The organism is Blautia sp. RTP21359st1_E11_RTP21359_211015, assembly GCF_040910705.1.
Classification (GTDB): Bacteria; Bacillota; Clostridia; order Lachnospirales; family Lachnospiraceae; genus Blautia_A; species Blautia_A fusiformis.
In genome coordinates this window covers 1-57,052 of record NZ_JBDGAB010000009.1, presented here as the reverse complement: position 1 = coordinate 57,052, position 57,052 = coordinate 1, and the positions used below count along the sequence as shown (strand labels likewise).

The window sequence follows — 57,052 nt, the reverse complement described above, 5'->3', positions numbered from 1 at the left end:
CTTGGCTTCCTCCTCACCGTGTACAAGCTCTGTCAGCTGGTATGCAAGGATCTCCTTGGCTTTGTTCAGCTCGCTGCCTTCCCATTTGGCCATCTCGTCGATCTCCTCAAGAGGAAGGAAAGTAAGAAGACGCATACATTTGATAACGTCAGCATCGTCTACATTTCTCCAGTACTGGTAGAAATCGAACGGGGATGTCTTATTCGGGTCAAGCCATACAGCTCCGGACTGTGTTTTTCCCATCTTTTTGCCCTCAGAATTGAGAAGCAGTGTGATGGTCATGGCATAGGCATCCTTGCCAAGCTTACGGCGGATCAGCTCGGTACCGCCAAGCATGTTGCTCCACTGGTCATCGCCACCGAACTGCATGTTGCAGCCGTATTTCTGGTACAGCATGTAGAAGTCGTAGCTCTGCATGATCATGTAGTTAAATTCCAGGAAGCTTAAGCCTCGTTCCATACGCTGTTTGTAGCACTCTGCTGTCAGCATACGGTTTACGGAAAAGTGAGCACCTACCTCACGGAGAAGCTCTACATAGTTAAGGTTCATAAGCCAGTCAGCATTGTTTACCATAAGAGCTTTTCCATCAGAGAAATCGATGAAACGGCTCATCTGCTGCTTGAAGCAGTCAATATTGTGCTGGATGGTTTCTTTTGTCAGCATCTGACGCATATCGGTCCTTCCGGACGGGTCACCGATCATTCCTGTTCCGCCGCCGAGAAGGGCGATCGGACGGTTTCCTGCCATCTGCAGTCTCTTCATCAGGCAAAGAGCCATGAAGTGACCTACATGAAGGCTGTCTGCTGTAGGGTCAAAGCCAATATAGAATGTGGCTTTTCCGTTATTTACCATCTCTTTGATCTCGTCTTCGTCTGTAACCTGTGCGATCAGGCCACGTGCTTTCAGTTCTTCCCAAACTGTCATTGTTCTTTCCTCCTGTATAGCTTTTATGTTTACGCTTTTATTAAAGTTTATAATTTACAGTATCAGCGTAAAAAATAAAAATGCCCGGTTCCTGTCCGTTTAGGACGAGAACCGGGTCCCGTGTTACCACCTAAATTTACAGAAAACTCGCATTTCCTGCCTCATAAAGTGAATCTACATCCCGTTATATCCATATATATCAAGATATAAAACCACTTCAGCACAATAACGGGTGCCATTCCGTCGCAGCCTATCTATAATACGCTATTATTATAAAGTTTATAATTTACAGTATCAAGTTCCGATTCGGTGCGCAGCTCCGGGATGTATTCACAAAAGTTCTACCCTGCGCCTCTCACCTGCCGGCTGCTCTCTGTGGGGTTTTCCTCAAGCTACTTTTTCCCTTCCAAGCCTTTTACTATACTATATGAAGTATACAAACTGCTTTTTTGTTTGTCAAGAAATTTTAATATTGCTTTGACAACTTAAAGTGGCAGAATGTTACTTTTTACTCTGTTCTCAGTAACACGCTTCGCGATGCACAGAATTTACGCTGATCGCATAAATTCGCGCGGTATGTTTCGGGTTTTCTGTGAGTGATAAGTGGAACTTTTATTTCTGTAAGCCATTTATTCCTTCATCTACGTAAAGGTCATTGCCGTCTGCCGCTGATGTGGCAAGCTGATCACACCGTTCATTTAACGGATTATCTGCATGTCCCTTAACCCAGTGGAAGCTTACCTGATGCTGCTCCTTGGCCTTTAAAAGGCGTTTCCAGAGATCTACATTCTTCACATCTTCGTTTTTTCCACGTTTCCAGTTTTTCTTTAGCCAGGAATCGATCCAGTGCTGATTAAAAGCATCTACCAGATATTTGGAATCGGAATACAGATCCACCTGGCAGGGGCGGTTCAGTGCTTCCAGTGCTACGATGGCTGCCATCAGCTCCATCCGGTTGTTTGTGGTTTTTTTGTAGCCTCTGGACAGTTCACGTTCATGTAACTGGCCTTTGGTATCGATGTACTGAAGAACTGCTCCGTAGCCTCCCGGTCCATCCGGATTTCCCCGGGCTGCACCATCCGTATAGATTTTCACCTGCATATTTGCTTCTCCTTAAATTTTCAATTTTATGTCCATACGCCTGTTTGTTCAAAGTTTACTGCCGGAGACTATGTTGCTTATACCCAGTCTACAAAAAATGTATGGCCTTTATAAGTTTCATATTTCACTTTGCTGAAATTCAGATTCTGGTTCCAGAAATAGCTGGTCATCATGAAATACATATAATTAAAATCTTTCTGTTTAAATCCTCTGAGTGTTCTGGCTTTGCCGGAAGTGACATGTTTATTGAAAATAGTCATTGCTTCTCTTGCAGCCTGATAAGCAAGAGTACGGTTTTCAAACTGACCATTGAGACGTTTGAGAAGGGCCCCGTTCCGCACTACAGAATACTGTGGGGTTGTGCTGCTTCCGATATTCTCATAGATCACACCTCGTATCGTAGATGGAAATTCCTTGTCTGATTTGATCGTACGATTCAGAACACAAAGTGCTACTGCTTCCATTCCGATCTTGCCCTGATCGCCTGCCTCCGATTCGCAAAGTGCGGCCAGCAGTGCTTCATCGGATGTCTTGCCGTTGGCTATTCCAGGATGGCTCTTATATTCTTTTACCATAGTGTAATATCTGCTGTTTTTGGTATCGTAAACTTTGACATCTCCATTGCTGACATTTAGATTTGGTTTGGTAGTCTTCGCAGTGGCCACTCCGTCTGCTGCGATGGAGTATGTAATTCCATTCACTGTCACGGAGGTACTTACTGCCATGACACCGTTGGATTTAAAATAATAGTTCTTCTGATTGATCGTCTTCAGACCAGTATACATATAACCGGTACTGGTGGCAAAATAGTAGCTGATATTTTTGGATTTGTTTTTTACCCATTTGGTTGCCATATAACCGGAAGTTTTGTAAAAATAACGTTTCTGCCCTTTGCTGTTGGTGAGCCAGCCGGTTGCCATAATGCCTCCGCCTTTTGTGAAATAACGTTTCCTTCCCTTGCTGCAGTTTACCCAGCCTGTGGTAAGCTTACCTGTTTTGGGATTGAAATAGCGCTTATGGCCTTTGGAATCTGTCATCCAGCCGGTTGCCATAACACCCTTGCCTTTTGTAAAATAGTAGGTATATTTGCCATTGACCTTCATCCAGCCCTTTACCTGTACTCCGGTCTTTGTGTTAAAGTAGTACTTGTATCCGCCCAGGGTCAGCCAGCCTTTCTGCTTGCTCCCATCACTTTTTATGTAGTATGTTTTTCCATCGATAGTTTTAAAGCCTGCAGTGGCAGCCTGTACCTCTTTTGCAGAAGCAGAAAAGACTGTGCTTCCCACGATCAGCAGCATAGCAAGCATCAGACCCTTCAGCCATTTTTTTGTTCTGAAACTCTTCATAATTTTCCCCATTTCCTGTTTTAGATATAAAAGCTAGTTTGTCTCAAAAATTACAAAAATGTTACATTTCGTTTATTATATCGTAATGAATAAACACTGTCAACTTTTTTGTAACTGTGGACGGACTCCTGCCATATGATGAAGTGTAAATAAAATTTGCTGGAGGACTTATCGATGAGTGACTTAGCGGCTACCAATTGTGGATGTGATTGCGGATGTGGTTGTGATTCCGGATGTAGCACAGGATGTGGATGTAACAATAACTGTGGCTGTAATAATGGCTGCGGAAATTCCCTGTTTGGAAACGGTGGAAACAGCTGCTCCTGTATCCTTTGGATCATCTGTCTGATGTGTTGCTGTGGAAACAACAGTGGCTGTGGCTGTAATAACAACGGCTGCAACGACAGCTGTTGGATCATCATCCTTCTTCTGCTTTTGTGCGGAAATGGATGCGGCTGCAACAATTGCTGCTGATCTTTTGAAAAGGCAGAGGTTATTTCCTCTGCCTTTTCTGCTGCCGTTTTTCTGCTTCCTCCTGTTTCTGTTTTTTCTCTTCCAGACATTTCAGATCTATCTCATAAAAAGAATTTCCATCAATGACAAGTTCCTGTTTTTTTTCAGATTCCATAATCACATTCCTTTGAAAAATTTCTTCTATATATAATATGACCAGAGAAGGTTTCTGTCATATTTCTTTCTGCAAATTCATAGATTTCAGGAAAAAGGATTTTTTTATGGAACAGGAGCCTATCGCACGTACTGCTCTGGATGAAATGGTGGAAAGTGACCAGGATCAGATGCTGAAAGCCATGATCCCGTACCTTCCTTCTTCCGGGCAGCGGTTTTTATCTGTGTATACGAAAGTCCGGGAACTTCGGAATACCATGTCGCTTTTTCAAAGCAACCGTAGAACAGCCGATCTGCAGGCTACCGGTTTTTCCGGCACCGATCCTCTGGAAATGCTGCAGGATATCCGTAAGTGCTGTGGCGGAGAAAATCGCCGTCAGATCGATCATATCACCAGTCTTATGGCTACGATCCAGATGCTTCAGATCATGAATGAAGATTCGTCAGGAGGTGAGAATCCATGAGTGATGACTGGAAAAATAATCCCCGGCTTTCTGGAATGGACCCTCAGAAGCTTTCCATGCTTCAGGGACTGGCAGATCAGGGATTAGGGAAAAATCCGTCCGAACTTCTGCCTTTTATCATGGGCGCAGCTTCTAAAGGAAAAAATGCGGGCTTAAATTTCAGCTCTGATGAGATCTCCACTATCATAGAAGTTCTGAAAATGGGGAAAAGTCCGGCAGAGGCAGCTAAGCTTGACAGAATTGTGAATCTGATGAAAATGATACGTCATTAACAGCTTTGTGATCCCGGAACAGCGGTTTTCTGTTCCGGGATTTTCTACTTTGTAATTCTTTTTATATTTGTCGGAATATAATCTGCAAAAATCTGACATATCCATAGATTCTATCGCATAATTCATAGAACATATTCCCTATTTTTGTGATATTTTTTTATCATTTTCCCTTTCTTCTTATATCAGTATATGGTATACTTGTCCGTGAAATGAATGATATGCAAAATAGGATTTTATGCGTTAAGTGTTTGGCGAATGGGGAGTTGTCGCCAGAACGAAAAGTACGTCTTACGGTATGAAATCCGCACCCGTTGCAGCAATATAAGAGAATATCTCATATTGTGTAGGGCTTTTTCGACATACGTTCTATTACAATTGGAGATATCTTTTTTTATGCGCAAAAATAAAAGAGACAGTCTCCGAAAAACGTGATTTTTTTAACAAATGGAGGTTGTTATTTATGGTAGACAAAGCAAAAGTTGAAGAGGCGATCAAGCTTCTTCTCGAGGGAATCGGCGAGGATGTAAACAGAGAGGGACTGCAGGGAACTCCGGAACGTATCGCCCGCATGTGCGAGGAAATTTATGGCGGACTTGATAATGAAGCGGATGAACATCTTCAGAAACAGTTTCATGTAGAGAACAATGAAATGGTTCTGGAAAAGGATATTACCTTTTATTCCATGTGCGAACATCATCTTATGCCTTTTTACGGTAAAGCTCATATCGCATATATCCCAAATGGCAAGGTTACCGGCTTAAGCAAGCTGGCCCGTACCGTTGATGTGTATGCAAGAAGACCGCAGATCCAGGAACGTCTGACTGTGCAGATCGCAGATGCGCTGGAACGTGTTCTCGCTCCAAAGGGAATCATGGTTATGCTGGAAGCGGAGCATACCTGCATGACCATGCGTGGGATCAAAAAGCCGGGAAGCAAAACGGTTACGACTGTTACCAGAGGTGAATTTAAAGAAAATATGGAGCTTCAGAAACAGTTCCTTGCTATGGTCAAGGACTGATGGACAGAGTGAATCAGATCTGGAATCATCCGCTCTATCAAAATGAGCTTAATAAGCTTCAGCTTCTGGAGACTGACCGTGAATTCTGCAGACATACACCGGAGCATTTTTTGGATGTGGCACGCCTTGCCTATATCCGGGCACTTGAGGAAAATGCTCCTGTTTCAAAGGAACTGATCTACTGTACTGCCCTTCTTCACGATATCGGACGGGCCAGACAGTATGAAGATGGCACTCCTCATGATGAGGCCGGTGCTGCTATCGCAGGACAGATCTTAAACGAGCTTGGATTTTCTATGGAAGAAATGGAAGCGATCATTGCGGCAATACGTGGTCACAGAGCTCAGACGGATCCGACAGTTCTTGGAAAACTGCTCTATACTGCGGACAAAAGCTCCAGAAACTGTTTTTCCTGTAAAGCAGAGCCGGAATGTTACTGGTCTCCTGCCAAAAAAAATATGACGATCCAATATTAGGAGGTTTTTCCATGAAAATCGGAAATCGTGAGTTTGATGTAAAAAACAAAACATATATTATGGGTATCCTAAATGTCACACCGGATTCTTTCTCAGATGGCGGAAAATGGAACGATATGGATCATGCCCTGAAACATACAGAAGCTATGATCGCCGAAGGTGCTGATATTCTTGATATCGGTGGGGAATCCACACGTCCGGGACATACACCGGTTGGCGCACAGGAGGAGATCGAGCGTATTCTTCCTGTTATCGAAGCAGTAAAAGGGCGTTTTGATATCCCCATCTCTGTAGATACCTATAAGGGATGTGTTGCGGAAGAAGCCCTGAAACACGGAGCAGATCTTATCAATGACATCTGGGGACTGAAATATGATCCTGAAATGGCTCCTGTCATTGCCAGATATCAGGCTCCCTGCTGTCTGATGCATAACAAAGATAATACTGAATACAATAATTTTATTGTGGATATGCTGGCAGAAACCCAGGAATGTGTCAATATTGCCAAACGTGCCGGTATTGCCGATGATAAGATCATCCTTGATCCTGGTGTCGGATTTGGTAAAACCTATGAGATGAACCTGATGACCATGGATAATCTGGAGCTTTTCCGGAAGCTGGGATATCCGGTGCTTCTTGGTACCTCCAGAAAATCCATGATCGGACTTGCCCTTGATCTTCCTGTAGATCAGCGTGTAGAGGGAACTCTTGCCACATCGGTGATCGGTGTTATGAAGGGTTGTGCATTTGTCCGTGTTCATGACATCAAAGAAAATAAACGCGTCATCCAGATGACAGAAGCTATTCTGGGACGTTAGGAGGAACTGATGGATAAAATCGAAATCAGAGATCTTGAGATTTTTGCAAACCATGGTGTGTTTCCGGAAGAAACAGCTCTCGGACAGAAATTTGTTGTTTCTGCTGTTATGTATACAGAAACACGTCCGGCAGGGCTGACAGATGATCTTTCTGCTTCCATCAATTATGGAGAAGTCAGTCATATGATCACCGATTTTCTTCAGAAAAATACTTATAAACTTCTGGAGGCTGCTGTGGAGAATCTGGCAGAGACGCTGCTGCTTTCTCTCCCTCTTCTTAAAAAGATCACCCTCCGTATTGAAAAACCCTGGGCTCCGGTAGGCCTTCCGCTGAAAACCGTTGCTGTGGAAATTACCCGAGGCTGGCATACGGCTTATATTGCTTTTGGTTCCAATATGGGGGATAAGAAGAAATACCTGGACAATGCGATCCAGGGTCTTCGGGATATGAAAGAGATTGTTGTTGAAAAGGTTTCCGAGTATCTTGTAACGGAGCCTTACGGGGATGTGGAGCAGGATGAGTTTCTCAACGGAGCCTTAAGAGTCCGGACACTGCTTTCTCCGGAGGAGCTTCTTGACAGGTTGCATGTGCTGGAACAGGCTGCGGACCGGAAAAGGATCATTCACTGGGGACCAAGGACACTGGATCTGGATATTCTGTTTTACGATAATGAGATCATTGATACAGTGGAACTACATGTGCCTCATATTGATATGGAAAACAGGGATTTTGTTTTGAAGCCTATGGTGGAAATCGCACCGTATCTTCGGCATCCGGTATTAAATTTAACAATGGAGCAGTTGTTAAAAAAGCTTGAGGGAAAAACTTTGGCGGTGTGACTTTATTTATTAAATAATAAAAAGATAACAAGCCCGATACAGATATCTTTACTACAATCTGTATCGGGCTTGTTTTGTATCAGTGTGAATTATTGACTATTATCTAAAAAATATTTTATTTCTGGTTTACCAGGTCGAATTCGTCGGTGATCTCTTTGGATGGTGCCTTGGTAATGAGGCTGACGATGATGTTTGCTGCAATAGCCACCAGGAATGCGGGAAGAAGTTCATAGATTCCCCAGGCGCCGCCGAGCGTGCTGATTCCGTATTTCCAGATAAATACCATGGAACCGCCGCAGATCATTCCTGCCAGAGCTCCCTGCCAGTTGGAACGTCTCCAGAATAATGCCAGAAGTACCACCGGGCCGAATACGGCTCCGAAGCCTGCCCAGGCAAAGGATACGATAGTAAACACAGAACTGTTCGGGTCGCGGGCAATAAACATAGCTACTACTGCGATGAGAAGAAGCGTGATCTTATCGGCTACCATGCTTTCTTTTTTTGTTTCTTTATCCTTCAGGATACTTCCGAGAAGGTCGGAAGAAACTGCTGAGGATGCTGCCAGGAGCTGAGAATCTGCAGTTGACATGGTGGATGCCAGGATTCCTGCAAGGATGAGTCCTGCAAGGATTGCTGCAATTACACCATGTTTACTGAGAAGATCTGCGATCTGAACGATAATTGTCTCAGATGCGGAGCCTTCCAGAAGGTCAAACTCTCCTGCTGCTGTCATTCCAAGTCCTACTACACCGATCAGTACTGCCACTGCCAGTGAGATCACTACCCATGTAGTTGCTACTCTTCTGGAAAGTGTAAGCTTCTCTTCGTCTTCGATCGCCATGAAACGAAGAAGAATATGCGGCATTCCGAAATATCCAAGTCCCCATGCAAGCATGGAAATGATATTAAGCAGCGGATATGCCTGTTCTGTTCCGGTTGTTGGATCATATGTAGTAAACATAGTCAGATATCCGGGCAGTGATCTTGCATGGTCTGCAACTGCTTCAATACCACCTGCGGTGCTGATCCCGAATACAAATACGATCACAAGAGCGATGGACATGATGATACTCTGGATAAAGTCCGTGGTAGATGCTGCCAGGAATCCTCCCAGTGTGGTGTATCCAACGATGACCAGTGCACTGATGATCATAGCTGGCAGATATTTTACACCGAAGAGACTTGCAAAAAGTTTACCACAGGCTGCAAATCCGGAAGCTGTATACGGAATAAAAAAGATCACGATAAAAATCGCTCCGATAGACTGCAGGATCTTTTTCTCATCTCTGTAACGATTACTGAAAAAGGATGGCAATGTAATGGAATTTCCTGCCACATGTGTGTAGCGGCGGATTCTTTTTGCCACGATCCTCCAGTTTACGTAAGTTCCGATCGCAAGGCCAATGGCTGTCCAGCCTGCATCTGCAATACCGGTAAGATAAGCAAGTCCCGGCAGGCCCATCAGAAGCCAGCTGCTCATGTCAGAAGCCTCTGCACTCATAGCTGTGACAAGTGGACCAAGCTTTCGTCCTCCAAGATAGAAATCAGAACTGTCATTATTGTTCTTGGAGCATAGATAACCTACAAAGATCATTGCACCCAGATAGACGATAATGGCTGCCATTATACAAATATGTGCTGTTGTCATTGTTTCTCTCCCTTCCATGTTTCTGCTTTAAAATCACAAAACATGAGGGATTTTGCTTATGCATCCCCATGCTTTCTGTTTTTAAACCAGTTTTACACATATTTATAGATTTTATTATATTAACTTTAGAAAGTAAAGAGGATTTTTCGTTTTTTTACATAAAAAAGTATTTTATATGAAGAAAAAGGGCTGAACCATATAAGGCGGCCCAGCTCTTTTTCAAAATCTCTGTTTATTTTTCTTCCATACGCTTCTGCACATCTTCCACTGTATATGCAAGCTTCTCAACATCCTCGGAATAAGTCAGCCCCTCCTTCTCAGCCAGAGCTTTCAGAACACCGATCGTTTTCTGAAGATGCATGTAGTTTCCTGCGGAGGAACCACCTGTCAGCGCGATTATTCTCTGTAATAGTTCATGAACATGTTCATTTCCGGGCTGTCCTGATTATATACTACAACACCTATTGTATATTGGATATCTCCGTCTTCGACAGCAGCAGAAACTTTTTTTCCGCCAACTGTAAAAACGGCAAGCAGCAACAACAGAATGACCAGTACTTTAAAGTTTTTAAAAATCATACTGTTTTGTGCATTTCTTTATTTTTCCGTTACATAATGGCAGGCTACTTCATGTCCGGACTCTACTTCTGTGAGCACAGGACGGATCGTCCTGCATTTCTCCATGCAGTGTTCGCAACGATTCTGGAATGGACAGCCATGAGGAACATCCAGAGGGCTGGGGGCCTCACTTTCGATGCTCTCGATCTTTTTGTTCTGATCCATATGAATGGAAAACTGTGCCCCCAGAAGAGCCTGTGTATATGGATGAAGAGACTTTTCCGTAACATCCTCTCCCGGAATTACCTCCACGATATTCCCGAGGTACATGACAGCAATCTGATGAGCAAAGGAACGGATCAGAGCCAGGTCATGGCAGATAAAAAGCATGCTGATGTTTTTCTCCTTCTGGAGACGTACCAGAAGCCGGATCACGGACTCCTGTACGGAAACGTCGAGTGCAGAGGTAGCCTCGTCACATACCAGGATCTCTGGCTCCAGGGAAAGTGCCCGGGCAATACTGATACGCTGACGCTGACCACCACTCATGTTATGGGGATAGCGGTCTGTAAAATCTTCAGGAAGCTCTACCATTTTCAGGAGTTCTCTGGCCTTGGATTCCTTTTCGCTTCTTTTCAGCTTTCCGTAATTGATCAGGGGTTCTGTGAGAATATCCACGATCTTCATTTTCGGGTCAAAGGACGCCAGCGGATCCTGGAAGACCATCTGCATGTTCTGACGGTTCAGCCAGGTTTCTTTTTTGGAAAGATCAGAGAGGTTTTTTCCATGGTAAAGGATCTCTCCGCTGGTCGGTTTGTCAAGAGAAATGACCATGCGGACAAAGGTTGATTTACCGCAGCCACTCTCTCCTACGATTCCCAGAGTTTTTCCTTTATAAACATTTAAGTTTACGTCATTGCAGGCTGTTAATGTTCTGCCGCCGGAAGCCGGGAACTGTTTTACGATATGTTTTGCACTGAGTACGATATCGGATTCCTTAAACATAACGCTGTCCCTCCATTTCCGGCACTGCAGCCAGCAGTTTCTTTGTATAGTCACTGGTCGGATGCTCCATGACCTCATCTCGTGTTCCCTGATCCACAACTTTTCCGTTTTGCATAACAACAAGCTGATCTGCCATATAGGCTGCTACGCCAATGTTATGAGTAACAATGATGATACCGGTTCCGAAATCATCACGGAGCTCCATCATCTGGCGTACGATCTGTGCCTGTGTAGTAACGTCCAGCGCACTGGTCGGCTCATCTGCAAGAAGCAGCTCCGGGTTAAAAGTCATGGCCATGGCAATACCAACTCGCTGGCGCATGCCACCGGAAAGCTGGTGTGGATAACTTTTCATGATATTTTCCGCGTCCGGAAGACGCATTTTCTGAAGCATGGAGCATCCCTTCTTCCATGCTTCTGCTTTGGATACATCTGTATGTGTACAGATATATTCTACATACTGACTTCCGATCTTACGGATAGGGTTCAGGGTTCCGCCGCAGTCCTGGAAGATCATGGAAATGCGGGTACCCCTTAAATTTCTCCATTCATTCTTTGTATTGGAAAGCAGAGAATGTCCGTGAAACTGAATATCTCCGGTGCTGACCCGGCCACCTCCGCCAAGTGCGCCGAGGACAGCACGGATCACGGTTGTTTTTCCACTTCCACTCTCGCCTACCACACTGATGATCTCCCCCTTCTTCATGGAAAGGTTGAAATGTTCAATGGTAGGTGCCTGTTTTCCGTACCGAACGGAAAGATCCTTGATCTCAAGCATAAATAAGCGCTCCTTTACTCGGCAAGAGTGATATCCTTTGTCAGCCAGTAATAATCCATTGGATACATCTTAACACCTGTTACCTTTTTGTTGGAGAAGAGGTAGGTTGTCTCATAACCAAAGAATACAGTTGCAGCATCATCCATGATATCCTGCTGAATATCGATGATGAGATCTTTTCTCTTGTCCTCATCAAATGTCTGCGCAAGCTCGTCAAGAAGCTTGTCAACCTCCGGGTTATTGTATCCTGCAGTATTGTTTGCAGAGGAGCTGTACCAGTTCTCTCTTAAGTAGTTCTCAGGGTCTCCAGTGTTTGCTACCAACACGTTCCAGATCAGAAGGTCATACTGACCGGAATCTCTCATGTCAAGAAGTGTCTCATAACTTACTGTATTCAGGTTTACGTTGATACCGATCTCCTTCAGACTGGCCTGTGCTGCCTGTGCGTATACACCAAGCTCGGCACGGCTTGTGTAGATAACAAAATCAAGAACAAGAGGATCTCCGTCAGGAGTTTCTACAAATCCGTCACCGTCAACATCTTTGTATCCGGCCTCATCAAGGATCTTCTTTGCGCTGTCCGGATCATAGGAATTCTCATCCTTCAGATCATCGAATCCAAAGTCAAGTGTTGGAGGAACCGGTGCTTTACCAGCTGTTGCACCACCCTCAAGAAGAGTGTTGCAGTATGTTTCCTTGTCAAGACCACGAAGAAGTGCCTGGCGAAGAGCCTTATCGCTGAGTGCATGATCCTCGTTCTGGTTCATGAATGCATAGGTGGAACGAAGAGACTGAAGCTCCTGGATGTCGTAATTGTCATTTCCCTCAAACTCAACCAGGTTCTCTGTTTTCAGGTTGTAAGCGATATCGATCTCACCTGTCTGAAGAGCCATGGAACGTGTTGTCTGGTCATCCACACATTTCAGTGTAACTTTATCAAGGGGAACTTCTCCATCCCAGTAGTTCTCATTTTTTACTACGATACAGGAATCCGTCGGGCTGAAGGACTCTACTGCGTAAGGTCCTGTACAGATCGGTCCTTCCATGGCAAATGTAGAATCATCTACATTTGTATCTACGATCAGAAACAGCGGGTCTGCAAGGCATCCGGCCATGTTTGCATTTGCTCTGTTCAGATGGAAGATCAGGTTCTGTCCGTCAACTTCGAGGCTGTCGAGATCAAAGAATTCCGGAACACGGTCACTCTTTTCAGCGGTACGTTCGATGGAGGCTTTTACCATCTCCGGTGTCATATCGTCACCGTTGGAGAATTTTACGCCCTCACGGATCTTGAAGGTCCATGTTTTTCCATCGTCACTGTTTTCCCACTCTTCCGCAAGACATGGAACGATCTCACCGTTCTCATCGAATTTTGTGAGGCACTCGCCGATCGCATAACGGGATACAACCCAGCTGAAATACTGCTCTGTCGGCTCCAGTGTATCTGCAAAGCTTGTTACTCCGATGGTGATCTCCTTATCACTTTTTTTGTCACCTTTTGCCTGAGCCACTGTTGTCATGGAAAAAGTCATCATACATGCAAGTGTAGCAGCCAGCACTTTTTTAATTACGTTATTTCTCATTTCATCCTCCTAAAGATAATATACTGATCATATGGTGTTGGTTTGTTACAGAGTTGTTTTATTGATCCTGGCGCGGATCCAGTACATCACGGATGCTGTCTCCAAGCATGTTGAAAACAACAACACAGATCACGATAGCGATACCAGGGTAGATCATAAGCCATGGCGCCTTTGCCATGTAGGTTCTTCCTTCATTCAGCATCAGTCCCCACTCCGGTGTCGGCGCAGTTGCACCAAATCCCAGGAATGAAAGGGAAGCCAGCTCCAGCATCATAGTTCCGATATCTGCTGCCGCAGTTACCACCATCTGGGTTACCATGTTGGGAAGAATGTGTACAAGAAGAATTTTCCAGGTCTTTGTTCCGTTTACTATAGCTGCCTCTATGTAAAGACTCTTCTTGACTTTCAAGACCATACTTCGTGCAAGACGGGCATATTTTGTCCAGCTTACAGCCGCAATGGAGATAACGGCATTGACCAGGTTTGGTCCAAGCATACCGGCAATGGCAATGGCCAGTACAAGCCCAGGGAAGGAGATCATCATATCTGCAATACGCATGATCACTGCATCCACAACGCCGCCGAAATATCCGGCAATAACTCCTAAAAATGTACCGATGACAAAGATCACCGCAACCAGACATAAGGTCATGATCAGAGAGGTTCTTGTTCCGAAGATAACACGGGAAAGAAGATCTCGTCCAAGCTTATCCGTTCCGAACGGATGAGCGGAACTTGGCTCCTGCAGTGATTCGGTCATAACTGCATCCAGTGGATCATATGGTGAGAGCTGTGGCGCAAAGATCGCAATTCCGATCACCACGAGACCCAGAATGAAGAAAAGAGTGAACTGTTTATTTTCTTTGAATGTTCGTAATACCTTTTTCAATTATCTATCCTCCTTAAGTCTTGGATCGAGATAAGTATAGGACAGATCCACAAGCAGGTTGATGCACATGTACAGGATTGCGATCCAGAGTACATAGCCCTGTACAAGAGGATAGTCACGACAGGAAATTGCTTTTACTGCCATATTTCCCATTCCAGGCCAGTTGTAAATGATCTCTACAACTGCAGTACCTCCCAGAAGACTTCCAAGGGAAAGCCCCAGCAGCGTTACCAGCGGAAGCATAACATTAGGAAGAACGTGTTTCCAGAGAATGACGCTTTCCTTGATTCCACGCATTCTTGCACCTGTGACATAATCCTGATGAAGTTCCTCCAGCACTGCACTTCTTACCTGTCTGGTATATTTTGCAGACATGGCAAGTGCAAGAGTCAGCGCCGGGAGGATCATAGATTTAAAATCCGTACTGCCCCCGGCAACATTGATCCAGCGAAGCTGAACACCAAAGATGCTGAGAAGGATCAGGCCCAGCCAGAAGCTTGGAACAGATACTCCCACAAAGGTAATCCCTCTCACAAAATAATCTGGGAATTTGTTCTGATATACAGCGGCCAGGATTCCAAGCGGTATGGAAATAATGACCATCATCAGAAGTGCCAGCAACGACATCCTCAGCGTCGGCCAGAAACAGGATACCAGTTTATCTGTTACCGGCATTTTGAAAGAATAGGACTGTCCCATATCTCCTGTAACAACACCCTTCAGCCAGGAACCATACTGCACGAGAAAGGGCTGATCAAGGCCAAGCTCATGTCTTGTCTGTTCCAGAAGCTCTGGTGTAGGAAGATTACCACACTCTGTCAGCATGATCTCCGCAGGATCACCAGGTGACAGGTAGGTCAGTCCAAATGTGAAAAAGCTGATTCCAAATAATACAATGATGATCTGGAGAAATCTTTTTCCTACTTGTTTCTTTGTCACGTTTTACTCCTTTCCTCATTTGATGCGATTTTAACATTGCCGTTTTAATTTAGTTAGATAAAAGAAACTATTGGATTCTTAATATGCAGAATATGCATGGAATTTTAGAAAATTTGCACGAAAAAAGCCCGTGACGAAATACGGGCACACAAAATAAATATGCTTCCTATCTTCCGTAAGAATCATTTTAAAACAATTGCAAGCAGGTCTCCTGACTTAGGATCCTTACCCTCAGACACCTTCCCGGTCTATTTCTCACGCACTCGACCAGTGGTACTTTGTCTGAGGATTTCCCCTTACAGTGACGGGATCGTACCGGATTTACACCGGTTTCCCTATTAATCCTCTCAGAACTTACAACGGCTGATGTGAAAATCAGCAAATGCTGTCAAATTACTGAAACATTATATGATAAAACTATAGTTTATGTCTATGGAAAAATGTTATATTTTTAGAAAACTCATAAATTTTGTTAAAGATGCTTGAATTGTATATATCCCCCATGGGGGATTTGACAATTGGATTTATCTGATCTGCTAAAAAAACACGGATTTTACCTCGCTATTTTTACAAATAGAATAGCAAATGGTAAAACCCGGTTTTCTTACTGTTTCAATATGATTTCAGACAGAAGCGTTCTGAAAAGGTTGTTTACTATCAGGTCAGAGTCTCCGTGATCGCTGCATATGCGATCATTGGTCCGTCTTCAATAATGTTCAGACTGGCTGTCTGATAAAGTACGACTCCGTTTTCAGTTGCAATAGATGTGTAAAGTAAATTTCCATAGTAATCTCTCAGTTCACCCAATTCTTCTCCCTTAAAGAAGTACTCTCCAGGCTTCTTGGATGGATACCAGCATCCGGTATACGGCGCATATTCATAGACTACATTTTCAAGAAGCATCTGACGGTAATGCTTCAGACCATGACATTTCTTTCCCTGGAGATGAAAAACAAGGTGACGGACGTCTCTTTTATCCTGTTCTACTTCCTCCCAGGTCCAGTAGCTGTGTCCGCCTCTTTCGATGAGAATACTTGGAATTCCAAGAGAAGAAGCATAATTGTAGGCGCCACCTGTGGCGGTTGTGGAACGGACCACATATTTTACGCCGATATGCCGTGCCATATGTAATGATTTCTCTGCTGTCTTTTCATCTACAACCCCTACATAATAAACATAGGGATGAAGCTGTTCGAACCCATCTCCGCTATGCAGGTCGATATAATAATCTGCTATGGAAAAAAGCTTTGTTACTATAGCATAGGCAATACGATCTGCAGCTGTTCCCTCAGGATCTCCGGGGAAAACGCGGTTCAGGTTCTTGCCATCCTCATAGACCAAACTCATGGTGCGATGCTCAAAGCCACTGACATTGACCAGTGGAACGATGATCACATTTCCCTTCAGTTCTTCCGGTTGAAATTCTTTTGCAAGTTCCATTGCCGCCTGGATTCCCACATACTCCGCACTGTGTATTCCTGCTGTGATCAGTATCGTCGGTCCGTCTTTCACTCCGCATATCACAGTTGCCGGCATTGCTATGCCGTATCCTGTGATCTTAATTTTCCCCTGTGCCTTCTCTCCTTTTTCAATCACCCAGTCATCAATTTTGATCATTGGTTGTTTCCCTTTTCCTTTTTTATATTTCCGCACTTTTGACGATAAGTATATCATGCCTAACCGAAATTGTACATATTCTTTTAAGATTCCGGGAAAACAGAAAAAAGCTTTCGTAACCGTTCATTCTGATCCGACGTACAAAAGCTTTTTTCCTGAATGATATATAATTTATCTTTTTACCAATTCTTTGGTGATTTCTTCCCAGCTGACTCCTTTTTCCACCATGAGTACCATCATATGATAAAGAAAATCTGAAATTTCGTATTTAATCTCTTCTTTATCCGGATTTTTGGCTGCAATGACGATCTCTGTGCATTCTTCACCGACTTTTTTCAAAATCTTGTCGATTCCTTTATCAAAAAGATAATTGGTATAGGAACCTTCCTTTGGATGTTCTTTTCGGTCAGTGATCACATCATACACATTCTGGAACACGTGAAGAGGATTGGTATCATCGTACTCCTTTTTCATCAGCGGTTTGAAGAAACAAGTACGGTTTCCTGTATGGCAGGCTGCGCCCACCTGCTCCACTTTGGCAAGGATCGTATCATTATCACAGTCAATGGTAAGAGACTTTACATACTGTACGTGGCCGGATGTCAGACCTTTGGTCCAGAGCTCATTCCGGCTGCGACTCCAGTATGTCATTTTTCCAAGCTTCAATGTTGTGTTAAAAGCAAGCTCATTCATATAGGCCAGCATCAGTACTTCATCCGTCCGGTAATCCTGGACAATAACCGGAACCATTCCGTCACTGTTTAATTTAAAGTCCGACCATGCAATATTACTTTTATATGTGTTTACCGGAATTCCGGCTTCTTCGCAGGTTTCCTTAAATGTATGCAGATCATTTTCAAGACTGCTTACATAAGCACCGCAAAGTCCGGACACAGCTGGTTCTCCTAAAAGCTCCAGAACGTTCTCAGATCTGTTTTCATCGGTATGAAGAACAATGGAAATCTGAGAAATCTCTGCAATTTCATTTTCGACAGTGTCCAAAGCCAGAACAGTGTCTGCATATGTTTCGATCAGATCCTGATTTTCTGTGAATTCTCTCAGATCAGAGATGCTGATCATCATACGCTCTTTTCCAAAGCGCCGGGATACTTCTTCCAGAAGCTTGATATTATTCTCTTTCGAAAAATTCAGTACAACTTTGGCACATCCCGCATAGATCAGCTTTTTTACATCTTCCATACGTTTGATATTTCCCGCTGCGATCACCGGGATCTCAGATACCTGACAGATATCACGGATTTTTCCGATCGCACGGTCATGCTCTGCATCTGCGGAAGAAAAGTCAAATACCAGAAGCTCATCTGCCCCATTGTCACCGTAAAATTTTGCAAGTGTTTCTACATTTCCGTCTCCGAAAAGATTTCTCTGTCCAAATCCGGTTACCGCCTTTTCTGAATGAAGATAAAGGCATGGGATCAACTGTTTGTTCATAAGTGGTCTCCTTCTGTATCAGAGGCTTCCCTTGGTAGAAAGCACGTCTGTGATCCGGGAATCGTACTGTGTTGCTGCATCAAGGGCTTTCGCAAAGCTTTTAAACATGGCCTCTGCCACATGATGGCTGTTTCCTCCGGAAAGAACCTTGATGTGAAGATTCATTGCTGCGGAATAGGATACTGCATAAAAGAATTCCTTTACCATCTCTGTAGCCATATCTCCTATTTTTTCCGTAGAAAACGCTGCATCCCATCCAAGATAAGGTCTTCCGGAAAGATCTACTGCGCAGAGCACAAGCACTTCATCCATAGGAAGGATACAGCTGCCGTAACGTTTGATTCCTTTTTTGTCGCCAACTGCCTCACGGATAGCGTTTCCAAGGACGATCCCTGTATCTTCAATGGTGTGATGATCATCTACATTCAGATCACCGTGGACTCTCAGCGTAAGATCATACAGTCCATGGCGCGTAAAACCGTCCAGCATATGGTCAAAAAAGCCAATGCCTGTATCAATATCGGAACTTCCTGTTCCATCAATATTCAGTTGCAGACGTATCTGCGTTTCTTTTGTGTTTCTTTCGATCAGTGCTTCTCTTGCCATTATTCGTTCTCCTTGTCCTCTTCCTCAAAACGGACTGCAATGGAATTTGCGTGTGCAGTCAGCTGTTCCGATGTGGCAAACTGGATAATGTCCTTGTGGATCTTTCGGAGTGCTTCCCTAGAATAATATACAATACTGGATTTTTTGATAAAATCATCTACAGAAAGTGCGGAGAAAAATTTGGCAGTTCCATTGGTAGGAAGTACATGGTTTGGTCCTGCAAAATAATCTCCAAGGGGTTCAGAGCTGTGCTCTCCGATAAAGATCGCACCTGCATTTCGTACCTTCATCATATCTTCAAAAGGATTCTTTGTGACGATCTCCATATGTTCAGAAGCAATTTCATTGGCAGCCTCAATGGCCTCGTCCATATCTTCTGCGATCAGGATATAACCAAAGTTCTCCAGGGATTTCTCAATAATGGCTTTTCTGGAAAGTACCTCAACAAAACCTCTGACTTCTTTATCTACCTGATCTGCAAATTCCTCATTTGTTGTGATCAGGATCGCAGATGCCATCTCATCATGTTCTGCCTGAGAAAGAAGATCTGCTGCAATATAACGAGGATTTGCAGTCTCATCTGCAAGAACGAGGATCTCGCTTGGACCGGCAATAGAATCAATGCTTACGTATCCATAAACTGCCTTTTTTGCAAGCGCAACAAAAATATTTCCGGGTCCTACGATCTTGTCAACCTTTGGAATACTCTCGGTTCCATATGCAAGTGCTCCGATGGCCTGTGCACCACCCACTTTATAGATTTCATCTGCTCCGGCTTCGTTGGCAGCAACAAGTGTGCTTGGATTTACTTTTCCGTCTTTTCCAGGAGGTGTTGTCATTACAATACGGTCAACACCGGCAACTTTTGCAGGAACGATATTCATCAGCACGGAAGACGGATATACAGCCTTTCCACCGGGAACGTAAACACCTACACAGTTCAGAGCGGTTACCTTCTGACCAAGCATGGTTCCATCTGTTGTGCTTGTGAACCAGCTGTTCTGAAGCTGCTTTTCGTGATAGCTGCGGATATTCACCAATGCTTTTTTGATCACATCGATCAGGGAAGGATCTACCAGCTTGTATGCTTCCTCGATCTCCTCAGGGGTTACACGGATCGTATCCTTTGTAACTTCGACTTTATCAAATTCTCTGGTAAATGCAAATAACGCGGTATCTCCCTCTGCTTTTACTTTGGCAAGGATATTTGCTACTGCATCCTCGTATTTTCCGTAATTATTAGGGCTTCTTTTTAAGAGAGTTTCCAGAATATCTTTTGTAGATTCTTTGGTGAGTTTTACCTTACGCATAATAAATTCTGCCTTCTTTCTGTATTTTGGAGGTTCATCTGTTGTTCAGTTTATTTGATCACACTTCGAAGTTCCGTGATCAGTTTGCGGATCCGTTCATCTTCCATTTTCATGCTGACCTGATTGACTACCATACGTGCAGACAGCGGGCAGACTTCTTCCAGCACCTTCAGGCCATTCTCGCGAAGGGTGCTTCCGGTTTCCACGATATCCACGATAACCTCGGAAAGTCCTACGATCGGTGCAAGCTCGATGGAACCGTTCAGCTTAATGATCTCCACAGTCTGATGCTTTTTGTTATAGAAGTAATCCTTTGCAATATTTGGATATTTTGTAGCTACACGGATCAGCTGATTGTTATTCAGGACTTCTCTGGCGCTTTCAGGGCCACATACGCACATGCGGCATGCTCCAAATCCAAGATCCATAACCTCATATAGCTTTCTTCCTTCTTCCAGAATGGTATCCTTACCTACGATACCGATATCTGCTGCACCATACTCTACATAAGTCGGCACATCCGGACCTTTTGCAAGGAAAAACTTCAGCTTCAGTTCCTCATTGGTAAAGATCAGCTTTCGGGAATCTTTGTCACGCATCTCCTCACATGTAATACCGATCTTCTCAAACATATCCAGTGTTTTGTTGGCCAGACGCCCTTTTGTGAGGGCAAATGTAAGATATCTCATCAGTCCTGCTCCTCCTTTGCCGGGCACAATGCCACTTTTTTACCTTCATTTCGAAGCGCCATTGCTTCCTGGATCGCTTTTTTCAGATTTCCCGGATCATAGGTGATCACAATGGTTTTATCGCCAGCCGGAACGGTCAGCTTCTGTCTGGAAAGCGCGAGCATCAGGTTATCAACCACAATGGCAAATCCAATGGAAGAAGCCGGTTTTCCGAAATGCTTCATCAATTCGTTGTAGCGTCCGCCCTTGATCAGGGGTTCACCGGTTCCATATGTATAAGCCTGGAAAATGATCCCTGTATAATAACGGAACTTACTGAGCATTCCAAAATCAAAAGCAATGTATTTCTCACAGCCGTATACTTTCAGAATCTCATAAATTTCTTCCAGTCGTTTTACTGCAGAAAGTGCTTCCGGATTGGAGGTGAGTTTTTTTGCTTTTTCCAGCACTTCTGCTGAACCGAACATCTGAGGCAGTTCAGCAAAAGCCTTGGAAAGGTTATCGCCTAAATTCTGTTCCTTAAGAAGCTCTTCCACACCAAAATAATTCTTCTGAGAAATCAGCTCACGAAGATGCTCTTCTATCTCCGGCTCCAGATCTGCCTCTGCAAGCAGGGATTTATAATAATCTACCTGGCCTACGCTAACCTGGAATTCGGTAAGTCCTGCTGCCTTCAGACACTCCACAGTCATAGCAAGGATCTCAGCATCTGCTGCTGCAGAATCATCTCCCATATGCTCAACACCCATCTGAGTATTTTCCTTCATCTGACCTCTGTAACTGGAATTGTTGATAAATGTATTTCCGGTATAACAAAGTCTTACAGGTCCCTTTTCCGGATCAAAATAAGTTGCACATGCTCTGGAAACAGACGGTGTAAAGTCAGGTCTGAGAACAAGTGTGTTTCCCTCTCTGTCAAAAAATTTATATAAATCCTTGGATGGGATCGTTCCTACTTCATTGCTGAACACTTCAAAATACTCAAATCCCGGTGTTTCTATATCTTCATATCCATATCTTGAAAACACCTGGTGGAGCTCCTTCTGGAGCCGTTTTTTGCGGCTGCATTCCTCTCCATAAATATCCCGCACACCTTCAGGTGTATGAAAAATACGCTGCATGTTCATTTCCTCCGTAACACGTTTTGAGATTTTCTGTGCTTCACTTTAATTCGCTACCATGCTACCACAGAAAAACTTAAATTTGATTATATAGGAAACCTTTCCAAAAGTCAATCCCGTAATTGCAGATCTTTCTGGATCCCTTCCAGATAAGGAACCAGAAATCCATTTTTTCCGGAAAGATAAAATTCCTCATCCAGCTCTTCCCGACGAAAACTTTTTCGCCCGCCATCTTCCATCCTTTTCCAGAATTCCTTCAGCTTACGAAGGGTAAGATAATAAAAAACATTATCTGCGCTGAAATAGATCAGAAAAAAAGCAATCCCCTTCTGCTTTTCAAACTCATCCATAAATGCTACCTGATGAGGATGAATGTTCGCAAGGGGAAAAGTTTTTACACAGCATTCTTTTGCATCGAAGCAGACAGGGATTCCCTGTACTGCTCCGATATAATCTACGGTACTTTTCTGTTCAAAATATGCCAGCGTGATATGCCGGGAGGTTTTATCCATTTTAACCGGAGTGATCGGCGTCGGGATTTTCTGGATGAGGGCCAGTCCCTTTTCCCTGTACTGCTCATTGGTACGATTGATAAGTTCCTCCAGAGTAGAACCACGAAGTCCTCTGCTGTTCCATGTTGCCATAAAGTCTGCCCTTTAATTTAGAAGTTTGATGGATGGGAAATAACGGATCTCCGCCTTTCCGACGATCTGATCAAACTGTACATATGTATTCTGCCAGTATCGGGAATCCTTGGAATTGTTACGGTTGTCTCCCATCATAAAGTAACAGTTTTCCGGTACTTCGTATGGTCCGAAGCTTCCGAGAGGAGTTTCCGACACAAAGGAATCATCCAGAGGTGTCTCTGAATCATTGATATAAACTTTACCATCTTTGATCTCTACTTTATCTCCGGGAAGACCGATGATACGTTTGATGAACAGCTGGGACTCATCATCCGGATATTTGAAGATCACAATGTCAAAGCGTTCCGGATCTTTCCATTTTTTTGAGATCTCGTGACCAAATACATCCATATTCAGACCATAGGCCAGACGATAGCCAAAGATACGATCTCCAGTCATAATGGTATTTTCCATAGATTCTGACGGGATCTTTGCATTGATCAGTACTACATTGTTGATAACCAGGACTACAACTACCACGATGATGATCATCTTGAGGTAATCCCATATTTCATTCCAGATTTTCATAATAACTCTCCTCCAACTTTTCCTCTTTTAGTGTTCTGAGAAAGATTTCCGGAAGCGGTGCCATAAAGACCTTCCTGGATAAATATGACAGGCTTCCTTTCATAGATGGAAACTCCATTCGAAAAGAATGAAGCAGCTGTCCTTTCAGCTTTTTATCGGCTTTTCCATATTTGGGATCACCAACAATCGAATGTCCCTCCGAAGCAAGGTGAGCACGAATCTGATGTGCACGTCCTGTGATCAGTTCAACCTTAAGAAGGGTACGGGTTCCATTGGTACCCAACGGATAATACTTTGTTTCCACTGGAAGGGCATTTTCTTTCTCTTGTTTATAGATGGTTACTTTATTGCTTTTTTTATCTTTTGCCAGATAACCTTTGATATATCTTTCTTCTTTTAAAACTCCCTCCACAAGACAGAGGTAATATTTATGAAGTTCCCTGGACTTGAACATCCCTGAAAGTTCCTGCAGACCGGAAAGGCTTTTGCCTGCCGCTATAAGCCCGCTGGTATTGCGGTCAAGGCGGTTGCATACGGAAGGACGAAAGGTTCTCAGATCATTCTCTGTAAGAGAGCCATTTTTCAGAAGATAGCCAGTCAGATATTCTACCAGTGAAGGGGTTCCGTCATCAGCAGGCTGAGAAAGCATTCCTGCCGGTTTGTTGATCAACAGGATATTTTCATCCTCGTAAATGATATCCAGAGCATAATGTGCCCGTGGAGCAGAATCATTTCCGCTGAATTTTTCAAATGTTTCATCACTTAAAAACAGTTTTACATGATCTCCTGAAAACAGCTTTTCATTCCCGGTGGCTTTTTTTCCATTGAGCGTGATATTTTTTTTCCTCATCATTTTGTAGAAAAAGCTCTTTGGAGCTTCACGGAGAAGCTTGGCCAGATATTTGTCAAAACGCTGTCCGGCCTCGTTTTCGTTAATGATAAATTCTTTCATTATATAATGCTCCTACAGACAGATTGCCAGGATCGTATGTTTGATCAGTTCTTCCCTGGAAAGATCCGGGTATCGTTCATCCGGTGTGAATTTAATCCCGTTTCTCAAAGATTCTTTGTGCTCATTCATGGAATCCAGACGTTCCAGATAGGGCTTCAGGTCCCTTAGGATCTTTACATCTACTTTATATCCATTTTTACGGATGATTTTCTGTGACTGCTCTGCAAGGTAGGCGATATCTGCTTTTGGATCACTGGTATAACCCACTACTGTATTTCCGCACACGGCAACAGCGTCCAGATAACCGCTTTTCTCATAAAAAGTCATGTACATTTCATAGGACATGACCAAGTCACCGGCATGCTTTCGGATCTCTTTATAGAGCTTTTCATCCATAGGATGACGTAACAGGATCATGATCAGGCTTACCATGGATTTACATCCTGGCAGACAGCCTACTACGGTCAGAACCGTCCAGACTGTCATTCTTGTTCCGTTGACGGCCCACGCCACAAAGAAAATGAGCAGTGGAAGCGAAAATAATCCTGCGGTGATCAAGAGTCTTCGTTTTTTTTCGCTGTTAAAATAACCGAAATCACCTTTTTTTGTTTTTCTTTTTCTGGTATCTTTCATGTGCCGAACTCCTTGTCTGTGTTTTTTTGGCTTTTTTATGAAGCTCTCTGGGACGGATCAGACATTTCGGTCCAAAGCCGACCAGATCCATACGTCCGGTCATCTTAAGTCCTTCCAGGACCAGTTCGCGATTTTCCGGATTTTTATACTGCATCAGTGCTCGCTGTATTGCTTTTTCGTGTGGATTTTTCGGCACATATACCTTTTCGCCTGTCAGCGGATGGATTCCTGTGTAATACATACAGGTAGAAAGTGTTGATGGCGTTGGATAAAAATCCTGAACCTGCTCCGGCGTAAATCCAAGATCACGGACGTATTCCGCAAGCTTCACGGCTTCCTTCATTGTACACCCGGGATGGGACGACATGAAATACGGAACGGCATATTGCTGCTTACCAGTCCGCGCATTTGCTTTTTCATATTCCTTCAGAAAGCCCTCATAAACCTCGTGCCTGGGCTTGCCCATAAACTTCAGGACTTCATCAGAAACATGCTCCGGTGCTACTCGCAGCTGACCGCTGATGTGATATTTCACAAGCTCATTAAGAAAAGTTTTATCCGGGTCTGCCATCAGATAATCAAACCGAATGCCGGAACGGACAAAAACTTTTTTAACTTTGGGGATATTCCTGACCTTTCTGAGAAGCTGAAGATAATCCTTGTGGTCTACCGTCAGATTCTTACACGGAGAAGGAAACAGGCACTGCCGCTCCTTGCAGACTCCTTTTGTCAGCTGCTTTTTGCAGGAAGGATAACGAAAATCAGCCGTAGGGCCTCCTACATCATGGATATAGCCTTTAAAATCCGGATCCTCCGTCATCTTTTTAGCTTCTTTCAGAATGGAATCGTGACTTCTTGTCTGAAGGATACGGCCCTGATGAAAGGTCAGCGCACAGAAATTACAGCTTCCAAAGCATCCTCTGTTGCTGGTCAGACTGAATTTGATCTCTTTCAGTGCCGGAATCCCGCCTTCTTTCTGGTACATGGGATGATATCGTCCTGTATAAGGCAGATCGTAAACATCGTCCATTTCCATCTGTGTCAGAGGCTGAGATGGTGGATTCTGTATCACATATCCACGGTTCCCATAAGATTCTGCCAGAGGCTTTGCTGTAAATGGATCTGTGTTTCGGTACTGAATGGCAAAGCTGTCCGCATAAGCTTTTTTATCGGTCTGTACCTGTTCAAATGACGGAAGGACCACCGGATCGTAAACCCTGCTGATATCGTGGCTTTTAAAAACCGTCCCTGCCACATATGTGATCTCCTGGACCGGAATCCCGCTTTGCAGGGCTTCTGCGATCTCCAGGATGGAATGTTCCCCCATTCCATAAGAGATCAGATCCGCACCGGAATCGATCAGAATACTGTGCTTGACCTTATTTTCCCAATAATCGTAATGTGCCATTCTTCGAAGGCTGGCTTCGATCCCGCCAAGAATGATAGGCGTATGTTTATAGGTCTGCCGGATTAGATTGCTGTATACAACAGAAGCCCTGTCCGGTCTTAATCCCATTTTTCCTCCCGGAGAATAGGCATCTGTGCTTCGGTGCTTTTTGGAAACCGTATAATGATTCACCATGGAATCCATGTTTCCTGCTGTAACGAGAAAACCCAGGCGCGGTTCCCCGAACACCTGGATGCTCTCCTTCTTTCGCCAGTCAGGCTGAGGGATCATGCCTACACGATATCCTCTGCTTTCCAGAAGACGTCCAATGATCGCAGATCCAAAAGACGGATGATCCACATAGGCATCTCCTGTCACGTAGACAAAATCCAACTCATCCCAGCCTCTTGACTTCATATCTTCTCTTGTAACTGGTAAAAAATCCTGCATTTATAATTCCTCGTATGTATGTGTATTAGTACTGTCTGCCCTGTGTTCATATGCTGTGATGGACTGCCTGGGCACGATAACCCTCTGCAATGATATCCAGCTGCCTGTGGAAGCGTTCCAGCTGACGCAGATCCTTGGTTTTGAATACCCGCAGGAACTCATCCTGTATTTTGCTGACTTCCCGTTCACTGGAAACACGGTAGAGATTTTCAATATTATTCAGAATATCCTTTACAAGATTGGACTGCATCTGAGATGAATTCTGGGCATCCATGATCTCATTGCGCACAGAAGACATTTCATGATCCAGCGAAATGATCGCATCGGATGCTTTACTAAGACGTTCTGCTACATGAGGAGGCATATCACCTTTGTATTTATACTGAAGGGAATGTTCGATCGTTGCCCAGAAATTCATTGCCATGGTACGGATCTGTATTTCTACCTGAAGCCGTTTCGGCCCATGAATAGTCTCCACTGTATAATAAAGGATCATGTGATAACTCCGGTAACCGCTCTGCTTGATATGCGTCAGATAGTTCTTTTCACTTTTGACTTCCATATCTGTTCTTTTTCGGATGATCGCAGCAACGGTATCGATATCTTCTTCAAACTGACATATGATCCGTACTCCTGCCAGATCTTCCATTTCTGTTTCCAGCTGTTCGATCGGGATATCTTTACGCTGCATTTTCTCCAGGATACTGGAAACACTTTTTACTCTTCCACTGACTTGTTCAATGGGAGAATAACGATCATTTTCGTGATACTCTTCTATCATATGTTTAAACTTGACTGTCAGTTCTTTGACAGCCAGCTCGTAAGGGCACAAAATACTTCGCCATAACTGTATTTCCATGTTGCTCGCTCCTTATCATCTGCCGTCAGTCTCTTTTTGGTTTTGGTGACAGCGGCATACATTTTTTATTATAACATATGTTTTGAAAAAAAAGGGATTGTTTATCAATTTTTTATTAAAAAATTATAGAATTATTTTCCTTTTTGTGTGATGCATCCACAAATCTATATATATGTATAATTCTGTATTTTATGAATAATTTTTTATCAGGGCATAAAAATACCCTGGAGAAACCTTACGTCTCTCCAGGGTAAAAGTTCGAACATACTTCGAACGGAATCAGTCTTTCAGATTTTTGAGAACCTGTACAAGATAGTTCCATACTCTTTCTGTGGAAGCAATGCTGAGAACCTCCTCGGATGTATGGATATCCTTCATATCCGGTCCAAGGGATACACAGTCCAGTCCTTCCATTTTTTTATAGAAAAGCCCGCATTCAAGGCCTGCGTGGATCGCTACGACTTCAGGCTTATGTCCGTACATTTCCTCAAAAACTGCAACCATTTTATCTCGTAATGGAGATTCCTTTCTGTATTCCCATGCCGGGTATGCACCCTGTACTTCATAGTCACCACCAAGAAATTCTGTGAGATATTCAATCTTATCAGATAATGCACTGCATGCAGCGTCTACAGAGCTTCTTACACTGGAACTTGCAAAAAGCTCGTCCTTATCCAGACGGAGGATACCGATATTGCTGGAGGTTTCCACCAGGCCTTTGATGGTTCCGCTCATTTTCTGGATTCCGAATGGTACATTCTGCAGATAAAATACGATCTTTTCCTGACTTGTAGGATGAAGAACCTCTGCTGTTGCAGTACCCTTTTCTGTTATTTCAAAAGTAATGTTTTCGTCAGAACCAGTATATTCTTCACGGAGCTGCTCCTGGAGCTCTTTTGCGTAAGCTTTTACCTCAGCAACAGAATCCGTAAGAAATTCTGCGGTGCACTCTCTTGTAATGGCATTGTCTTTCTGTCCGCCTGTAAGAGAAATAAGGGCATATTCCGCTTTTTTCTTAAGTCCGTAAAGAAACCGTCCCATAAGTTTATTGGCATTCGCTCTGTTCTTGTCAATCTCGGCACCGGAATGTCCGCCCATAAGTCCACAGACTTTGACCTGTACCTTTTCTCCTTCTCCTTCTACGCGCTGGACAGGGATATGGCTGATACCGGAAAGACCGCCGGCACAGCTGATCCAGAGACTTCCCTCCGCTTCAGAATCCAGATTGATAAATCTTCTTCCCTTCAGCACGCTGCAGTCCAGACCGACTGCACCAAGAAGACCAATCTCCTCATCAACCGTGAGCAGTACTTCAAGAGGAGGGTGTGGAATATCTGTACTGTCAAGAAGGGCAAGGCCATAAGCAACTGCAATACCATCATCACCGCCAAGAGTTGTTCCGTTGGCTGTGATATAACCATCTTTTACAGAGATGTTCAAACCATCTTTTGTAAAATCATGATCTACATCCGGTCGTTTTTCACATACCATGTCCATGTGGCCCTGGATGATCACTGTGGGAGAATTCTCATATCCTGGTGTGCCTGGCTTGTAGATCACTACATTATTCAGCTCATCCTGTACATATCTGAATCCATGATCCTTCGCGAATTCCACAAGGAAATCACTGATCTGTTTTGTATTTCCGGAACCATGAGGAATCTTGCAGATTTCTTCAAAATAATAAAAAACTCTCTTTGGTTCACAATTTTCTAATACTGGCATAAATTCTGCCTCCTTCTGCTTCATAAATTCATTTGTCTTTTATAATAATCATATACTGTAAAAAAAGCAAGGACCTGTTTTTATGAAACGAAAAATAATCATATTTTTCTATATCTGCCTGTTGTTTTTTCTGCTTTTTCACCCAAAAGAAGCTCTTACCGGAGTAAAAAATGGACTTGGATTGTGGTTGAATATCATGATTCCCACTCTGCTGCCATTTCTGATCCTGACAGGAGCATTATTAAAAACTGGAAATATCCGGAAGCTTCTGAAACCATCTGCTTTCTTCTGGAAAACGTTTTTCGGGCTTTCACCTGCTGGAGCCTATGTTCTGATCCTGGGTCTGTTATGCGGATATCCTATGGGAGCCAAACTGGCACATGATCTGTACATAGACCAGCAGATTTCCCGCAGAGAAGGGGAATATCTTCTTACGTTTAGCTGCAATGCAAGCCCCGCATTTATCATTTCCTATCTTTCCGGGATACTCTTGAAAAATAAGATATCAGCAGTACAAATGATCCTCACTTTTCTGGCGGCAGATCTCTTTTGTATGCTGTTTTTTCGTTTCGTTGTATATCGCGGGCATACCGTGGACTCTGTCTGCGTAAACAAGATAAAAAAAGAGACATACCAACAGGACTCCATAGGAGCCATCCTGGATGTCTCGATCATGGACGGATTTGAAACCATCACACGTCTCGGGGGCTATATTCTCCTCTTCTCACTGATACTCGCCAGTATCAGCTTTTACTGGCCATTTCATGCACAAAGCTGTATGCTGTTCACAGCACCACTGGAACTAACTACCGGGCTGAAACAGATTGCCGACACACCACTGCCATGGAAAAGCAGATACCTTGCTTCTATGCTCCTGACTTCTTTTGGTGGCTTTTGCGTCATGGCTCAGACAAAAAGCGTATTGGAAAACAGTTTGTCACTGATCCCCTACGCTATTTCAAAATGTCTGAACGCCAGTGCGATATTCCTGATCCTAGTTTTCTCCGATATCGTCTAACAGATCTTCGTCTTCTTTTGTTATAGAAGAACTGTCATCATCCTGGAAGGTATTGGAGATTGCCGCTGCCTGAGCAGTCTGTGGTGCAAGCTCCTGACGATTATGATTAACAACCTCAAGGCAGCTCTGCAGAGCATCAATAAATGCTTTGTATTTACCACCGGCATCTTCAAGTGTCTGATTCAGGACAGAACCGATATTAGCCATCATATCATCTGTGTATGTGATCGCACTGAGACGAATGCTGTTTGCATCCTGTGTTGCAGAATCAAGAATCTCCTGAGCCTGCTTGTTTGCAGCATTTATGGTCTCATTTGCCTGTGCATATGCTTTCTGCATGATCTCATGCTGTGTAACAAGTTCCTGAGCTTTGGCCTGAGCATCTGCGATCAGACTGTCAGCTTTAGCCTGAGCATCCTCAAGGATCGCATCCTTATTGCTGATGATCTTCTGATAACGTTTGATCTCATCCGGAGTTTTCAGACGAAGTTCACGTAAATACTCCTCAATCTCTTCTTTGTTCACTACGATCTTGGTAGTGGAAAGAGGCTGGAATTTACAGCTGTCCACATACTCTTCAATCTCCTGAATAATCTGTTCAATTCTGCTGCTCATAATACACTCTCCTTATTTCTCTGTTTCTCTTTTTTTCAATTTCTCTTCGACTGCATCCGTAATCTCACGTGGAGCGAATTTGCTCAGATCTCCTCCGAAATTAGCAACTTCTTTCATGATCGTGGAGCTTAAGTATGCATATTCCAGACTGGTTGTAAGAAAAACGGTGTCCACATCCGGTGCCAGAACACGATTAGTCTGGGCCATCTGCAGTTCATATTCAAAATCCGTGACAGCACGAAGCCCTCGAACGATCACCTGGGCATGGTTTTCCCTGGCAAAGTTCACTGACAGGCCCTCGAATGCTTTCACCTCCACATTCGGGATATCTTTTGTCGCCTTTGTTAGTATCTTAACACGTTCTTCTACAGAAAACAACGGACTTTTTGCAGAATTATGCAAAACTCCCACTATAACCCGGTCAAATGAAATGCTTGCCCGCTTAATGATGTCAAGATGGCCATAGGTTGCCGGGTCAAAGCTTCCCGGGTATACTGCTGTTATCATATGTCTGTCTCTCTTTCATTTTTTTAGGAAAACATGCTTGTTGGTTTTATATTCCTTGGAACGTACCAGATGATATCCAAGGTCCTCTACATAAGAAAAATCCGTATGTAGATCTTCCTCCACAACGATCAGCGTGTTTTCATCTGCAAGAGTGCTGTCAGCCAGATACTCAAGGACTGGTTGTTCCAGATGCTGTTCGTATGGTGCATCCATAAAAATACAGTCAAATGGTTCTCCGCCTTCCAGTGAACGCAGTGCCTGAAGCACATCCATGTTCAGCAGTTTACCACCATCCGTGAGTTTTGTAAATGAAAGATTTTCGCGGATACAAGTGCATGCTTTGGGATTTTTTTCCACAAATACGGCATACTCGGCTCCACGGCTCAGAGCTTCAATACCGATCGCTCCGCTTCCGGAAAACAGATCCAGAAACCGACAACCCGGTATTTCAGGCTGGAGAATGTTAAAAAGAGTTTCCTTAATACGGTCTGTTGTTGGTCGTGTCTCATTTCCGGGAATGGTTTTTAAGTTTAATCTACGTGCTTTTCCTGCTATGACTCTCATTTCAGATTTAATCTCCAATCCAGATCACCGCGGGCCAGTCCAAGGATCAGAAGTTCCGCAGTGGCAATATTTGTAGCAACCGGAATGTTGTACTGGTCGCAGCGTTTGACAATGCTCATGATATCCGGCTCTACCGGGTCCATCATGACAGGGTTATAAAACAGGATCACCATATCCAGATCCTGACGCTCTACCATCTCCATAAACTGCTTGTCTCCGCCTATACTTCCGGCAAGAAATTTGTGAACGTGAAGACTGGTTGCTTCCTCAATTCTTCTTCCTGTTGTTCCGGTTGCATATACTTCATGTTTGGCAAGGATATTCTTGTATGCAATACAGAAGTCTTCAATCAGAACTTTCTTACTGTTATGCGCAATAATTCCTAAATTCATAATTCACCTCTCCATTCTCTGCCCTTGGGTTACATCCCTTTTCTCCCCTTTATATAGGTAAAATCATATAACTCTGTAACTGATTCTAGCATAACGCCCAAAAAAGTGCAATTTAATTCATGTAAATTCATGAAAAATTAATATTTTCCCCGGCGTTGCTCCATATACTCTATTCTTCCCAGCTGTTTCCTGTAGTATAATCAATTTCAATTCCCGGCTGTATGTTATAAACAAAAACATGGAAAGATATCTTCTGGTCTTTAACGGATTCGGCTTCCATTTCCACACCCCGGGCTACCAGTTCATCTCCCTTAAAAAACGGAGTTACACGATACATGCAGGGATTTCCTGTACTGTGCACGTAATCTGCAACCTCATTTTCAAAAGGAAGCATTCCCGTCACATTGAGATATCTGGTTCCTGTGATAAGGTTTTTCCTGTTTGCATTCTCTCCAGTCAGCTGATACCCGATAAGATGGCAGCGATTATACAGATACCGGCCATCTACATTTTCATATTTTACAGTATGCCATCCTGTAGGCTTTACCATTCCGATCGCTCCTCGCTCTTCATCAGGCATCAGCTCCGGTGTGATCTTGGATTCTGCATAACCGCAGCGCCCCAGGGAATCTAGTTCACTATAAAATTCGTATGCAGGTCCTGCGCTTTTTTCATCAGAAAAAGAGGGTATATTTCCATTGATCTCCACATATGGATTGCCGCTGTATTCCGGAATCTGATCCAGAGAAACAGATTCTGTCTGCCCTCCTGTCTTCGTCTGGGATTGTTTCAGCAATCCTGCCACTGCATCGGAAGCGGATTCCGAAACATCTTCCCAGAGGATCTGCGCATTTTCTTCTATATATGTAAGAAATACCTGTCCGAAGATCCGGCTTTGATCTTTTACCTCTTTCAGGCTCCCCGGCGGCATCCAGCCATTACATACTGCAAGGATGACACACAGGATAATGGCTGTGAGTATTTTTCGCCTGGGCTGTTTTTTTCGTTTATATTTTCGCTTGTATGTAGGATAACGCTTCTTTTTCACGGGACCCCCTTACTTTTTTTGTCTGACAGATATTATATGTGATGCAGAGATTATTATAACCGCATCTCCCGTCAAAAAGCAACCATACATTCGGTTTTTTACCGCGGTATAATTTATGAACGGAAATATTTTTATATGTTAAATTTCCTTTAACTGCCAGTGTATTATTTTATGGTTTTCATATACTAGCAATGTAACAGTAAACCAAATAACAACCAAGGAGGAAATGAATTATGCCAAGTAACACTTCTTCTAACAAAGCAGTTGTACCGGAAGCAAAGGGCGCACTTGACCGTTTCAAATATGAGGTAGCAAACGAGCTGGGTGTTCCGCTTACAGACGGATACAACGGAAACCTGACTTCCAAACAGAACGGATCCGTAGGCGGATATATGGTCAAAAAGATGATCGAGGCGCAGGAGCGTCAGATGTCCGGCAGTTCCCAGGGCGGCCAGCAGTACTAAATCTGTACGCGCAGGTAGTTTCATTGCTATGCTGAGTTGATCTAAGCTCATGCAAAAAAAGATGCTGTCTGACAGAACTGAAAACCTGCCAGGCAACATCTTTTTATTTTATATAAGATCCAAAAGTCTTAAAATCCTATATTCATTTACAGCAATTCCTGTACTTTTCGATATACAACCTCTGCAAATTTCTTATGTCCTGCTACATTCAGATGTTCCTGATCTGCGTCACAGCAATGTACATAGGATGCTGCCGGAAGGAAACTGATATGACGTTCAGCTGCGATTTTTTCATAAACAGGCTGCAGATTTCTGGAAACGATCACAGACTCTCTGGAAAACTCCTGGTCATATCCTTCCTGCCATACTTTTTCTCCCAGATAGATGGGAGACATGAGAAGGACTTTCGCTCTTGGTGCGTATTCCTGGATCTGATCCAGCAGTCTTGTGATTCCCTTTCCGATTACATCTGCGGATGCTCCAAAAACAGTTTTGCAGTCATTGGTTCCCAGCATTAGAGTGATCACATCCGCCTGGGCATGTGTTTCCAGAAGTGTGGGAAGAAGTGCAGTTCCTTTTCTTCCGTCGCGGAGCGGATCTTCGAAAACCGTTGTTCTTCCGCACAGTCCTTCCTCGATCACGCGATATTCTTCTTTATTCAGTTTTTCCTGGAGAAGGCTTGTCCAGCGTACTCCCCACGGTAGTCTCTCTCTGCTCTCTCCGTCATATCCCCATGTATTGGAATCTCCAAAGCATAATATCTGTTTCATTTTACCATATCCCTACCTGTTTAGTATGCTATTACTTAAATGAATAATAACATGCTATTTGGAATTGGTCAAATATGCAAAAGAAATAGCCTGCTATAGACATTCTCTATAACAGGCCAATATATATCTTTTAAAATACTGTTCGATGAAGATTTTGTTTACAGTCCGATAAATCCTGTAACATCTCCGTTGATCACATAATGTGCACCATTATCTTCGGGTTTAATGTAGATTTTGAGATCTTTCAGTTCAGAAGCTTTTTTGCCCATATCCTCTGTCCAGATCTTTTTGATCCTGTCAGCAACCTCTGAAGTATGTATCTCTTTGCCCCAGTACTGAACATATACTTCTGTCACTGGCTCAGCTTTCTTAGCTGCTGTTGTCTTAGCAGCCGTCTTGGTTGTTGTTTTCTTAGCTGCAGTTGTTTTTCGTGTTGTTGTCTTCTTGGCAGCGGTTTTCTTAGCTGGCTCTTCTGATTTTACAGCTGTTGTTTTCTCTTCAGCAGATTTTACTTCTGCTGTTTTTTCTTCTACTGGTTTCTCAGCGGCAGGTTTTACCTCAGCTGTCTTCTCAGCTGCTTTTGTTTCTACAGAAGCTTTTGCATCGTCTGTCTTCGGTGTCTCAGCCTTAACGGCTTTCTCTTCGGATGCGGTTACTACAGATTTTGCAGGAGTCTCGCTTATTGAAGCCGTTTTTACAGTTGTCTTGGTTGCAGCTTTCTTTGTTCTAGCCATGTTTATAGCCTCCTTACAAGGGATTTGTTAATCTTTTCTCATGCAATACAATACTACGATTTGAAAGTTTTGTAAAGAAAAGTTTCAAAAGTCTATTAGTTAAGGCTGTAATTTACAGCATGTACACGATAAGTTACACTGCTTTTACTATATGTCCAGTTATGACGCAGCAGACAATTATGATGACGTCCGTCCCCATCCAGATTACACTCTATCACTTTAAATGAATCACTGTAAACTTCTGTAACGATAGCCGAATGTCCATTATTATTGATGCGCACATAGTCTCCTACCTGAACATTATTATCATATATTCTCTGAAGGCCTGATACTCTCTGCCCTTCCCAGATATCATAAAATACTTTTCTTGCAAACCCATCACACTGGATAGCCCCGTCAAACTTATTGCAATCATACTCGCCATTACCTGGTATCGGATCAATTCCGCTCTGAGTTCCGTGATGTTTGCATGGAACATCACTGATCGTATCCTGAAATCTTTCAGGAGCTCCGCTGCTGTCCAGATTATCTGTCAGATCTGAATAACTGTTTACAACATGGTTCCAAAATTTCCCATCAGGAAATTTGATTTTTTCATCTTCAATTCTCTGCTGCAGATTTTTCTTTTTAATAACAGTAAGATTAACAATTACCGGCTTCGCTGCATTATAAAACGTTGTACTTTTTGTAGTAACTGTGATCTGCACTTCTCTCTGAATATCGTTTTCTTGCCATTCCTTCAAAGTAACCGTTCCATCAGAAGCTACCGATGCAATAGCACTGTTGCTGCTGGAATAAACCAATGTTGCATTCTGATCTGCTTTTGCCCCGAGATTGAATGCTCCATCATAGATCTTACGTTCCTGCTGCTGTACACAGCTGACAGATGGAGTTCCTTTTACCGTAGTGATCGTCAGTTTCCTGGTTGCCGGAGCATAGGAAGAAGATTTCGCTGCAGTGATCTGGATTGTAACTTTTCCAAGCTTCTTTGCCTTTTTAAAGTTCAAATTACCTTTGGAATCCACAGAAACAATACTGGTATCTAAGGACTTATAAGTAAGTTTCCCACCTTCTGAAGGAACTTTGGCACCAAGAGATTTCATTGTAGTGGAATACGCTATTTTTGCCCCATTCTTTACAGCAGTGGTAATATTCTGTCTTTTCAGCACATTAATCTTAATTGCAATATTCTGTGCCTGATAATGTTTGGTCGCCGCAACTTTTACAGTAACTGTTGCCACTCCCTCTCCATTAAGCATAATCTTGCTATTTTTTACAGATGCAATTTTTGCATTAGTGGTTGAATATGTCACTTTTGCAAATTCTTTTTTTCCTGAAACACTGATTTTGTAGGATTTACCTTTGTCTGTATAAAGTTTTGTAATACTTCCTGGTGTAACTTTTACCGGCTGTTTTGCTTTGCTGATCTTATAAGCTATTTTTTTTGTACCTGTAAAATTGCCCTTTCCTGTGATTTGTAAGGTTGCTGTTCCAGGTTCTTTATTATTAAGATATTTATATGTATAATCTTTTTCATTCTGTAATGAGATCATTCCGGCCGCATTGGCTTTCGGCATATAAATAGAAAATGCGGGAGTTTTTGCCTGTCCATCCCAGGTGTAAATCGTTGTCTTCAAATTAACTTGAACTTTACCGTCAAGACTGCATGCTTTGATGGTAAAATATTTAGAAACAGAATCTTTGTAACTTCCCTTTCCTGTGATTTTTGCAACAGCTTTTGTTCCCGTTTTTGTATTATTAGAATAAGTTACTGTATAATCTGTGCCGCTTTTTAATGTTGTATTTCCAAGTTTAACAGTTACACCTGGCTTCTGCGGACTTCCATTGTAAGTTGCAGTTTTTACAGTTACCTTTGCCGTTTTGATGCTCTTTCTAACTACTGGTTTTGAAGCAACTACCTTTAAAGTGATACATTTACTGTTCGTTGGCATGGTCGTATATTTTTTGCCTGAGCTGTCTGACATGGTAAATGGAAGTTCTATAGAGCACTTCAGGTTCGGGATTGTTTTCAGTGTTTTAAGATTATCCATATAGTACAGCATATATCTTGCATCATTGACGCTAGATGTATTAAACTTACTGAGGTTTAGAGATTCCAGGCTGCTACAGGAGTTAAACATATATCCCATCTTTACCACTTCAGAAGTATTGAAATGGCTCACGTCCACAGCTTTTAACGCATAGCAGCGTGAAAACATTCCTTCCATAGATTTTACTTTTGATGTGTTAAATTCAGAAACATCCAGAGAAGTCATTTTTTTAAGCTCGCCAAACATAGAATTCATATCTACTACCTTGGATGTATCAAAATTTTTAATATTGAGGCTTGTTAAAGACTCATTTCCATAAAACATGAAATACATATTCTGTACATTAGAAGTATTAAAACTCTTCAGATCCAGAGACTTGAGCTTGCTCATAGTACAGAACATTTTGCCCATATCTTCTACATTTGATGTATTAAAGTTTCGTACATTTAACTGTGTAAGACTTTCGCACCGTTCGAACATACCGTTCATATATACAACATTTGCTGTATTGAAATTACTGACATTCAACTGTGTAAGGCTTTCACAGCAATAAAACATCTCCTCCATAGTCGTAACATTCGCTGTATTAAATCTACTGACGTCCAACTGTTTAAGATTCCGACATTCACGGAACATTCCGCTCATCCTTGTCACTCTGGAAGTATTAAAATTCCGGACATTCAGCTGTGTAAGGCTTTCACAGCCTAAAAACATGCTATTCATATCATTAACTTTTGAAGTATCAAATTTACTGACATCCAGAGTTTTTAATTTACTGCAATTTCGGAACATTCCCTGCATATGAGATACATTTCCGGTTTTCAATGAACCAGTATCCAGCTGTGTAAGGCTTTCACAATCTGAGAACATAAAGGCCATGTCTGTCACCTTACTGAAATCACAGTTTTTAAAAGTGATCCTGGTAAGATTCCTGCATCCCTTAAACATAGCTCTTGTCTTTGTGATTCCGGAAATTTCAACTATGGCTGTTTTAATATCATCCTGCCATTTACTCCAGCCCCTTTCTGCATCCCAATAATAATCTGAGGTATCATAGTCACCGTTTCCTTTTAATGTAAGACATCCGGATGTATCAATTGACCAGGCAATATCTCCGGTGATTCCTCCATCCATCATGCTTGCGGAAGCACTTACAGCATCTTCTTCTCCATCAGAAAAGTCATCATTTTCTGCCATTTCTTCTGTTTCCGGTTCTTCCGAAAGATTTTCAGTGTCCTCCGACATTTCTATATTATCCGCTTCTTCCGGCTCTTCTTCTAATTCCTGTTCTGTGCTATCAGGTAATTCTGCTGCTTCATCGTCTGCTGAGATTCCATCTTCAAAAATATCTTCCTCAGAAAAACTTTCCTCTGGACTGTCAGTCTCCTCATTTACATTTTCCTGGACTGTTTCCGGTTCTGTCTCTGAAGCCATGGTTATCCCTGCATTGCCAAAGATCATAGACCCTGATAAAACGACACACAGAAGTTTTTTGATCATTTTTCTCCTCATCCTGTTTTCTCCCTTTTTCTTTTTATACTAAAACGAAGTTCTGATTCTTCGCTTTGCTCCATCCAATTAGATCCCCAGATTTTCCAGTTCTTCACTCATATACCCCTTGAGATGCTCCTTTAAAGCCTTATGCTGAGGCAGGATAAGATCAAAATCCAGTGCCAGGATCTCACCAGCTGCTTCACTTGCATTCTTCAGGATTCCCGCATCATTGTAGATATCACCGATCTTAAATTCCATCAGTCCGCTCTGGCGGATACCGAAAAGATCTCCTGGGCCCCGAAGCTTCAGATCTTCTCCGGCTATATAAAATCCATCATTGGATTCATTGAGGATCTTCAGACGTTTAGAAGTATTTTCTTCATTATTTCCCTGGATAAAAATGCAGTAAGACTGATGCTCTCCACGCCCTACACGGCCCCGAAGCTGATGAAGCTGGGCAAGCCCGAAACGTTCTGCATTTTCTACCATCATGACGGTAGCATTTGGCACATTCACTCCAACCTCCACAACTGTGGTAGATACCAGTACCTGGATCTCGCCGGAAGCAAACGCCTCCATGATCCTGTTTTTCTCTTTTGGCTTCATCTTTCCGTGAAGGATTTCTACTTTGATCTCCCCCGGAAGGATCTCCTGAAGCTTTCTGGCATAATCTGTAACATTCTCTGCCTCCAGGCCTTCGCTCTCTTCCACCATAGGACAGATCACATAAGCCTGCCTTCCCATCTGCACCTGCTTTTCAATAAAAGAATACGCCTTGGGACGGTAGGAAGTTCCTACTACGCAATTCTTGATCGGAAGTCTTTTTGCAGGAAGCTCGTCAATGATCGAAATATCCAGATCTCCGTATAAAATGATCGCCAGTGTCCGGGGAATGGGGGTTGCGCTCATAACAAGTACATGAGGCGGATTTCCTCTGGTCGTCAGCGCTTCTCTCTGGCGAACGCCGAATCTGTGCTGCTCATCTGTGATCACAAGCCCCAGATTCTTATATTCCACCTTTTCCTGGATCAGGGCATGAGTTCCGATGATCACATTCACTTCACCGTCTGCAATCTTCTGATAGATCTCACGCTTCTGTCTGGCTGTGGTAGATCCTGTCAGAAGCACCGGATGGCAGGAAGCGATATTCTGTTCTTCCATCAGCCTCAGAAAGCCTTCGTAATGCTGATTTGCCAGAACCTCTGTCGGTACCATCAATGCACTCTGAAATCCATTCTCTGCTGAAAGTACCATAGCTAAAAATGCGATCACGGTCTTGCCGCTACCAACATCCCCCTGTACAAGCCTGGACATCAGCTTATGACCGCTCAGATCCCGTTCGATCTCATGCCAGACATTCTTCTGGGCTCCGGTCAGGTCATAGGGAAGCCCTTCTATGATTTCCTCGGTTGTCCATACTGGTTTCATTGGAAAAGTGTTTGGAGCCTCTTCTGTTTTCTCCTTCAAGAGCTGTATTGCCAGCACAAAAAGCAGAAATTCATCGAATACCAGACGTTTCCTGGCTGTGAGAAGCTCCTGCATATTTTTCGGAAAATGAACAGTCCGGATCGCATAATTAGCATCTGCGAGCTGATAGCGTTCCCGTATCTCCTCCGGCAGATATTCCCCATGGAGAGGCCTTGTATCCAAAATCTGATGGACCAACTTCGTGATCATCTTGTTGGAAAGTCCTTTCGTCAGACCATATACAGGCTGCATACTGTGAATGATTTCCTCATAAGCTGCCGGGGTAAAAATCTCCGGATGTTCCATCTGCGGACGGCCTTTTTTTCTGATGATCTTTCCTCTGAGGATAAACACACTGCCCTTTTTGAGTGTTCCCCTCAAATAAGGCGCATTGAACCAGGCAACCGGCAATCGGCCGCTTGCATCTGTCACAGTTGTTGTCAGAACCTGGAGATTGCGTATCTGGTTAATATAAATACCTGTTGCTATAGTGGCACGGATAGAGACTGTTTTGTCCTCCTCTGCTGATGCAATCTCCACAGGCTCCTCATATATATCGTAAGTCCGCGGATAATAACGGAGAAGCTCTTCCGCAGTCGTGATCCCGATCTTCTGGAAAAGCTTCTCTGTTTTCTCACCCACGCCTTTTAATTCACGTAAAGGTGTCTTATCATTCATTTTTTGTGCTCTTTATTCTACAGAAATCAGATAGTAGTAAATTGGCTGTCCACCCTGGTTCAGCTCAACCTCGCACTCCGGATATTTCTCGGTAAGAGAATCAGAAAGTGCCTCTGCATCTTCCTCAGATACATCTTCACCATAGTAAACACTGATGATCTCAGATTCCTCGTCAACCATCTCTGCTACCATCTCCTCCGCTACCTGAAGTCGATCTCTGCCTACTGCAAGGATACCTGCATCACCGATTCCCATGATATCTCCCTCATGGATTTCCTTGTCATCAATACGTGTATCACGGACTGCATAAGTAATCTGTCCGGTCTTCACTCTGGAAATCGCATCGGTCATGGAAGCAAGGTTCTCCTCGCTGCCCTTCTCCGGAACAAAGCTGATCATTGCGGAAATTCCCTGTGGGATTGTCTTGGTTGGTACTACAATGATCTCCTTGTCCTCAGTCAGATCTCTTGCCTGGTTAGCTGCAAGGATAATATTCTTGTTATTCGGGAAAATATAAATTGTTTTTGCATTTACTTTCTCAATAGCATTGAGCATGTCTTCGGTACTCGGATTCATAGTCTGACCGCCTTCGATCAGATAATCTACGCCAAGCTCACGGAAAATCTGAGAAAGTCCCTCACCTACGGATACGGAAATAAATCCATGATCCTTTGGTGGTTCTTTGTTTTCTGCCTGTTCTTTTGCAAGTTTTTCCGCATCTTTGATCAGTTTTTCCTGATGTTCTTCTCTCATATTGTCAATCTTCATACGGGAAAGCTGACCATACGTGAGTGCGCGTTCAAAAGCCTGTCCCGGATGATTGGTGTGCACGTGTACCTTGACAATCTCATCATCAGCCACCAAAACAATGGAATCACCGATGGAATCCAGAAATTCACGGAAACGGTCGATCTCATCCTGTGGAAGCGGTTTTTCAAGAAGGATAATAAACTCTGTACAATATCCAAATTTGATATCTGCCTCTGCCTGAGGAGAAATCTTTGTGATCTTAGGAGCTGCTGCCTCAAACTGGGAATAATCCACTTCTTTTCCATGATATCCGTCGATGGCACCACGGAAAACTTCCAGAAGTCCCTGTCCGCCAGAATCCACAACACCTGCTTCTTTCAGGACTGGAAGCATCTCTGGTGTTCTGGCAAGAGTTTCCTCTGCATGCTGAAAGATCCCGTCGAAAAAAGCATCCAGATCTTCTGCAGCATCAGCAAGCTCTGCTGCTCTGTCTGCTGCAGCTCTGGCTACAGTAAGAATGGTTCCCTCTTTTGGTTTCATAACTGCTTTGTATGCAGTTTCAACGCCTCGCTCCATAGCTGCGGCAATGGCAGGTGCATCCAGATCTGTAAGTTTACGCACACCTCTGGTAAATCCACGCAGAAGCTGTGACAGGATAACACCGGAATTACCTCTGGCTCCACGGAGGGAACCGGAAGAAATTGCCTTTGCCAGGGATTCCATATCCGGATCTGTAAGAGCACCTACTTCAGAAGCAGCAGACATGATGGTAAGCGTCATATTGGTTCCCGTATCTCCATCAGGTACAGGAAACACATTCAGTTCATTGATCCACTCTTTCTTCGCTTCCAGATTCTTTGCTCCGGACAGAAACATTCTGGAAAGTATTTTAGCATCTATGGTTTTGTTATTCACCACAAGTTCCTCCTCTAAAACTAATCTATTGCACGCACGCCCTCAACCATAATGTTGATCTTTTCAATCTCCATTCCTGTAAAGGCTTCGACTTTATATTTTACATTGTTGACAAGATTGTCCGCAATAGTACTGATATTCACGCCATATGCTACGATGACATGAAAATTCAGCCGGATCTTATTATCATCCGTGATCTTAACACTGATACCATGTTTCAGGCTGTCAATACGCAAAAGCTTGACCAGGCCATCCTTCATACTGATAGCTGCCATTCCGATGATACCAAAACACTCTACCGCCACACTGCCGGCATAAGTCGCAATGACATCTGTATCAATTACGATCTGACCCAATCCGGAATCTATACGTCCATTCATATGGTTACCTCCATTGTTTCATTCAGATTAAATTATATAAAACCATTATAACCTTTTTTTTATAATTACGCAATGATAGAGTTCAACTTGTTTTATCTTATAGAAAATTAAGCTCATCCACTCTATTGAAGGGGAATCCAGGATTGTGATGGAGCATGCCGACCGATACTATGAAGCCGGTTTTTCTTTTTCGTTTATCTACTTATAATCCTTTTACAAACGCAACTGCATTTTTTATATCTTCTTCATCTGGATGCCCTTTTGCAATTCCACCAACCAGTTTAAATGGACCAAATGTGTCATAACCCTTGCACCCGAATTTTCCTATCACTTTAGAACGCTTCTTATCCAAAATCTGCTCAATGGATTTATAATTCGCACTTCCACCATAAGTACAGATCAGAAATACCTTTTTGTCGTCCGGTAGATTCTTCTCTGCAAATCCCAATATCGACTGATGAAATTTTGAAAAATAGATTCCTGATGCAAACCCAATCATATCATAACTGCTCAGATCTGCATCGGGTTGTTTTACAGCATCAATCAAATCAACCTGACACTCTTCTGCTATGCTCTTTACTAATTTTTCTGTATTTCCATGATGTACCGATGCATATATGATTGCTTTTTTCATTTGTTTTCCTTTCTGCCTGCGCCATCAATCAGGTCATAACTCATGTCCAAAAAGTCCAGTATCTTTGCTTTACTGACCGAACCATCCAGTAAAATCGTGATCCAGTGCTGCTTGTTCATATGGTATCCAGGTAAAAATCCATGCGTCTGAATAATCAAATTCGTCATGTCCGGATCACACTTTACATCCATGATATCAACCGACTCTTTTCCTTCTAATCCCAGTTTCGATTTTTCGACAGTCATGATCACTGCATACCATTTTCCGTTTTTATGTCGAAGTACTGCACTGTCTGGCGATGTACTCCATAAATATTCCGGGACTGTTCCGTACTGTTTCTGCACATATTTAAAAATTTCTTCTTTCTTCACAAGCTATTCAACTCCTGACGTTTCTGATATCCTACCTATAATCATACCACATTTTCGGATTCCGAACTACCTGCCAAATTCTTTTGCATTTTCCCGTTTTTCCTATCCTCATATGCCAGTTCAACAAGAATATGTTCTATTCAGATTCAGGAAAGAGACCAGGCCAAAGAAAAAACGATAAATTAATTCGCACTGGGTAATTTTCTATGTTTCAAATTGATCTAAACCATACACACAACGCTTAATTTCACCATGATCCGCCCTGTTCCCGGAGGTATGGAATACTTTCCTTAAAACTCTTTGCAGAATTTTTGATAAATTTCCTTTTTTTGCTTGCAAAAGAGCAATTCATCTGTTAAAATGGTGACTGTTGATAAAAGGAGGTGCTATTCATGGCTAAATGTGCAATCTGCGATAAAGGAGCTCATTTCGGAAACAATGTGAGTCATTCCCATAGAAGATCCAACAAAATGTGGAAATCTAACGTTAAATCCGTCAGAGTAAAAACAACTGCCGGCGGAGCAAAGAAAATGTATGTATGTACTTCTTGTTTAAGATCCGGAAAAGTTGAAAGAGCGTAAGTAATATCGTATGCCCCCGTAGAATGCGGGGGCTGTTTTTTTATCTTTAAGACAGATAAATTACAAGCGGGAAGTATGCCAGGTGCACACTTCCCGCTTATCTGCAAAACATATGATATCCGCATAGCAGACATATGACTGCCATTGCGATCACAATAAAATTCTCTGTAATAAGGATACCAAGAACCATGCCCACACCAATAAAAAACAGCATAAAACCAGTTAGCTTTCCCACTCCTGTCTGCTCATTTCCTGTTTTTTATTACAGTATATGCATGAAATCTAAATGGAATACTACTCTTCTTTCCCGTCTGTATCCTCAGCATTGCCTGCACCTGGCGCAAAACGGTTCACAAAATCCGGCACCATATCCAGAACCTTGGTAAGGCCATCCTGATTTTTTACGTTTACAAGTTTGGTGCTTCCATTCTGGATCACAAGTACTGCGCAGGGAGACATCTTTCCGGCAAGACCTCCGCCGCCGTTATTTTTCTTGTCCCCTTCAAAAGCTCCGGCTCCCACGCCGAAGGATACATCGACCAGAGGAAGGATAATGGTATCACCTACATGAATGGCATCGCCAACCACTGTTTTGGCCGATACAAAGCCATCCATTCCTTTAAATAATGAATTCACGGTATCTTTGAAATTATTCTCTTTCTCCATGTTTTACCTCCTTATGTCTCCATCGGTGGATGACGTATTTTATATTTTTATTGAAATAAAGCTCTGTTGCTGTTTTGAGAACTACAATTCCATAAATCCTTCCCTTTAACAGGATCTCTCCCTTAAGAACATTTTCATCATCAAAAAGGGGCGCTGCTTCGATCTTGTTTTTATGAAAAGGAATCGTCATTCCTAATACAGCCAATACCATACCTGTAACTGCCGGATCTTCATTGCCAAATGTGATTTTTCCGGTGATTCTTGTCGGAAGCACATGATAAATCAGTTTTTTTGCATTTTTCCACAGAAAGGAAAGAGCTTCTCTGGTTCGGGGATGGTCTAAAAATTCCTTCCACCAGTTTATCTTATCACAGAAATTTCGGATTGTTAATGCAAGACTTTGCATTTTTTTCAGAATCCTTTTGGGGATTCCAAGAAAATTCTGTACGATTCGGATCAGATTTCCAACTGCAGTTTTTATTCTTCCCACTATATTCAAAATTAAATCTGCAATCTTTGTCCGAAGCTTCTTTTCATCTTCCGATTCTTCCGATATTTCTTCGGAAATCGATATCGGCTCCATTATTACATTTTCCAAAATTTCATTTATATCTTCAACAGTATCTTCCTGAGGCTCAGACATTTGCAGCTCTGCGGTATCGTTCTGATTTTCGTTTTTTGATGTCTTTTCATGGCTTCTAGAAGCCTCTGCCTGTTTTTTGGCATTTTGATTTCCGGAGTTGGAAAGAGATCTAGGTTTCTTTTTTTTACGAAACAGATTTTTAAATTTTTCCAAAGGAATCCCTAAAAAACATAATTTTGTTTTCAGAACGCTCTGCTCCCAGAATACCTGTGCAGAAATTATATGAAGCAGCCAGCTCACTTCACCGAAAGCATGTATTTCCCGAAGACTATCCGTTCGGTCTTTTTTTATTTTCCCTCTGTATCTGATCGGACAGAATAAAAGAAGCAGCAGGATCAGAAAGATCAGCCCGATCAGGATCCCCAAAAGGATCAATATCCATTTTATTATCAGCCATAATATATGCAGCATTGGTTCACCTGTTTTTAAGATATTCTTTTATTTTAAAATTTCCAGTTTCGGTATAAACCTGTTCGATCATATCCTGTACCATCTGTATAGCACCGGATTTTCCTCTAGCCATTCCAATGATCAAAGGACAGGTGGCTCTGGCGCTTCGCTGTACAAGCATGCCTGCAGGAAGAATTTCCAAAATATTTCCGGGATTATCAGACAAAGTAACAACGTAGATATCCGGCACGAATTTGCCAGCAGTGATCCTGGTTCTTATTCTAGTAGGATTTTTTACATCATTTCCTATGTAATAGTTTTTCATCCATTTCAGCAATCTGCCCTCACCTCCGTTATAATGCCAAACAGGGCTGCGTAAGTACACAGCCCTGTCCTGTTGTTAAAAATACTTCTGCTGTTTCGCCCAGACGCCTTCACTTCGCATTTCCAGATACTCCTGATAGGCCTGTTCCACGATATGCTTCTCGTTGGAAAAACGGAGAAGATGATAGATCTCATGAAACTTATAGTATCCGGAATCTACAAAATATTCCTCTCGCTGGGGTTTGCTATGATAATTATCAGCTATCATGAGATACCAGTGTACCTCTTTCATTACCACATCCTCCGGAACGGTGAAATTATACTGGCTCTTACCGATATATTTCACGATAGAGGCCCGAACACCTGCTTCTTCCATTACTTCACGTAAAGCAGTCTGTTCAAAAGTCTCTCCTTTTTCTACAGTTCCTTTGGGAAGCACCCATCCTTCATAACGGTTCCTGTAGGATTTATACAATGCCAGGATCTTACCCCGATGAATTACCACACCGCCACAGCTTGTTGCTTCTATCATATTGCAATCCTCCTGTAATGCGTGTGTCTTTTGCACTGGCTATAGTATACCTCTTTTTCACCTTATAGGCAAGGGGCAAGAAGCAGATACTGTTCTCAATTTAATCGAAATAATATGCATCAAAAACATTGGCCGCAATGGGAACTGCCGCTTCACTTCCGGTTCCGCCGTTTTCCACGATCACTGCAATGGCGATATCCGGATCATCTACATTAGAATAACCCACAAACCAGGAATGACTGGAGCCATTTTCATCAAACTCCGCAGAACCGGTCTTTCCGGCAACAGTATATCCTCGTCCATTCAATGCGGAAGCCGTACCGTTTTCAACTACATTTTTCATTAGTTTTCCAAGGATATTGGCTTCATTTCTTGTCATCAGACGTTTGTATTCCGTTTTTTCTGTTTCCCTGACCGTATCACCGGAATTATTCACGATCTTATCGATCATAGTTGGCTTCATCAGTACACCATCATTGGCGATGGCACTTGAGATCAATGCCATATGCATCGGAGAAACAAGAGTGTTACCCTGGCCGATCGAGGTCTGCATCACAAGTGCATTCGGAGAATCTTTATCAAGGGTAAAGCGACTGGTTTTATAGGAATTCAGCGGAAGCGCCCTATTAAAGAGCAGATCCTCTGCAGTACTTTTCAGAGTATCTCCTCCCAGACCAAGGCCCATATCTGCAAATGCACAGTTACAGGAATGTGCAAATGCAGAATAAAAATCCTCCTGTCCATGTACTGCACCATTGTAACACTGGATCGTGTGGTCATCCACTGTGATACTTCCCTGACACAGATAGGAATATCCCTCCAGTGATCCCTTTTGTCTGAAATAATCCAGTGCCGTGACGATCTTAAATGTTGATCCCGGAGGATAAGCTCCATTGGTTGCACGGTTTAAAAGGCTACTGTTACTTTCATCATTAACAAGGGTATCCCAGTTCTGTGCGATCGTGTTCGGATCAAAATCCGGTTTGCTCACCATAGCCAGAATACGTCCGGTGGATGGTTCCAGTACAACTACCGCTCCTCTGCGGTCTCCCAGAGAATTGTATGCCGTTGTCTGAAGATCTGCATTCAGACTGGAGATCACGGTATCACCCTGATTCTTTTTTCCCAGGAATTCATTTTTCATCTGTTCCAGAAAAAATGAATGGGAGGTGAGAAGCTGGAAATTTGCTTCCGATTCCAAACCACTCTTACCATTGGTATCATATCCTACGGCATGTGCAAAAATATTGGAAAACGGATACGTTCTCTCTTCTGTTCCATCTTCATACACATTGGTCTGTGCCAGAACCTCACCATCCGAAGACTGGATACTTCCACGTACTACCCGGTCCGAAAATGTATCCTGACGGGTGTTGTACGGGCTGTTGATAAAATCTTCGCTTTTTATGGCGTCAAAATAGACCAGATATCCGATCAGACTGACAAAGATCAATATAAAGAAGGCCGATACAAAAGTTAAAGGCCGGTTCTTTTTTCTACGGAGTCTGGCGATTTCTCTTTCTCTCAGGCGTTGCTCTCTTTCCTCTTCTTTCAATCGTTTCTTTTCGCTGCGTTTCAATTTGTTCGTCCTCATCTTCCCTCAGAATATACAGTCCCTGAATGATCGCAAGCATCAGGATGGTACACATGACAGAACTGCCTCCGTAACTCACCAGCGGAAGTGTAACTCCTGTCATTGGAATAAACTTGGTTGCACCGCCAATGGTCAGAAATACCTGAAAAGCATATTCCGTTCCGAGCCCCAGTGCGATCAGTTTATAAAACGGATTCCTGATCTTTAGTGCAATAGTAACGATCATCAGAAAAAAGCTTGTGCATACAAGAATCAGGCAGATGGCAAAAATGCCACCCAGTTCCTCGCAAATAGCACTGAAGATAAAATCATTTTTTACGACCGGAATCTTCTCCGGAGAGCCCTGACAAAGTCCCATTCCAAACCAGCCTCCGGTTCCGATCGCAAACAGAGACTGCACGATCTGATAACCTTCATTTTGATAGACAGCCATCGGATCCTTCCAGGCACTGACTCGCTGACGGACATGTCCAAAAAGATGATATGCGATCACCGAACCAACGCATCCTCCGCCAAGTCCCAGAAATAAATAGCTCGGATTTCTGGTTGCCACATAGATCAGTACAAGGTAGGTGACAAAAAAGATTACTGCACTACCCAGATCCCTGGAAAGAACCAGAATCCCTACATGGATCACTGCAACGATCGTAGCCAGTACTACTTTGCGAAAATCCACCTTGGTACACAGAAGTGATGCCATAAAAAATACGAAGGTTATCTTGATCACCTCGGAAGGCTGGATTCCCATAAGAGAAAGCTTTGCACCGTAGCTTGTGCTTGCCAGAACAAGAACTGCCGCCAGAAGTACAATACCAATTCCGGCATAAGCCCATGTAAGATCTTTTAAAAATTTCATTTTTCGTATCATTACCGGTATCACCAGTGATACTGCACTACCTGCGGCCACGATCAGAAGCTGCTTAGTTGCAGACGGAAGTGAAAGCCGGCAGAGCATGATAAATCCTACGCTCAGGAGCATACACATATTATTTAAAAGAAGCAGCGATGCATTCTGATAAATAATTCGATAAAGGATCTGGATCGCTGCAAAAAAGATCATCATTTCGATATAGAACAGGATGACCCTGAAATCCATGCTTTTTAAATAGATCACAAGAAATGCTGTAAAATCAATAAAAAAGATCATGGTCAGCTGCTGATGGAGCAGTTCTCTCTTTTCTTCCTCATCCTGCCGCCACACCATATAAAAACAATGAAAGGTATAGACGATCATCAATGTGAGGATCACATACTTAGATAATTCTGTAATTACATTAATCATACACTTTTACTCGGCTCCTCTTTTAAAATGGCCTTTTGTATACCTGCGTCCGGAAGGTTTTCCGTTTTCCTGATAAACCGTCCGGAATTCTTTCAGGATTGCTTTTGCTTTCTCTGGCTCTTCGATCGTAAATGCCAGTCGCAAAGAGTGAAGGTTCAGTTTTTTTACCTGATCTTTTTCACCCGGAAGTCCGTAAGGAATGCTATTATAAATGATATTATAACAGTATTTTGCTTTTTCGGAGATGTTTTTTCCCCATGGATCACAGCTGCATTTTACCGGAAATTCACTGTTATAGCGGTCTTTCAGATAAGCCGTCTCATATTTTCCTGTACATCCGAAAAGATTCTTCCTTACACATTGCGCGGAAAGCATCAGTGGGATATAACCATATAAAAGCAGCTCCGAAGAAGTATTATCTCTGTGTTTCAGTTCACCCTCATTCAACTCAAGGGGGACTGTATTTCGAAGAACTCCCTCTTCCCGCCAGAAATCAACGCTCTGATCATTCCAGGTATACATGGATGCATCCAGGATACATTTTTCGCCATATCCCATTTTTTTCAGTATGGCGTAAGATTCCAGATTTCTTACCAGAAAACCCTTCATACCCTGCTCCAACCATTTTTGAGCTGATCGAAGCCACTTTTCGGGGATTTCTCCGCGATGGATATGTGGAGTAGAAAGATATAATTCACTGCTTGCAGCAAGTTCCGGTGAAAAATATTTTTCCATAGTATCAAAAGGAAAATAAAAACCTGTAATCCCCGGTTCGTTCAAAAGTACTTCCGCAGTATCCGAACGTTCACAGGATACATACACAGGCAGGCTGTCTGTTACCCTTCTGTGACAGGCAGCCTGATCCTTAGATTTCGTCGGCTGCTTCGTAACCTGTGCTCTCTTCTGACATCCGATCAGTGCTTCCCGCAGCTGACTCAGAGCATCTCTTCGTACTTCATTGAGAACTTTAACCGGAACAAAAATCCTTCCATTTATTTCAATGTTCAGATCCTCCCACTGAAAATCTGTATTTCCCAGTTTCTCCATCTGCTGACGGATCCTCTGTTCTTCCATTGGCTGATTTTTAGCAAACTGTACCTCACCGCCCATAGCAGTTACTGTCTGGCCCTTGCAGGTTATTTCCAGTATAACAGGACTTTCAGGAGAAAGTATTAAATTCCCATGAATTTTTTCTTTTATTTTTCTGATCTCCGGCTGGATATTACCGGATTTTTTTTCATTGGCAAAAGCCATCATTTCCGGTCCGCGATACATATCATAGTATCCTTTGCAGGATCCTCCACGACTGAAAAGCTCAAGAAGATACTTCCGGTCTTTTTCCTGAACGTGATATTCTTTTCCACTTAAATACATATCCAGATATTTTCGATATACTGCCGTGACGCCCGCTGTGTACGCCGGCTGTTTCATACGCCCTTCGATCTTCAGAGACATAACACCCGCCTCCAGGATATTCGGAAGAATATCCAAAGTGCAGATATCTTTCAGGCTTAATGCACAAAAATCCTTGTCTCCTTTATATTTTCTGTGATCCATGGTTACACTGTAAGGAAGCCTGCATGGCTGCGCACAGCGGCCACGGTTTCCGCTTCTTCCACCGAAAATACTGCTCATCAGACACTGGCCGGAATAGCTGTAACAGAGAGCTCCATGGATAAAAGTCTCTATTTCCAGAGGACTTGCCTTATGCATGGCAGATATCTCCTCCAGAGAAAGCTCTCTGGCCGGAACTACACGTGTTGCTCCCTTTTCCTCCAGAAACTGCATTCCTTCAGGTCCGGTTACTGTCATCTGTGTGCTTGCGTGGATATCCAGATCCGGAAAATTTCGGCGTATAAAAGAAAACACTCCCAGATCCTGTACGATCACCGCATCCAGACCAGCCTCATAATACGGAAGCAGATATTCAAACAGCTGATCATCCAGTTCACGGTTCTTCAAAAGTGTATTCACAGTAAGATATAATTTACGGTTATGGATATGTGCGGTCTCAATGGCAGCGATCAGCTCTTCCTGGGTGAAGTTCTGTGCATAAGCTCTTGCTCCAAAAGCCGGTCCCCCTACATATACCGCATCAGCTCCGGCACCAATAGCTGCCTCAAAGCTTTCATAAGAACCTGCCGGTGAGAGCAGTTCTGTTATCATATTTTTCAAAGTATTCCCTCATCTCCCATCTGTTAATCAAATCCGGTAACAATAAAACAAAAGAGGATTACCGAAGCAATCCCCCATCCTTATTTAAGCAGTTCATCAAGTTCTTTCTCCAGTTCCTTCACCTTACCGTCCAGAAGATTCTTCTGTTCCTGAGCTTCCTGTTCTGCCTTCTTCGCCTCTTCGATCTGCATTTTCAAAGAGATCAGTTCATGTTTCAGATCATACATTTCCTGATCTTTCTGCTGCAGATCCTGCTCGAAAATCTCCGCCTGTTTTTTTGCCTTAAAATAATCATCTGTAATATTCAGACTGAGCAGTGTATGCTTGGTCTCCATGGCCTGTCTGGAGTATCCCGGCATCTGACTCAGCTCACTGATCTTATTATTCATATAGGCTGCAACCTTCTGAAAATATTCCTCGGACTCATACCCGCCCAGAGTAATGATCTTTCCATCGATAACAACCTGTGCTGTATTCTTTACCGCCATTCGTAAAGCCTCCTGAATTTATCTGTTACTGGTAATTTCCTCAATAACATTCCTCTGCATTGCCGGTCTTACAACCCGCAATTTCTTTTATTATAACTGATTCCCGCAAAAATGTATAGAAGTTTTTCTATTATTTTGTCGATTACAATATTTTCCTTAAAGATGCAAATGTTTTTCTCAATTATGAGTGTTGGCTTTCATGTGTTCGATCACCCTTTTCCAGGAATCAATACCGCAGGTTCCACTTACCTTTACGCCTGTGTTTTTCTGGAAAACTTTCAGAGATGCTTCTGTATCGTCTCCGAAATGGCCATCCACAGTAACACCAAGTACAGACTGCAGCACAGAAACTGCAACGCCGGAATTCCCTTTCCGGATGATCGGAAGCTGGGTCTCAAATTTTCCTGTCAGAACTACTGCCTTTTCTGAAGTCTGTACAGGATACACTGCTTTTCCGTTCCAATCATAGATGGTGTAGCCCTGTTTCCACTCTTTCTTTGCATTCTCAAGGCTCTTGTATGCTCCGATCTGGCTCTTGCTGTCAGCCCAGGACTTTCTCGTGCGATAATACTTATCTACCGTCGGTGTGGCGGTCTCAGCTCCGATCAGCTGCTTGAACCGGTTCCAGTCACCTTTTGCACGAATTGCTGACGGGCAGTTCTTTGCACATACATCATAATGCTGCACAACTCTGTCTGCCGGGATTCCCAGCTGTTTCATAAGCTGTTTGCACACCTGGACTGTATTCTGGAAAGCTTTCTCATAGTTATAGCCTGCCTGGACGCACATCTCGATCCCTACTGAATTTCTGTTGTTGACAGTACCAAACAGCCGACCGCCGTAGTTAACCCCTACGTGCCATGCGCCACGGTTATACGGAAGCGCCTGATATGCCTCTGTGTCATCCACATATACATGTGCAGAATAGCCTTTAAAGTTTCCATCATGTTGAGCCTTAGCATGTGCTTTCGCATTTGCACCCTTGGCATAGTTATCTGTGTTGTGAATTACGATATATGCCGGTTTATGACCTGCATAGCTGTTGTTGTTACTGATAAGACTTGTGTTGATATTCATGGTTGTACTCTCCTTTTCTGTTTTTGATGTCTTATTTGATGCCTTAATAGATAATATGCCATTCAAAATGCTGATGATCTTCTGACCATAATTCCTGCCGGATACCTGAGCTTTTCCCATAATCTTTAACATATGTTTCCTCCAATAAAAAAAGACGATTACTCGCCTCCTAAAAATACTTGAATTATTTTTTTCGAAATGGTATATTGATAATACAAAGGAACAACCGCCCACAAGGGGTTGAACTCAGTGAATAGCGAAATAGAAATTCCACCCTACACTCAGCCAAAGTTTTGGGGTGGTTTTTCTATGTAGAAAATTACTTACAAAACGTCAAAACGAACGTAAGCAATGCCAGAATGAACATACCAAAAGCCATGAGGTCTTTGAAATCAAAATGATTCTTGTCCATCAGCACCACCTCCATTCTATGTAGAATAGAGGTCAGCCACCCTGCAACACGATTGCTCCGTGTTCTATATTATCATATCGTCCTTTGATGTTCAACGAATTTCACAAAGGGATCACTCGCCCTCTGAATCTTTGTATTTCGTCCTGTCCCAGATACCTTTTACTTTTTCCCAACCGCCGGTCGCAACCAAATACACTACAAACGCCGCAATAATCGATGCGAAAATATAATACCAGGTGACAGCTGTCTTATAATACGTGCACAGGACTGCCAGTGCCACCGGACACAGGATCAGTGATGTGACCAGTGCTACAATACTTGTCGGGATCTTATTAAGTCCCGGGAGCTCTTTGATCACCTGCACAATAATCGATACCAGGAACGCCAGCACCCCGATCAGCGCCAGACCATATGTTACATACTGCATCATTACATTTACATTCATGTTCATTCTCCTTTTCTTTCCAGATCTTCTATTCTATGACATGAGCAAATGATTGTTTCCATGTAGTGTTTCCCTTCTCCGACTGTTGCACCGGCGCAATTACAGTTTAAAGCACATGTTTTGAAATTTCTTATAAGCATCAAAGTATAACTCGTGCTTATCTCCGTTATATGTCAGCTCATAATACATTCCATCCGGCACAGTCGTGCTCAGAAGTGCTTTACTGTTCTGTAATGTCTTACAACTCCATACCACGTACACATACTGTACTGTGATCTGTTTTCCATCGATCTTATCCATGTGTGAATTGGTATATTCAGCTACTTTTACTTTGCAAAGTCTTAAAAATTCTTCATTTCCCATTCCTTACCTCCTACACATGGTCAATTCTCGGAATTCCATACTCAACCGCACGCTCATGTTCGATCTTGCATCCTCTTGCTTTCTGCCAGTCTTTTGCAAAATAGGCGATATCGGCATCAGATAAAAACTCCAGGGACTTTCCAATGAACCACAGAGGTTTTGCTCCTACCGGTGCTGACTGGAAGAAAGAATCAATAACCTCTACAGGTTCTCTCAACAACTCTTCTGCCGCTTTGATTGCCACCTTTCGCTCTGCAAGAATCTCCTCGTCTGCTTTGCCACTCATTGGCTGACTGATAAATAATTTCTTCATTTCTTGTCCTCTCTTTCTTAAAAAAGTGTATAAAAATACCACCTGTCATTTTCTGACTGGTGGATAATTATTGTTTATTTTAAGTCTTGCATTCTTGTGTATATTATCGTAAAATACACATAAGATATCTTAATAAGAACCATTCGCAATACCCATGATCTTTTAGATCGTACAGCTGAATGGTTCTTATTTTTTATTTCTTTGATAAACACCAATTATTTTTCTATCCTTGTACAATGCGATCTCTTCCAAAAAAGGAGAGATGTGTTGATCTGAACAGATTATTGACCTGCTCCATTATTTCGCCCTCTTTCAGCGGGCAATCCGTTATATCAAAAATAAAGTTTCCTGCCTGGCGCTTTTTCTTTTTTACCGCATTATACAGAACGTTTTTTCACCTGTGCTAATAGTCTTCAATTCAGATTCTCTGGTAACTCAGTTACCGAGTAATTCACTTTTTTATGACCTTTACTTTGTCGATAAATCAGGACGAGGATATCCAAGATGGGTATATGCCAGCACGGAAGCCATTCTTCCACGTGGAGTTCTGTTAAGGAAACCTGTCTGCAAAAGATAGGGTTCATACACGTCTTCCAGTGTTCCGGAGTCTTCTCCGATCGATGCGGCAAGTGTTTCAAGCCCCACGGGGCCGCCCTGAAAATTCAGGATCAAGGTCTGGAGAATGCGGCGGTCTGTTTTATCAAGGCCATACTGATCTACTTCCAGAAGATCCAATGCGAAGCAGGCAACATCGTAGGTGATCACACCATTATACTTCACCTGGGCGAAATCACGTACTCTCTTCAGAAGACGGTTGGCCAGACGGGGGGTTCCTCTGGAACGCTTGGCGATCTCGGCAGCTCCATTGGGTTCGATTTCCACGCCAAGCACCTGAGCGGAACGTAGAATGATCGTCGTCAGTTCTTTTTTATCATAAAACTCCAGTCTCTGTGTTACGCCAAAACGATCACGAAGCGGCGCGGAAAGAAGACCTGCCCTCGTTGTTGCACCTACCAATGTAAACTTCGGAAGATCCAGACGAATGGAACGGGCGGATGCTCCCTTGCCGATCATGATATCGATAGCAAAATCTTCCATTGCCGGGTAAAGAACCTCTTCTACCTGTCGATTCAGTCTGTGTATCTCATCTACAAACAGCACATCTCCTTCCTGAAGGTTGTTCAGGATCGCAGCCATTTCGCCTGGCTTTTCAATCGCAGGACCTGATGTTACCTTCATATGTGTTCCCATCTCATTGGCAATGATCGCGGAAAGTGTAGTCTTTCCCAGCCCCGGAGGTCCATAAAACAGCACATGATCCAGTGAATCATGACGCTGCTTTGCTGCTTCGATATAAATTTTCAGGGTATCTTTTGTTTTCTGTTGACCAATATACTCATCCAGACTCTGAGGCCTTAAATTTCCCTCCAGGGAAAAATCCTCTTCTGTAACATCTGTTGTAATGATCCTGTTCTCCATTTGCTATGCTCCGTTCTATTTCATTTCAGTGCGAGCATGTTTGCTCTTACTCACGGCGGTGACATGCTCCCACCACTTAAATCTTACGATTTTGAAGTGGGGGCTTCCTGCTCGATTACCCTTTAGGGCAAAGCT

62 protein-coding genes, 1 pseudogene, 2 riboswitches and 1 other annotated feature (1 of these 66 cut by a window edge) are annotated in these 57,052 nt (G+C 43.0%); of the genes and pseudogenes, 10 read left to right on the top strand and 53 right to left on the bottom strand.

Translation table 11 applies throughout. From position 1 onward, the window contains the following. From tyrS to AB5026_RS05065, 3 genes are all read right to left on the bottom strand, one after another. A protein-coding gene (tyrS, locus tag AB5026_RS05075; protein ID WP_173761462.1) for a tyrosine--tRNA ligase crosses the window boundary here: on the bottom strand, positions 1–924 show its 5' portion. The gene continues 303 nt to the left of window position 1, outside the view; only the first 924 of its 1,227 coding nucleotides appear in the window; the start codon lies at positions 922–924; its stop codon lies off the left edge, out of view. Between the two features lie 97 nt (positions 925–1,021). Further along, positions 1,022–1,342: a binding site (T-box leader), on the bottom strand. A 194-nt stretch (positions 1,343–1,536) separates the two neighbouring features. Then, on the bottom strand, positions 1,537–2,025 hold the full coding sequence (rnhA, locus tag AB5026_RS05070) for a ribonuclease HI (RefSeq protein ID WP_114002518.1): 489 nt from the start codon (positions 2,023–2,025) through the stop codon (positions 1,537–1,539). Positions 2,026–2,102: 77 nt separating this feature from the next. Beyond that, the gene (locus tag AB5026_RS05065; protein ID WP_179976481.1) at positions 2,103–3,371 is read right to left on the bottom strand and encodes a cell wall hydrolase; all 1,269 of its coding nucleotides are present in this window, start codon (positions 3,369–3,371) and stop codon (positions 2,103–2,105) included. Positions 3,372–3,545: 174 nt separating this feature from the next. Between AB5026_RS05065 and AB5026_RS05060 the strand changes: the two genes are divergently transcribed. Next, positions 3,546–3,845 (top strand): hypothetical protein, encoded by a 300-nt coding sequence (locus AB5026_RS05060; RefSeq protein ID WP_015524939.1) that lies wholly within the window; start codon positions 3,546–3,548, stop codon positions 3,843–3,845. Between the two features lie 19 nt (positions 3,846–3,864). On the opposite strand, the gene AB5026_RS05055 is transcribed toward AB5026_RS05060, so the two are convergent. Next, positions 3,865–3,999 (bottom strand): hypothetical protein, encoded by a 135-nt coding sequence (locus tag AB5026_RS05055; protein ID WP_255363762.1) that lies wholly within the window; start codon positions 3,997–3,999, stop codon positions 3,865–3,867. A gap of 106 nt (positions 4,000–4,105) precedes the next feature. Here AB5026_RS05055 and AB5026_RS05050 point away from each other — a divergent pair, with 106 nt between their 5' ends. The 6 genes from AB5026_RS05050 (at position 4,106) to folK (ending at position 7,886) form a co-directional block, all read left to right on the top strand. Further along, positions 4,106–4,462 (top strand): hypothetical protein, encoded by a 357-nt coding sequence (locus AB5026_RS05050; protein ID WP_161209500.1) that lies wholly within the window; start codon positions 4,106–4,108, stop codon positions 4,460–4,462. Beyond that, a complete protein-coding gene (locus AB5026_RS05045; RefSeq protein ID WP_015524936.1) occupies positions 4,459–4,734 on the top strand; it encodes a hypothetical protein in 276 nt (91 codons plus the stop codon). Before AB5026_RS05050 ends, AB5026_RS05045 begins: the two co-directional genes overlap by 4 nt. A 219-nt stretch (positions 4,735–4,953) precedes the next feature. Further along, positions 4,954–5,050, top strand: a riboswitch (THF riboswitch). A 144-nt stretch (positions 5,051–5,194) separates the two neighbouring features. Beyond that, positions 5,195–5,752: a GTP cyclohydrolase I FolE gene (gene folE, locus AB5026_RS05040; RefSeq protein ID WP_015524935.1), complete on the top strand. Its 558-nt coding sequence runs from the start codon at positions 5,195–5,197 to the stop codon at positions 5,750–5,752. After that, positions 5,752–6,228: an HD domain-containing protein gene (locus tag AB5026_RS05035; protein ID WP_021651470.1), complete on the top strand. Its 477-nt coding sequence runs from the start codon at positions 5,752–5,754 to the stop codon at positions 6,226–6,228. The genes folE and AB5026_RS05035 overlap by 1 nt, the downstream gene beginning before the upstream one ends. Positions 6,229–6,239: 11 nt before the next feature. Continuing rightward, positions 6,240–7,046 carry a dihydropteroate synthase gene (gene folP, locus AB5026_RS05030; RefSeq protein WP_092070547.1) on the top strand — a complete coding sequence of 269 codons (807 nt, stop codon included), beginning with the start codon at positions 6,240–6,242 and terminating at the stop codon, positions 7,044–7,046. A gap of 9 nt (positions 7,047–7,055) precedes the next feature. Then, complete coding sequence (folK, locus tag AB5026_RS05025) at positions 7,056–7,886, top strand: 2-amino-4-hydroxy-6-hydroxymethyldihydropteridine diphosphokinase (protein ID WP_092070551.1); 831 nt, start codon at positions 7,056–7,058, stop codon at positions 7,884–7,886. Between the two features lie 115 nt (positions 7,887–8,001). On the opposite strand, the gene putP is transcribed toward folK, so the two are convergent. The 21 genes from putP to AB5026_RS04920 form a co-directional block, all read right to left on the bottom strand. After that, entirely contained in the window at positions 8,002–9,534 is a 1,533-nt protein-coding gene (gene putP, locus AB5026_RS05020) for a sodium/proline symporter PutP (protein ID WP_110103526.1), read from the bottom strand. A gap of 232 nt (positions 9,535–9,766) precedes the next feature. After that, complete coding sequence (locus AB5026_RS05015) at positions 9,767–9,895, bottom strand: hypothetical protein (RefSeq protein WP_021651475.1); 129 nt, start codon at positions 9,893–9,895, stop codon at positions 9,767–9,769. Positions 9,896–9,930: 35 nt separating this feature from the next. Next, positions 9,931–10,113: a hypothetical protein gene (locus tag AB5026_RS05010; protein WP_059085716.1), complete on the bottom strand. Its 183-nt coding sequence runs from the start codon at positions 10,111–10,113 to the stop codon at positions 9,931–9,933. An 18-nt stretch (positions 10,114–10,131) separates the two neighbouring features. Further along, positions 10,132–11,097: an ABC transporter ATP-binding protein gene (locus AB5026_RS05005; protein ID WP_114002515.1), complete on the bottom strand. Its 966-nt coding sequence runs from the start codon at positions 11,095–11,097 to the stop codon at positions 10,132–10,134. Then, on the bottom strand, positions 11,090–11,875 hold the full coding sequence (locus AB5026_RS05000; RefSeq protein ID WP_021651477.1) for an ABC transporter ATP-binding protein: 786 nt from the start codon (positions 11,873–11,875) through the stop codon (positions 11,090–11,092). The genes AB5026_RS05005 and AB5026_RS05000 overlap by 8 nt, the downstream gene beginning before the upstream one ends. A 14-nt stretch (positions 11,876–11,889) precedes the next feature. After that, positions 11,890–13,458 (bottom strand): ABC transporter substrate-binding protein, encoded by a 1,569-nt coding sequence (locus AB5026_RS04995; protein WP_368212886.1) that lies wholly within the window; start codon positions 13,456–13,458, stop codon positions 11,890–11,892. A 58-nt stretch (positions 13,459–13,516) separates the two neighbouring features. Continuing rightward, positions 13,517–14,347 (bottom strand): nickel transporter permease, encoded by an 831-nt coding sequence (nikC, locus tag AB5026_RS04990; protein WP_173722916.1) that lies wholly within the window; start codon positions 14,345–14,347, stop codon positions 13,517–13,519. Then, entirely contained in the window at positions 14,348–15,286 is a 939-nt protein-coding gene (gene nikB / locus AB5026_RS04985) for a nickel ABC transporter permease (RefSeq protein WP_021651480.1), read from the bottom strand. It abuts the gene before it with no gap. A 183-nt stretch (positions 15,287–15,469) separates the two neighbouring features. After that, positions 15,470–15,659: riboswitch (cobalamin riboswitch) on the bottom strand. A 284-nt stretch (positions 15,660–15,943) separates the two neighbouring features. Next, positions 15,944–16,903: a M14 family metallopeptidase gene (locus AB5026_RS04980; protein WP_015524925.1), complete on the bottom strand. Its 960-nt coding sequence runs from the start codon at positions 16,901–16,903 to the stop codon at positions 15,944–15,946. A 171-nt stretch (positions 16,904–17,074) separates the two neighbouring features. Then, a complete protein-coding gene (gene hisIE, locus AB5026_RS04975) occupies positions 17,075–18,355 on the bottom strand; it encodes a bifunctional phosphoribosyl-AMP cyclohydrolase/phosphoribosyl-ATP diphosphatase HisIE (protein WP_015524924.1) in 1,281 nt (426 codons plus the stop codon). 18 nt (positions 18,356–18,373) lie between these two features. Beyond that, entirely contained in the window at positions 18,374–18,961 is a 588-nt protein-coding gene (gene hisB / locus AB5026_RS04970) for an imidazoleglycerol-phosphate dehydratase HisB (RefSeq protein ID WP_015524923.1), read from the bottom strand. After that, positions 18,961–20,271, bottom strand: coding sequence for a histidinol dehydrogenase (gene hisD / locus AB5026_RS04965; RefSeq protein WP_015524922.1), 1,311 nt, complete (start codon positions 20,269–20,271; stop codon positions 18,961–18,963). The genes hisB and hisD overlap by 1 nt, the downstream gene beginning before the upstream one ends. A gap of 50 nt (positions 20,272–20,321) precedes the next feature. Further along, positions 20,322–20,960 carry an ATP phosphoribosyltransferase gene (gene hisG / locus AB5026_RS04960; RefSeq protein ID WP_021651484.1) on the bottom strand — a complete coding sequence of 213 codons (639 nt, stop codon included), beginning with the start codon at positions 20,958–20,960 and terminating at the stop codon, positions 20,322–20,324. Beyond that, positions 20,960–22,081: an ATP phosphoribosyltransferase regulatory subunit gene (gene hisZ, locus AB5026_RS04955; protein WP_368212883.1), complete on the bottom strand. Its 1,122-nt coding sequence runs from the start codon at positions 22,079–22,081 to the stop codon at positions 20,960–20,962. The genes hisG and hisZ overlap by 1 nt, the downstream gene beginning before the upstream one ends. Positions 22,082–22,191: 110 nt before the next feature. After that, the gene (locus AB5026_RS04950) at positions 22,192–22,725 is read right to left on the bottom strand and encodes a Holliday junction resolvase RecU (RefSeq protein WP_015524919.1); all 534 of its coding nucleotides are present in this window, start codon (positions 22,723–22,725) and stop codon (positions 22,192–22,194) included. Positions 22,726–22,737: 12 nt separating this feature from the next. Beyond that, positions 22,738–23,295, bottom strand: coding sequence for a signal peptidase I (gene lepB / locus AB5026_RS04945; RefSeq protein ID WP_015524918.1), 558 nt, complete (start codon positions 23,293–23,295; stop codon positions 22,738–22,740). After that, entirely contained in the window at positions 23,279–24,247 is a 969-nt protein-coding gene (locus tag AB5026_RS04940) for an RluA family pseudouridine synthase (protein WP_022426338.1), read from the bottom strand. The genes lepB and AB5026_RS04940 overlap by 17 nt, the downstream gene beginning before the upstream one ends. A gap of 12 nt (positions 24,248–24,259) precedes the next feature. Beyond that, complete coding sequence (locus tag AB5026_RS04935; RefSeq protein WP_021651487.1) at positions 24,260–24,880, bottom strand: hypothetical protein; 621 nt, start codon at positions 24,878–24,880, stop codon at positions 24,260–24,262. Next, positions 24,843–26,717, bottom strand: a complete 1,875-nt coding sequence (locus AB5026_RS04930) for a YgiQ family radical SAM protein (protein WP_110103520.1) — start codon at positions 26,715–26,717, stop codon at positions 24,843–24,845. Before AB5026_RS04930 ends, AB5026_RS04935 begins: the two co-directional genes overlap by 38 nt. A 46-nt stretch (positions 26,718–26,763) precedes the next feature. Continuing rightward, complete coding sequence (locus AB5026_RS04925; RefSeq protein ID WP_015524915.1) at positions 26,764–27,576, bottom strand: GTP pyrophosphokinase family protein; 813 nt, start codon at positions 27,574–27,576, stop codon at positions 26,764–26,766. A gap of 279 nt (positions 27,577–27,855) precedes the next feature. Beyond that, on the bottom strand, positions 27,856–29,301 hold the full coding sequence (locus AB5026_RS04920; RefSeq protein ID WP_368212880.1) for an aminoacyl-histidine dipeptidase: 1,446 nt from the start codon (positions 29,299–29,301) through the stop codon (positions 27,856–27,858). A gap of 82 nt (positions 29,302–29,383) precedes the next feature. On the opposite strand from AB5026_RS04920, the gene AB5026_RS04915 reads away from it, so the two are divergent. Next, positions 29,384–30,319 carry a hypothetical protein gene (locus AB5026_RS04915; protein ID WP_303005569.1) on the top strand — a complete coding sequence of 312 codons (936 nt, stop codon included), beginning with the start codon at positions 29,384–29,386 and terminating at the stop codon, positions 30,317–30,319. On the opposite strand, the gene AB5026_RS04910 is transcribed toward AB5026_RS04915, so the two are convergent. The 5 genes and pseudogenes from AB5026_RS04910 to AB5026_RS04890 all read right to left on the bottom strand — a co-directional run. Continuing rightward, positions 30,296–30,934: a hypothetical protein gene (locus AB5026_RS04910; protein WP_015524911.1), complete on the bottom strand. Its 639-nt coding sequence runs from the start codon at positions 30,932–30,934 to the stop codon at positions 30,296–30,298. The two genes, AB5026_RS04915 and AB5026_RS04910, sit on opposite strands and share 24 nt — an antisense overlap. A 12-nt stretch (positions 30,935–30,946) precedes the next feature. Beyond that, positions 30,947–31,441 (bottom strand): pantetheine-phosphate adenylyltransferase, encoded by a 495-nt coding sequence (gene coaD / locus AB5026_RS04905; protein WP_015524910.1) that lies wholly within the window; start codon positions 31,439–31,441, stop codon positions 30,947–30,949. A gap of 15 nt (positions 31,442–31,456) precedes the next feature. After that, the gene (gene rsmD, locus AB5026_RS04900; RefSeq protein ID WP_015524909.1) at positions 31,457–32,005 is read right to left on the bottom strand and encodes a 16S rRNA (guanine(966)-N(2))-methyltransferase RsmD; all 549 of its coding nucleotides are present in this window, start codon (positions 32,003–32,005) and stop codon (positions 31,457–31,459) included. Further along, positions 32,002–32,397: a methylglyoxal synthase gene (locus AB5026_RS04895; RefSeq protein ID WP_015524908.1), complete on the bottom strand. Its 396-nt coding sequence runs from the start codon at positions 32,395–32,397 to the stop codon at positions 32,002–32,004. The genes rsmD and AB5026_RS04895 overlap by 4 nt, the downstream gene beginning before the upstream one ends. A 175-nt stretch (positions 32,398–32,572) precedes the next feature. Beyond that, positions 32,573–33,148: pseudogene (locus AB5026_RS04890) on the bottom strand (DNA/RNA non-specific endonuclease); the annotation flags it as partial. Between the two features lie 530 nt (positions 33,149–33,678). On the opposite strand from AB5026_RS04890, the gene AB5026_RS04885 reads away from it, so the two are divergent. Then, positions 33,679–33,909 (top strand): alpha/beta-type small acid-soluble spore protein, encoded by a 231-nt coding sequence (locus tag AB5026_RS04885; RefSeq protein WP_022426343.1) that lies wholly within the window; start codon positions 33,679–33,681, stop codon positions 33,907–33,909. Between the two features lie 146 nt (positions 33,910–34,055). On the opposite strand, the gene AB5026_RS04880 is transcribed toward AB5026_RS04885, so the two are convergent. The 8 genes from AB5026_RS04880 to AB5026_RS04845 all read right to left on the bottom strand — a co-directional run bounded on the left by AB5026_RS04880 (position 34,056) and on the right by AB5026_RS04845 (position 44,153). Then, on the bottom strand, positions 34,056–34,679 hold the full coding sequence (locus AB5026_RS04880) for a GDSL-type esterase/lipase family protein (RefSeq protein WP_368212877.1): 624 nt from the start codon (positions 34,677–34,679) through the stop codon (positions 34,056–34,058). A 158-nt stretch (positions 34,680–34,837) separates the two neighbouring features. Beyond that, entirely contained in the window at positions 34,838–35,413 is a 576-nt protein-coding gene (locus AB5026_RS04875; RefSeq protein WP_015524904.1) for a DUF6465 family protein, read from the bottom strand. Positions 35,414–35,508: 95 nt separating this feature from the next. Beyond that, positions 35,509–38,964 carry a DUF285 domain-containing protein gene (locus AB5026_RS04870; RefSeq protein WP_237972417.1) on the bottom strand — a complete coding sequence of 1,152 codons (3,456 nt, stop codon included), beginning with the start codon at positions 38,962–38,964 and terminating at the stop codon, positions 35,509–35,511. Positions 38,965–39,042: 78 nt separating this feature from the next. Then, entirely contained in the window at positions 39,043–41,103 is a 2,061-nt protein-coding gene (gene recG, locus AB5026_RS04865; protein WP_278654438.1) for an ATP-dependent DNA helicase RecG, read from the bottom strand. A gap of 12 nt (positions 41,104–41,115) precedes the next feature. Continuing rightward, complete coding sequence (locus tag AB5026_RS04860; RefSeq protein WP_129975407.1) at positions 41,116–42,768, bottom strand: DAK2 domain-containing protein; 1,653 nt, start codon at positions 42,766–42,768, stop codon at positions 41,116–41,118. 20 nt (positions 42,769–42,788) lie between these two features. After that, on the bottom strand, positions 42,789–43,148 hold the full coding sequence (locus AB5026_RS04855; protein WP_015524900.1) for an Asp23/Gls24 family envelope stress response protein: 360 nt from the start codon (positions 43,146–43,148) through the stop codon (positions 42,789–42,791). A gap of 202 nt (positions 43,149–43,350) precedes the next feature. After that, positions 43,351–43,782: a flavodoxin family protein gene (locus tag AB5026_RS04850; protein ID WP_368212874.1), complete on the bottom strand. Its 432-nt coding sequence runs from the start codon at positions 43,780–43,782 to the stop codon at positions 43,351–43,353. Next, entirely contained in the window at positions 43,779–44,153 is a 375-nt protein-coding gene (locus AB5026_RS04845) for an MmcQ/YjbR family DNA-binding protein (protein WP_161209517.1), read from the bottom strand. Before AB5026_RS04845 ends, AB5026_RS04850 begins: the two co-directional genes overlap by 4 nt. A gap of 392 nt (positions 44,154–44,545) precedes the next feature. Here AB5026_RS04845 and rpmB point away from each other — a divergent pair, with 392 nt between their 5' ends. Then, the gene (gene rpmB, locus AB5026_RS04840) at positions 44,546–44,734 is read left to right on the top strand and encodes a 50S ribosomal protein L28 (protein WP_015524898.1); all 189 of its coding nucleotides are present in this window, start codon (positions 44,546–44,548) and stop codon (positions 44,732–44,734) included. A gap of 97 nt (positions 44,735–44,831) precedes the next feature. Here rpmB and AB5026_RS04835 read toward each other — a convergent pair whose 3' ends face one another. The 15 genes from AB5026_RS04835 to ruvB form a co-directional block, all read right to left on the bottom strand. Next, complete coding sequence (locus AB5026_RS04835; RefSeq protein ID WP_173740860.1) at positions 44,832–44,969, bottom strand: hypothetical protein; 138 nt, start codon at positions 44,967–44,969, stop codon at positions 44,832–44,834. Between the two features lie 59 nt (positions 44,970–45,028). Further along, positions 45,029–45,400, bottom strand: a complete 372-nt coding sequence (locus tag AB5026_RS04830; RefSeq protein ID WP_015524896.1) for a GerW family sporulation protein — start codon at positions 45,398–45,400, stop codon at positions 45,029–45,031. Next, positions 45,384–46,454 (bottom strand): DUF2953 domain-containing protein, encoded by a 1,071-nt coding sequence (locus tag AB5026_RS04825; RefSeq protein ID WP_368212872.1) that lies wholly within the window; start codon positions 46,452–46,454, stop codon positions 45,384–45,386. The genes AB5026_RS04830 and AB5026_RS04825 overlap by 17 nt, the downstream gene beginning before the upstream one ends. 4 nt (positions 46,455–46,458) lie before the next feature. Beyond that, positions 46,459–46,770 (bottom strand): hypothetical protein, encoded by a 312-nt coding sequence (locus AB5026_RS04820; RefSeq protein WP_044961521.1) that lies wholly within the window; start codon positions 46,768–46,770, stop codon positions 46,459–46,461. A 63-nt stretch (positions 46,771–46,833) separates the two neighbouring features. After that, the gene (locus AB5026_RS04815; RefSeq protein WP_015524893.1) at positions 46,834–47,289 is read right to left on the bottom strand and encodes an NUDIX hydrolase; all 456 of its coding nucleotides are present in this window, start codon (positions 47,287–47,289) and stop codon (positions 46,834–46,836) included. Between the two features lie 100 nt (positions 47,290–47,389). After that, positions 47,390–48,883 carry a penicillin-binding transpeptidase domain-containing protein gene (locus tag AB5026_RS04810; RefSeq protein ID WP_161209519.1) on the bottom strand — a complete coding sequence of 498 codons (1,494 nt, stop codon included), beginning with the start codon at positions 48,881–48,883 and terminating at the stop codon, positions 47,390–47,392. After that, positions 48,786–50,165, bottom strand: coding sequence for an FtsW/RodA/SpoVE family cell cycle protein (locus tag AB5026_RS04805; protein ID WP_015524892.1), 1,380 nt, complete (start codon positions 50,163–50,165; stop codon positions 48,786–48,788). The genes AB5026_RS04810 and AB5026_RS04805 overlap by 98 nt, the downstream gene beginning before the upstream one ends. A gap of 6 nt (positions 50,166–50,171) precedes the next feature. Next, complete coding sequence (locus AB5026_RS04800) at positions 50,172–52,331, bottom strand: U32 family peptidase (RefSeq protein ID WP_368212907.1); 2,160 nt, start codon at positions 52,329–52,331, stop codon at positions 50,172–50,174. Between the two features lie 89 nt (positions 52,332–52,420). After that, entirely contained in the window at positions 52,421–52,828 is a 408-nt protein-coding gene (locus AB5026_RS04795) for a cell division protein ZapA (protein WP_015524889.1), read from the bottom strand. 177 nt (positions 52,829–53,005) lie between these two features. Beyond that, positions 53,006–54,037: an N-acetylmuramoyl-L-alanine amidase gene (locus tag AB5026_RS04790; protein ID WP_147602989.1), complete on the bottom strand. Its 1,032-nt coding sequence runs from the start codon at positions 54,035–54,037 to the stop codon at positions 53,006–53,008. Positions 54,038–54,429: 392 nt separating this feature from the next. Then, on the bottom strand, positions 54,430–54,762 hold the full coding sequence (locus AB5026_RS04785) for a ribonuclease (RefSeq protein WP_110103919.1): 333 nt from the start codon (positions 54,760–54,762) through the stop codon (positions 54,430–54,432). 99 nt (positions 54,763–54,861) lie between these two features. Further along, positions 54,862–55,125, bottom strand: a complete 264-nt coding sequence (locus AB5026_RS04780) for a DUF6275 family protein (protein ID WP_110103918.1) — start codon at positions 55,123–55,125, stop codon at positions 54,862–54,864. A gap of 10 nt (positions 55,126–55,135) precedes the next feature. After that, positions 55,136–55,438 carry a DUF4406 domain-containing protein gene (locus AB5026_RS04775; RefSeq protein WP_022426487.1) on the bottom strand — a complete coding sequence of 101 codons (303 nt, stop codon included), beginning with the start codon at positions 55,436–55,438 and terminating at the stop codon, positions 55,136–55,138. A 223-nt stretch (positions 55,439–55,661) separates the two neighbouring features. Then, a complete protein-coding gene (locus tag AB5026_RS04770) occupies positions 55,662–55,823 on the bottom strand; it encodes a hypothetical protein (protein ID WP_158526504.1) in 162 nt (53 codons plus the stop codon). Between the two features lie 83 nt (positions 55,824–55,906). Next, complete coding sequence (ruvB, locus tag AB5026_RS04765) at positions 55,907–56,917, bottom strand: Holliday junction branch migration DNA helicase RuvB (protein WP_015524888.1); 1,011 nt, start codon at positions 56,915–56,917, stop codon at positions 55,907–55,909. Between the last annotated feature and the right edge of the window lie 135 nt (positions 56,918–57,052).

Coding starts and splice junctions, on each gene's coding strand:
- rnhA (WP_114002518.1), bottom strand. CDS start 2,025: ATGCAGGTGAAAATCTATACGGATGGTGCAGCCCGGGGAAATCCGGAT.
- AB5026_RS05065 (WP_179976481.1), bottom strand. CDS start 3,371: ATGAAGAGTTTCAGAACAAAAAAATGGCTGAAGGGTCTGATGCTTGCT.
- AB5026_RS05060 (WP_015524939.1), top strand. CDS start 3,546: ATGAGTGACTTAGCGGCTACCAATTGTGGATGTGATTGCGGATGTGGT.
- AB5026_RS05055 (WP_255363762.1), bottom strand. CDS start 3,999: ATGGAATCTGAAAAAAAACAGGAACTTGTCATTGATGGAAATTCTTTT.
- AB5026_RS05050 (WP_161209500.1), top strand. CDS start 4,106: ATGGAACAGGAGCCTATCGCACGTACTGCTCTGGATGAAATGGTGGAA.
- AB5026_RS05045 (WP_015524936.1), top strand. CDS start 4,459: ATGAGTGATGACTGGAAAAATAATCCCCGGCTTTCTGGAATGGACCCT.
- folE (WP_015524935.1), top strand. CDS start 5,195: ATGGTAGACAAAGCAAAAGTTGAAGAGGCGATCAAGCTTCTTCTCGAG.
- AB5026_RS05035 (WP_021651470.1), top strand. CDS start 5,752: ATGGACAGAGTGAATCAGATCTGGAATCATCCGCTCTATCAAAATGAG.
- folP (WP_092070547.1), top strand. CDS start 6,240: ATGAAAATCGGAAATCGTGAGTTTGATGTAAAAAACAAAACATATATT.
- folK (WP_092070551.1), top strand. CDS start 7,056: ATGGATAAAATCGAAATCAGAGATCTTGAGATTTTTGCAAACCATGGT.
- putP (WP_110103526.1), bottom strand. CDS start 9,534: ATGACAACAGCACATATTTGTATAATGGCAGCCATTATCGTCTATCTG.
- AB5026_RS05015 (WP_021651475.1), bottom strand. CDS start 9,895: ATGCATCTTCAGAAAACGATCGGTGTTCTGAAAGCTCTGGCTGAGAAG.
- AB5026_RS05010 (WP_059085716.1), bottom strand. CDS start 10,113: ATGATTTTTAAAAACTTTAAAGTACTGGTCATTCTGTTGTTGCTGCTT.
- AB5026_RS05005 (WP_114002515.1), bottom strand. CDS start 11,097: ATGTTTAAGGAATCCGATATCGTACTCAGTGCAAAACATATCGTAAAA.
- AB5026_RS05000 (WP_021651477.1), bottom strand. CDS start 11,875: ATGCTTGAGATCAAGGATCTTTCCGTTCGGTACGGAAAACAGGCACCT.
- AB5026_RS04995 (WP_368212886.1), bottom strand. CDS start 13,458: ATGAGAAATAACGTAATTAAAAAAGTGCTGGCTGCTACACTTGCATGT.
- AB5026_RS04980 (WP_015524925.1), bottom strand. CDS start 16,903: ATGATCAAAATTGATGACTGGGTGATTGAAAAAGGAGAGAAGGCACAG.
- hisIE (WP_015524924.1), bottom strand. CDS start 18,355: ATGAACAAACAGTTGATCCCATGCCTTTATCTTCATTCAGAAAAGGCG.
- hisB (WP_015524923.1), bottom strand. CDS start 18,961: ATGGCAAGAGAAGCACTGATCGAAAGAAACACAAAAGAAACGCAGATA.
- hisD (WP_015524922.1), bottom strand. CDS start 20,271: ATGCGTAAGGTAAAACTCACCAAAGAATCTACAAAAGATATTCTGGAA.
- hisG (WP_021651484.1), bottom strand. CDS start 20,960: ATGAGATATCTTACATTTGCCCTCACAAAAGGGCGTCTGGCCAACAAA.
- hisZ (WP_368212883.1), bottom strand. CDS start 22,081: ATGCAGCGTATTTTTCATACACCTGAAGGTGTGCGGGATATTTATGGA.
- AB5026_RS04950 (WP_015524919.1), bottom strand. CDS start 22,725: ATGGCAACATGGAACAGCAGAGGACTTCGTGGTTCTACTCTGGAGGAA.
- lepB (WP_015524918.1), bottom strand. CDS start 23,295: ATGAAAATCTGGAATGAAATATGGGATTACCTCAAGATGATCATCATC.
- AB5026_RS04940 (WP_022426338.1), bottom strand. CDS start 24,247: ATGAAAGAATTTATCATTAACGAAAACGAGGCCGGACAGCGTTTTGAC.
- AB5026_RS04935 (WP_021651487.1), bottom strand. CDS start 24,880: ATGAAAGATACCAGAAAAAGAAAAACAAAAAAAGGTGATTTCGGTTAT.
- AB5026_RS04930 (WP_110103520.1), bottom strand. CDS start 26,717: ATGCAGGATTTTTTACCAGTTACAAGAGAAGATATGAAGTCAAGAGGC.
- AB5026_RS04925 (WP_015524915.1), bottom strand. CDS start 27,576: ATGGAAATACAGTTATGGCGAAGTATTTTGTGCCCTTACGAGCTGGCT.
- AB5026_RS04920 (WP_368212880.1), bottom strand. CDS start 29,301: ATGCCAGTATTAGAAAATTGTGAACCAAAGAGAGTTTTTTATTATTTT.
- AB5026_RS04915 (WP_303005569.1), top strand. CDS start 29,384: ATGAAACGAAAAATAATCATATTTTTCTATATCTGCCTGTTGTTTTTT.
- AB5026_RS04910 (WP_015524911.1), bottom strand. CDS start 30,934: ATGAGCAGCAGAATTGAACAGATTATTCAGGAGATTGAAGAGTATGTG.
- coaD (WP_015524910.1), bottom strand. CDS start 31,441: ATGATAACAGCAGTATACCCGGGAAGCTTTGACCCGGCAACCTATGGC.
- rsmD (WP_015524909.1), bottom strand. CDS start 32,005: ATGAGAGTCATAGCAGGAAAAGCACGTAGATTAAACTTAAAAACCATT.
- AB5026_RS04895 (WP_015524908.1), bottom strand. CDS start 32,397: ATGAATTTAGGAATTATTGCGCATAACAGTAAGAAAGTTCTGATTGAA.
- AB5026_RS04885 (WP_022426343.1), top strand. CDS start 33,679: ATGCCAAGTAACACTTCTTCTAACAAAGCAGTTGTACCGGAAGCAAAG.
- AB5026_RS04880 (WP_368212877.1), bottom strand. CDS start 34,679: ATGAAACAGATATTATGCTTTGGAGATTCCAATACATGGGGATATGAC.
- AB5026_RS04875 (WP_015524904.1), bottom strand. CDS start 35,413: ATGGCTAGAACAAAGAAAGCTGCAACCAAGACAACTGTAAAAACGGCT.
- AB5026_RS04870 (WP_237972417.1), bottom strand. CDS start 38,964: ATGATCAAAAAACTTCTGTGTGTCGTTTTATCAGGGTCTATGATCTTT.
- recG (WP_278654438.1), bottom strand. CDS start 41,103: ATGAATGATAAGACACCTTTACGTGAATTAAAAGGCGTGGGTGAGAAA.
- AB5026_RS04855 (WP_015524900.1), bottom strand. CDS start 43,148: ATGAATGGACGTATAGATTCCGGATTGGGTCAGATCGTAATTGATACA.
- AB5026_RS04850 (WP_368212874.1), bottom strand. CDS start 43,782: ATGAAAAAAGCAATCATATATGCATCGGTACATCATGGAAATACAGAA.
- rpmB (WP_015524898.1), top strand. CDS start 44,546: ATGGCTAAATGTGCAATCTGCGATAAAGGAGCTCATTTCGGAAACAAT.
- AB5026_RS04830 (WP_015524896.1), bottom strand. CDS start 45,400: ATGGAGAAAGAGAATAATTTCAAAGATACCGTGAATTCATTATTTAAA.
- AB5026_RS04825 (WP_368212872.1), bottom strand. CDS start 46,454: ATGCTGCATATATTATGGCTGATAATAAAATGGATATTGATCCTTTTG.
- AB5026_RS04815 (WP_015524893.1), bottom strand. CDS start 47,289: ATGATAGAAGCAACAAGCTGTGGCGGTGTGGTAATTCATCGGGGTAAG.
- AB5026_RS04810 (WP_161209519.1), bottom strand. CDS start 48,883: ATGAGGACGAACAAATTGAAACGCAGCGAAAAGAAACGATTGAAAGAA.
- AB5026_RS04805 (WP_015524892.1), bottom strand. CDS start 50,165: ATGATTAATGTAATTACAGAATTATCTAAGTATGTGATCCTCACATTG.
- AB5026_RS04800 (WP_368212907.1), bottom strand. CDS start 52,331: ATGATAACAGAACTGCTCTCACCGGCAGGTTCTTATGAAAGCTTTGAG.
- AB5026_RS04795 (WP_015524889.1), bottom strand. CDS start 52,828: ATGGCGGTAAAGAATACAGCACAGGTTGTTATCGATGGAAAGATCATT.
- AB5026_RS04790 (WP_147602989.1), bottom strand. CDS start 54,037: ATGTTAAAGATTATGGGAAAAGCTCAGGTATCCGGCAGGAATTATGGT.
- AB5026_RS04785 (WP_110103919.1), bottom strand. CDS start 54,762: ATGAATGTAAATGTAATGATGCAGTATGTAACATATGGTCTGGCGCTG.
- AB5026_RS04780 (WP_110103918.1), bottom strand. CDS start 55,125: ATGGGAAATGAAGAATTTTTAAGACTTTGCAAAGTAAAAGTAGCTGAA.
- AB5026_RS04775 (WP_022426487.1), bottom strand. CDS start 55,438: ATGAAGAAATTATTTATCAGTCAGCCAATGAGTGGCAAAGCAGACGAG.
- ruvB (WP_015524888.1), bottom strand. CDS start 56,917: ATGGAGAACAGGATCATTACAACAGATGTTACAGAAGAGGATTTTTCC.